The sequence below is a fragment of the Thermodesulfatator autotrophicus genome (genome assembly GCF_001642325.1).
Classification (GTDB): Bacteria; Desulfobacterota; Thermodesulfobacteria; order Thermodesulfobacteriales; family Thermodesulfatatoraceae; genus Thermodesulfatator; species Thermodesulfatator autotrophicus.
This window is the reverse complement of the sequence record NZ_LSFI01000001.1, coordinates 1-55,777: the sequence shown is the minus strand read 5'-3', so window position 1 is coordinate 55,777 and position 55,777 is coordinate 1. Positions and strand designations below refer to the sequence as shown.

Below are 55,777 nucleotides of genomic sequence, written 5' to 3'. Positions count from 1 at the left end.
CCAGGCCTGGAGCGGCTTTTACCTTTTCAAGCAGGGAAGAGGGATTTAAGTCTTCCGTGGAAATCCCCGCTTTCATAGCGCCCGCAAGTCTTATGTGGCGCGTTATAGCACGGGTGTCAACTTGTTCTATCCCTAATACCCCCTGGCTTTTAAGCCAATCTCCCAGAGACCTCTTAGCCCGCCAGTTAGAATAAAAGGGTTGATATTCACGAACGACAAAGGCCTCCACCTGGATGCGCAGGCTTTCATTGTCTTCATCGTTTACGCCATAATTGCCGATGAGGGGATAAGTCATGGTGACGATTTGGCCGCGATACGAAGGGTCCGTAAGTATCTCCTGGTAGCCGGTCATGGCAGTGTTAAAAACTATTTCACCAAAGACTTCACCTCGCCCGGTGAAAGACTTACCCCAAAAGGTGGTCCCGTCTTCTAAAACTATGAGTGCTTTCATAGTTCCCTCCATTAGCCAGGAAGTTTTTAACACAACATTTCCGTTTTGACCAGGAGTCTGCATGGAAGACACTCCTTAGTGCAATTGACACTTAGTCTCAAAAATATTATTTTAAAAATGAATTCAAGCTAAGGAGGTTGGCTATGCCGGGTTTAGATCGTACAGGCCCATGGGGAGAAGGCCCTATGACTGGTAGAGGCCTCGGGCTTTGCACACCTGAAGGAAGGGAACTTTTAGCTAGAGGGCCGTGGGGGCGCGGTTTCGGCTGGGGCCGCGGCTGGCGTCGTGGACGTGGCTTTGGCTGGGGCCGCGGTTGGGGACGTGGCTGGTGTTGGCGTTTCTTTGGCGGTTTTGGTTGGGGCCGTGGCCGCGGGTTTGGCTGGCGTAGGTGGTTTGCGTCCCTTTCTCCTGAAGAAAGGAAAAAGCTCCTTGAGGAAGAAGCCGCTTTTTACCGTGAACAGCTAGAAGAAATAGAAAAAGAACTTAAGGAAGAAGCAAGTAAAGAATAATCCCCCTCCCTTAAGGCCGTGGGAACTGGAGTTCCCCGGCCTTTTTTTGCTAGTTTAATGCTAAAAATTTTTGAGAAAAAACTTCCCAGGCTCCGTTCTGCCCAAATAGAAATAACCACTCACTGTCAATTTCGTTGTAAGATGTGCCCTCATCACCTTTTTCATTCCCGCTGGCAAGCCAAACACATGGAACTTAAACTTTTCCAGAAGGTTCCTTTTGCCAATTTTGAATTTGTACATCTACAAGGCTGGGGAGAGCCTTTACTTCATCCTGATATTCTAAAAATGATAGATATTGTCGCCCAATACACCCGGGTAGGCCTAACTACCAACGGCTATTTCTTGGAGAAAGTTTTTGGATCCCTGGAAAATTTGGATTATCTAGCCATTTCCATTGCAAGTCCCGATGAAGAAAAACACCGCGCTATCAGGAAATGCGCCCTTAAGCCCATAATTGAAAAGGTAAAATTTATCGCCAGGCAAAGAAATCGGCCTAAACTGATATTTTCCACCATCATGATGAGAAACACTATAGAAGAACTACCTGCTTTAATTGAGCTGGCCGGAGAATGCGGAGTGGACGAAGTTATAGCCAATAACCTTGATTATATTCCTTCTGCCGATTTAGCAAAAGAGGCCTTATTTTTAGCTCCTGCTGAAGAAAAAGAAATATTTGCTGAGCACGTAGCCAAGGCCAGAGAAAAAGCCCAGGAAAAAGGAATTCTTTTTGAAGCTAAACCCATTAAAGCTGAAGAAGTTATAATTTGTGCTGAAAGGCCCCATGAATCTTGTTTGATAACTGTTTCTGGCCAGATTACCCCTTGCATTTATTTACACTTACCCACCCGAGATGAATTTTTGCCAAGATTTTTCAAAAATAAAGAAATAAATCTACCCAAAGTTTATTTCGGTGATTTAAATAAAAACTCCTTTTCAGAAGTCTGGTTTAATAGAGATTACCATTCCTTTAGAGAGCAGTATCTCAAGCGAGAAAGGGCCCTTTATGCGAGCTTACTTCTTGAGTTCCCTGAACTTCCTTCTTTTTGTAAGACTTGTTATAAGGCTTATGGCCTTTAACTTATAGACTTCGCCTGTCCCGAGCGAAGCGAGTTATCTCCGAGACTGCTTAGTCGCGCTTGCGCGCTTCTCGCAGTGACACATTAGTTAGAAATTTTACAAAAGTTTATTATAAAGATTATGAGAGCCTAACAAACAAGCCTTGAGTAATAAGGTTGACAATTAACCTTGGGGGGAGTTTTTTTAAAGATGCTTAAGGAGGGTTTATGTGTCAGGCTATAGCCCTTTGGCTTAAAGATGGACAGGAAAAAGAAATTATGAGAGACATAGTGGAAATAGAAATAAAGCCAGACGGTCTGGTGCTTAAGTCATTTTTTGAAGAACCCAAAAAGGTAGAAGGAGAAATTGTAGCAATAGATTTTTTAAAGCATAAAGTTTTTATAAAGCCTAAAGGAAAGCACCAACATGAGTAAATTTTCAGAGCAAATTGAAGAAAAACTCGCCTCGTGGGAGGAATCTCTGGCCAGCCAGGCCAAAGAGCTGGAAATATGGGCGGACAAGGCCGAAGAGGAAGGCCAGCCCAAACTTGCTGCGAAACTGCGAGAAGCGGCCTTATTAGCAGGGAGCGCTCGCTTAAAATTGGCCGAAGCCAGGGTTATAAAAGAATCTGGCTCTCTGGCTGAAGAACTGGCTTTATGTGCGGTATGTGCCTGGCGGGAGACCTGCCAGAAGCGTTTCACTCGTGATACAGGAAGCCCTTTTCGCTGCCCAGATTTTACCAGAGATGTTACTCTTAAGCCATGATAGCCAAAATAATCTACCAAGAGCTTGAAAAACTTTGTGAAGAGGCCCAGAAAGAAGGTATTTTACCTGAACAGGTAAAAAAACGCTTTCAGGTAGAACCCCCTAAAAACGAGGCCCACGGTGATTATGCCACCAATATAGCCTTGAGCTTGGCCGGCCAGGCCAAAAAAAATCCGCGTGAACTTGCGGCCTGGTTTGCCGAAAGGCTTGCCTTTCGTCAGGACCTTTTTGAAAAAGTAGAAATAGCTGGCCCGGGTTTTATCAATTTTTTTATTGCCAAAAAGTACTGGCAAAGGGTCCCCCTGGAAATAGAAAAGGCTGGTGAAAACTATGGCGCTCTTGAACTTGGCGCCCAGCGTCAAATACAGTTGGAATTCGTTTCTGCCAATCCTACCGGGCCTTTACACATTGGACATGGACGCGGAGCAGCGGTAGGTGATACTCTGGCCCGCATTCTGGCCATGGCCGGGTTTAACGTGCAAAAAGAATATTACATAAACGACGTAGGCCGGCAGATGCAGATACTCGGCCGGTCTGTCTATTTGCGCGCCAAAGAGCTTAAGGGAGAAAATATAGATTTTCCTGAAGACCACTACCGCGGCGAGTATATAAAAGACATAGCCCGGGCCCTTCTTGAAACAAAGCCCGATTTTTTTAATCTTCCTGAAGAAGAAGCCATAAATCTTGCCAAAGAATTTGCCGTAAAAGAAATACTTGATGGCATAAAAAAAGACCTGGAAGACTTTGGTGTAACTTACGACGTATGGTTTTCTGAAAAAATCCTTCATGAGGAAACCTATATTGAAAAGGCCCTTTCTTTTCTCAGGGAAAAGGGGCTTCTTTACGAAAAAGACGGGGCCATCTGGTTTAAGGCCTCTGAATTCGGTGACGAAAAAGACCGCGTAGTTATCAGAGCAAGTGGCGAGCCTACTTATTTTGCAGCGGATATTGCCTACCATTATCACAAGTTTTTGGTGCGAGGCTTTGACGAAGTTGTTGACCTCTGGGGAGCAGACCATCACGGCTACGTCCCTCGCATGAAAGCTGTTATCAAGGCTTTTGGCCTTAAAGAAGAACAGTTTAAGGTCATTCTCATTCAAATGGTGAATCTGCTTGAAGGTGGCAGACTGAAAAGCATGTCCACCCGGGCGGGAGAGTTTGTTACCCTGCGGGAATTGATAAACGAAGTAGGGAAAGACGCCACACGTTTTATCTTTCTTACCCGCCGGGCAGACTCCCCTCTTGACTTTGATGTAGAGCTTGCCAAAAAGCAAAGCCGTGAAAACCCGGTTTATTACGTGCAATATGCCCATGCCCGGCTGGCAAGCCTTTTCCGCAAAGCTGAAGAGGCTGGTATAACCCCTCCCAAGGCCAACGAAGTTGACCTAAGCCTCCTAAAATATCCTGAAGACTTTGCTATTCTTAAATTGCTTGATTATTTCCCTGACACCATAGAAGCTGCCGCTACTAAATTTGAACCTCACTTGTTGACCTTTTATCTCCTGGATTTAGCTACAGCCCTCCATGACTATTACACTAAATACCGCTTTTTAAGTGAAGATTTGGCTTACACCAGGGCTAGACTGGTACTGGCCAAAGCGGTAAAACAAGTCCTTAAAACAGGATTAAATCTTTTAGGTGTCAGTGCCCCAGAGAGGATGTAATGGCTAAGAAAACTGCTAAGAAAAAAAGGTTTCAATTCCAGTTAGGCTGGCCGGGTTTAATATTTTCTTTTGGCCTTTTGATTTGTCTGCTGGTGTGGATGTTTGTGCTGGGCTTTTATTTTGGCCAAAAGGTGGTTTCTACCAAGGTGCACTCACTTGGGGCTCCCGTGAGCGAGAAAGCCCTTTCTCACAAAAAGATAGAACCTCCACCAGTGTTTGAAGAAGTAAAACCTCCGCCACTGGTTAAAGAACCTTCTCCTGAAAGCCCTAAACCAGTTCCCCGAATGCCAGAAAAAACAGAACCTGAAAAAGCTATAACAGCCACCCCGGCTATACCTAAACCAGCAACTAAAGAAAGCTCAGCAAAAACCAAGGTTTCACCTAAAAAGCAAGAAACGGTTAAACCGCCAAAACAAAAGCCAAAAACTTTTTATGCGGTACAGGTGGCCTCGTTACGTAGTCGCGCTGATGCCGAAAAGTTTGCTTCTTATTTGCGGGATAAGGGCTATAACGTCACCATTAAAAAGGTAACACTTCCCCAAAAAGGCACCTGGTACAGGGTTTATGTAGGGCGTTTTGCCTCTCTCCAGGAAGCAAAGGTCTTTGGAGAAAAGATAAAAGCCAAAGAAAAGCTGAAAAGTTATTACATTCAAAAAATAAGTAACTCATGATTAGAAAAGCGCGTTTACAGGACGCCAGGGATATACATCGCCTGATAACTCATTTCTCTAAGACCGGCCAGGTTATTCCCAGGCCTTTAGCGGAAATCTACGAAAACATACGGGAATTTTTTGTCTTTGTTCCAGAAAGAAAAGATTTAGTGGCTGGAGCCTGCGCCCTGCATATTTGCTGGGAAGACCTGGCGGAGATTCGCTCACTGGTGGTAAGCGAAGAGTATCAAGGTGAAGGCGTGGGTATTAACCTGGTTAAGGCCTGTTTGGACGAGGCCAGGACATTGGGAGTGCCTAAAGTCTTTGTTTTAACTAATGCCCCTGCTTTTTTTCGCAAACTGGGTTTCAAAGATATTGAAAAGACAGAACTTCCCCACAAGGTTTGGGCCGATTGTGTAAAATGTCCTAAATTTCCAGAATGTGACGAAGAAGCCTTAATATTAAAGCTTAGCCAGGAAGACTTTTAGAAAATGGGATACCTGTTTTAGCGTCCCCAGCCACCTATGCCCACCAGGTTTATATAAAAAGAGTAACGCGTTTCATCTGGATTGTAATATACTCTAACAACAGCCCACCAACATTTGCTGCGGTATTCAAAAGCCATAGAAGAAGACGATAGCTCTTTTTCTTTTAAGCTATAATTGGCACTATACGCAAACCAGAAACCGCGATAAACGTTTTTGCGTAAACGTAAATTTATTTGTTTGATTTGCCTGACTTTATCCCAGCGGTAATCAAAACCTATGTTTTCACCTTTTTGATTGCGCAGGTCGGCCGAAAGATTGGCTGTAGCCCATCCCAGGCCGTAAAAGTTATAAGAAGTACTGGCCCGTATATAAATTTGCTTTAGTAAGTTTATTTCTCCTTCAGCAAAAAGATTGGAAAAAGGGCGGCGTTTATCATCAGGGCCTTCCAATTCCCTGGTAGCTTCCTCAAAATCAAAGCTCTGGTGTATCCAGATTCGTACCCAGTCAGAATAGCGAATATTTCCCTCAGAAGTTTTTTCTTTAGCAGTTACGAACTGTAGTAAGCCGTAATTTAAAACATTCATTTTGGGTAGCCGGTCCTCAGCGGTAAAAGTGGGCAGGTCATCCTGTTTTGTATGTGGCCGATAAAGATAAGCTATCTGGGGCCTCAATACATGTTTAAACCCTATCACTCCAAAGCGGTTAAAAGAGTAAATGCGGCTAATATTTAATCCGGTTTGGACCTCAAGTTCCTGGATGGTTCTTTCCAGATACTCTTCCTGGCGTTCGTCCTGCCAGTCCACCAGGTAAGACGTATGTATCAGGCGGTACGCTATTCTTAAGTCTAAAGGTTTCCAGAACGAAGGACTAAGGCTTATCTCCGGGGTTAAATCAAGCCGGTGCCCCCGAAAATCTTCTTCTCGCCACCAGTAAACATAGTTTTCTCTTAAAGAGAAATTTAAAGGCCCCAAAAACGGGGCAGTTAAACGTGAAAAATCCACACGCAGTAAGGGGTTAAGAATTTTTTCCTGCCTATCTGGAAGGGAACTATCGTAGTAAGTAGAGCTTGCCTGGAAAAAGTAATGGCCGAAGGGGTGGGTTAACCAGAGTCTATTGGTGCGGTAGAAGCTATTTTTTTCATCAAGCCCCCGGCCAAAACGGTTTAAATAAGAGGAATGGCTCTGGTCAAAACCAAGTGGCCCACCTAAAAATTCGTAAAGGAAATCTTTGTCAGATAAAATGTCTATATCAAGCCTTAAAGGCCAGCCGCGAGCTATCTCCTGGTCGAACTTTCCGGTTATCCAGTAGCGGTTTTCATTGTCCCGAATAATTCCATCAGAGTTATAGTCATCGTCTTTGAGGCGATCTTTAATGTACCTTGCCCTGAAAGTACCAAAACTTTTAGAAGTAAGAGCATAATTGCCTTCAAGGCCGGCCATAAAACCTCTTTTTCCCGTATAAAAAGAATAAAATGTCAGGTCCAAACTGTCGTTTATCGCCCAAAAATAAGGGATTTCAAGGCCGAAACCTTCCCGTGAACCTTGCACCAAACGAGGAAGCAAAAAACCGCTGTGCCGTTTAGTTTTTACCCCTATGCTCAAATAAGGGCTGTAAAAAAGGGGAAGTTTCTTAACATTGAAGGTTATATCTCTGGCTGAAGCTCGCCCTGTTGGCGATACTTTGAGTTTCCTGGCCCTAAAACTCCAGTCTGGGGAGCACTTTTTATGCTCACAAATATCACAGGTGGTTATTATTGTTTTTTGGGCAAGATAATTTTCCTGGCCCAAAACCTTTATTTTTTTAGCTAATATTTGGACTTTTGTCATTTCAAAGGCCAGAGCCTTTACCCTGCCTGGGGCTAGGTAAAGATGAACATCTTTAAATTCTCCCTTATAGCTTTCAAGGTTTAACCAGCCGTAAGAACTCTTTATGGTATCGCTATCTGTTTTAATGGTTATAGGGCCAAAAAGGGTGGCTATTTTTGAAGGAAGCTCATAAATCAGGCGGGAACAATAAACTGTGATTCTAGAGTCTTTTACAATTACATTGCCCTGAGCTATGAGCTGTTTTTTTTCTTTTAAAAAGATAAGGGTGTCCGCCGTGATATGCCACTTGTTGGCGGCCCAACCTGAGATAGGCCAAAAAAGCAAAATAAGACAAGCCAAGAACTTTTTCATAGCCAGAAATTTGAAAAGCTTTCTGGTTTTTTAGCTCAGTTTTCAAAGAAAAAAAAGACTCTATAAAAGACCTTTTTTGAGAAGAAGGGGCAAAGGGTCTAGAAGGTGTTTTTTAAACCAGTTAATACGGGCTTGCCCTAAACCCAGGGCAAGCAGTTCACTTAAATGAAAAACTGGTAGGTCTATTTGGGCTGGAGCTCGCATCTCAAGGTTCATCTGACACATGACGCAATGGGTAACCAGGCAATCTACCTGAATTCTTTGAGCCTCCATCATCATACGCCGTACAATCCCTGAAACAAAATCTGGTTTGGCTACCGAAAGATAAGTTCCACAGCATTGTTTAACGTAGCGCCAGGGAATAACCTCTGCCCCTAAGGCTGTGAGCATTTTTTCCATAAGGCCATCTTCCATGGGAGGCGGAAGCTTTGCTGGCCCGTAAAGCAAGCAGCCATAATAAGGGGCTATACGCAAGCCTGAAAGGGGTTTTCCTTTTATTTTTTTCCAGGGAAAATCTGCTAAAACTTTTACGAAATGCCTTATATCCCAGGAAGGATTGGGCTTTTGGTCAAAAAGATTAGAAAAATCTTCTGGACTTTTTCTGGCTTCAAAAAGCCCTACTCTCAGGCGGTCAAAGCAGCTGGGGCATAAGGTAAGCACCTGAGAAACATTGTCTGGTAAAGAGGCAAGCACTCGCCAGGTCAAATTACGAGCTAATTCACCGCAAAGGCTATGGGCCGAAGAGCTACCGCAGCAATTCCAATCAGGAATTTCTACCAGCTCAATTTCCCAGTAAGCTGCAATTTTAAGAAAAGCTTCTTCGGCTTCAGCCGCCAGGCCTTCAAGTGAACACCCAGGATAATAGGCAAACGTGGCTACAGAGGACATTTTTCAAAAAAAGCCCTGATTTGTTTACGCCCTTTTAGGCGAACTGGTTTTAGCTTTATCTTTGCTTTAGCAAACATTTTCAAGCCCAGCCTTACATCTTCAAAAAAGCGGCGCTCCTTTAATTTATAAGCCAGAGTAAGTTCAAATTCATTAACCCGGCCGTGGCGCTTTAAAGATAATAACATTTGCCGGTGAAATTCATAAATGCCCTTTTCCGCTACCAGCCCGGCCTTTATGGCTTCCTGCCTCAAAATGTCAAAAATTTCGGGTATTTCTATACCCATTGGGCAGGCCTGAGTACAGGCGTTACAACCCACACAAACCCAGATGGCCTTGCTATTTAAGGCCTCTTCAAACTTTTCCCATTGTAAAAGGCGCATTAATTGGTGGGGAAGATAATCCATAAGAGAAACACAGGGGCAACCGTTAGTGCAGGTTTGGCAGGTAAGACAAAACGAAAAATCCCGTTCAGCTATTTTCTCCATAAAAACCTTATATCATTTTTTGTCAAAAAAAGCAGCCGCCGAAAGAGAAACAATTGACCCTTCGCCAAAATCTACTGCTTCCTGGTGAAGGATTCTTCCTGATAATCTCTCTCCTTCAAAAATAAGGCTTAAAAGATAAAGAGGGCCAAAGCCGCAGACCTTGTAATAATCATCTCTTTCAAGCATTTCATAAATCCCATTGGCATCAAAGGCCAGGACCTTTTGTAAAAGCTTAAAGTCAAACTCTTTAGCCTTTTGTTTTTCTTTTTCAGAGGCAGGAGTAGGGTCTCCATAACGCAAACCCAAATGGCAAAAATCAACCCCTGCTACCACGTAGATATTTTCATCAATCAAAGGCCTTAGGGCCTTGACCAGTTTTTTAAAGACCTGTTGCTGGCCCTGAGGGTTAGCTACCAGAATAGGCACCAGCCAAAAGTCTTCTAACAAATACTTTAGAAAAATCACCTGAAAATCAATGGAATGTTCACTTTTGTGCGCCCATTCATGGCCGCGCAAGTCCCCATCTACCCTCTGGCTGAGCTCTGTTACAAATTCCCGGTCATATTTTACCAGCCCAAGAGGGGTTTCAAAGTCTTTGTAAGCCAGGGAAAAGGGTGTCTCTAAAAAATGGCCTGTGCCTAAGACAATAACCCTGGCTCCTTTTGGCCAGGAAAGCCCCTGGTAAGCAGCGGCAAAAGTTCTAGCACCGGCCTGTAAGTCAATATGAGGGGCAATTATTATCCGCGGGAAATAATCGCTGCGCTTTGGCCAGAGGCTTAAAATCTGGTTCAGAAAAACTTTTAGCTCTTCTGCTTCTCTGGGATAGGCCTGGCCAGCGTGAGAAGAAGGCCTTACCACCGCCTGGCTAAAATTTCTTTCAAGTTTCCGCTTTTTATCAATAAAGTAATCCGTTTCCAGGAAAAGATGCTTTTCAAGAGTGGCCAAAAAATTTTCAATCTCTTCAAGCATTACTAAACGACCAAGCTGTCGGGTAAGGATAACCTGAATATCCCTTAACGAGTGCTTTCCATCAAGGGCTAACAAAAGAGAAGCCATTTCTTTGGGAACTATTAAAGGGTTTTCACTATAAGCCAGAGGGTCTCGCAAAAGGAAGGCTTCTTTTCCTTGCCAGTTAAACGGAATTATATCAACGGCTCTTAGTTTGGGACGAAAATCAGGGCTATATTTCATGGCCACCGACATCTTCTGGTGATATCTCGGCTAGGGCCTCTTTTATTTTTTCTATAGCTTCATAAAAGTCATCATCAATTTTTCGAACTCTTATTCCGTAAGCCCGTTGTACAGCTTTGCGGACAATTTCTCCTTTAAGCAGGGCATTTGTCAAGCCTAATCGGGCATAAGTCTCATTAACCTGGTGATTTAGCTCTACCAATTTTTCCGCCCGACGGCGTCTTTCCCGGGCTGCTTCTTCCAAAGGCTCGTGCAAAAACTGGTCAATTTTAGAAACAAAAGACTCGTAAAAACTTGCCGGAAACTTTGGTTCAACCTCTTCAAGAACAAAACCAAAGGTAATAAGCGAAGGCTCTTTGAAAAAACTGATAAGGTCAAATTCTAAGGTTTGAGGCTCTTTGGCTAAAAATTCCTGAAAAAGGCGATAGGCCTGCTTTGATTTTTCTTTTACGTTGGGTGGTTTCTCGGTGTTAAATTCCAGAATATGGAGGGCCAATTCCTTAGGAGCAATAATGCCAATAATTTCCTCATAACCTAACTCTTTTAGAGCTTCCAGGCGGTGACGGCCGTCAACTACGTAGTAGCCCTCTTCACCTTCCACCACTATGATGGGATGCAAAAACCCCAGTTTTTCTATAGCCAGTTCTAGATTGCGTTTAAGGCCCTCAGAGATATCCCGCTGAAAAGACGGTATTAAGATTTCATCTACTTTGAATACAGACAAACAAAGCTCCTGTTTTTTCACCGGGTCTTTATAACGACAAAGTTCTTTCATAGCTATAGCTACCTCCTTATCCCTTCTCAAAGAAAATATAGGTCTCAGAAAAGGGACAGGCAAAAATTAGAGTAAGTAAGACTCTTTGATTATTCGCAGATAACCAGATTATCCCGGTGAATAACTTCGTCGTGGAGTCCCAGGCCTAGTTTCTGGCAAATTTCGCTAGAGTGACAGCCTTTGATTTTTTGAATCTCTTCAGAGGAAAAATTAGTTAGGCCAATAGCTACCCGCGTGCCTTTTTCATCCAGGCACTCTACGCAAGCTCCTCTAACAAAGGTGCCTCGCACCTCTTTTATTCCCGCAGGAAGCAGGCTTTTTCCTTTTTCTACTAAGGCTTTCACCGCTCCCTCGTCCAGAATAAGAGCCCCTTCAGGCCTTGGATGATAGGCTAACCAGAACTTACGAGCAGAGATCTTTTTGGCTGGCAGGAAAAAGGTGCCAACCTCTTCGCCGGCAAAAATTTTTTCAAGTATCATGGGCTCTCTCCCTGGGGCTATCACCATAGGCACTCCCAGGGAAGTAACCATCTTGGCCGCCCTGAGCTTGGAAACCATGCCTCCCCGACCCAGACGCCCGGGTTTTTTACCGGCCATTTTTTCCACAGAAGGGTCTATTTTTTCCACGATACGCACTGGCCGGGCGGAGGGGTCTTCCCGGGGGTCTTTATCATAAAGGGCGTCAATATCTGAAAGGCAGATCAAAATATCTGCCCCTATAAGTCCTGTTACCATAGCCGCTAAAAGGTCGTTGTCTCCAAATTGAATTTCTTCTACAGCTACAGTGTCGTTCTCATTTATGATGGGGATAACTCGCCAGTGTAAAAGTTTTAAAATAGTATTTCTCGCCAGGAGATAACGATGACGGTCTTCAAGGTCTGTGCGAGTAAGAAGAATTTGAGCCACTGTTTGGCCATATTGGTTGAAATATTCTTCATACGACTGAATAAGCCCTGCTTGACCCGTAGCGGCTAAAGCTTGCTTTTCCGTAAGAGTAAATGACCTTTTAGGGAAACCCAGCTTTTTACGCCCGCAGGCAATGGCTCCTGAAGAAACCAGAACCACTTCATAGCCCTGGTTAACAAAACGAGAAATTTCAGCAGAAAGATTATTTATCACCTGCCGAGAAAGACCATCTTCGCCGGTGATAACAGCACTTCCCACTTTTACCACCATGCGCTTTACACGCTCTAGATAGGTTTTTTTTTGCTCTAGTGTGTTTGTTGAATTAGCCGCCATAATCCTTCTAATAATTCTTTTATCCCTTCACCTGTTACCGCTGAAATAAGATACACTGGATAGCCCTTTTTCTCAAAATGGGCCTTCAGTTCCTCTAGTTTTTGACGCTCAGGAACAATGTCTATTTTGTTAAGGGCAATAGCTGATGGCTTTTCTAATAAGCAACGATGATAATGGGCCAGCTCTTTTTGGAGTAATTCAAAGTCTTTTAGACACTCTTCCCCTTTGGAAGCGTCTAATACGTATAAAATGGCCTTGGTGCGTTCTATATGCCGTAAAAAATCAAGACCCAGCCCTACACCTTTATGTGCCCCTTCAATTAACCCGGGAATATCTGCCACCACAAAGGAGCGCTCTTCATCGAGTTTTACCACTCCCAAATTGGGAGTAATAGTAGTGAACGGATAATCAGCAATTTTGGGCCTGGCCGCTGTTATACGCGACAGAATAGTAGATTTTCCGGCATTAGGAAGGCCTACTAAACCTACGTCAGCGATAAGTTTTAGTTCAAGAATAATCCAGCGTTCTTCGCCAGGTTCTCCAGGTTCGGCAAAACGAGGGGCCTGGCGTGTGGGAGTGGCAAAACGGGCATTTCCTCTTCCACCACGGCCTCCCCTGGCTACGACAAACCTTTCGCCGTCTTTGGTGAAATCGTATAGAATCTCTCCTGTTTCAGCATCTTTTACGACGGTGCCCACAGGAACTTTGAGAATAAGGTCCTTACCGTCACGGCCCTTCATCTTTTTGCCCATACCAGGCCGGCCATTTTCAGCACGAAAATGGGTTTGATGATAAAAATCATAAAGGGTGTGAAGCTGACTTGAGGCTTCAAGAATTACATCGCCTCCTTTACCCCCATCACCACCATCAGGGCCACCGCGCGGAACATATTTTTCTCGGCGAAAGCTCACACAACCAGCTCCGCCATCCCCTGCTTTTACATAAATTTTGGCCTGGTCAACAAATCTAGGCATAATCTGCTCCCATCTACATTACTTCTGGTTTAAAGAATAAAGAGGAAATTAAACTAGTCCAGCCGTTTGAGATAAAAGGCAAGTTTATCAAATAGTATGGTAAGGTCGGAGTTTTCTACTACTACGTTAGGCGGGTGTTTTATGCGTACAGGAGCAAAATTAAGAATGCCTTTTATTTTGTTTTCTATTAAAAGGTCAGCTACTTCTTGGGCCGCGCTAGCCGGTGTAGCAATAACTCCTATCTCTGCAGGGTGTTCTCTTAAAACCCAACTCAGTTGATTAACATGATAAATATAGACATCGTTGATAACCCGGCCTATTTTTTCTTCATCTACATCAAAAGCGGCCACGAATTTAAAGCCGCGTTTAGGTAAAAACTCATAGTTAAGAAGGGCCTGACCCAGGTGGCCAGCCCCCATGAGCACCATAAACCATTCTCTTTCTGTTCCCAAAATACGGCGTATATGCTTTAAAAGACCGGGAATAGAATAGCCAACCCCTCTTACGCCAAACTGGCCAAAATAAGAAAGATCTTTACGCAATTGAGCGGAGTTTACCCCGCACTCCCTGGCCAGTTCTTCGGAACTGATAAGGTCTCTACCTTCTTCTAATAATTTTTCAAGGGTACGGGCGTATAAGGCAAGCCTATATACTGTTATGCCAGGAATTTTGAACTCTGCCATTTTTCAATTTTCTAGCAAAGTAGTTTTAAGACGTCAAATATTTAAAAGGATCTTTTCAAAATATTCTGAGACTGGTTGAGATCGCCTCGGAGACAGTGTTGCCTCGCAACAAGGATTGCTTTGACGAGATTGTTTCGCCCCTGGCGGGGCTCACAATGACTAGCCCTCTGTCACTGTGAGGAGCGCGCAAGCGCGACGAAGCAGTCTCAGAGATATATCGCTTCGCTCGGGACAGGCGAAATAGTCTAAAGCGCGAGTAGTATCTGAGATTGCTTCGCTTCGCTCGCAATGACAGAGAAGGGGGCCCACAATTAAAACAATTAAAAAGAAGGGACTCGCAATAACATGGAAGGGACTCGTAATAACAAGTAAGGACTCAATGACAGCTCAGAAATGGTCTTCTTTTGTGCAACCATAATTGGTTCATTAATGAAAAATACTTCTGTCAAGAGAAATCAAACGCGAAGAATCGTAAGAAGAAACATCATAGTAAAGAGAAAGCTTCCCATCCTCAAGCCAGTATATCTTTTCAGCTATAGTTTTAAGAAAACTTAAATCATGCGATACAACCACTTTTGCCGCCGAGAGTTTGTTAAGAATTTTGCTAAGTCTTTCAATGTTTCTGGGGTCAAGGTCTCCTGTTGGCTCATCAAGCAGTAACACCTTGGGTTTCATAGCTAGCACTGTACCCAGAGCCACCAGGCGTTTTTCTCCGCCAGAGAGGCGATAAGTAACTCTTTCCTCAAAACCAGAAAGCCCCAGAATATCTAAAGTCTCTTTCACCAGGCCAGGAATTTTTTCCCTGGGCACCCCCAAATTAAGCGGCCCGAAAGCTATGTCTTCAGCTACCGTGGGGCAAAAAAGTTGGTCATCAGGGTCTTGAAAAACCAGGCCCACCTCTCGCCTGAGAAAACGAAAATCCTTTTCCTCTCGACATATCCTATTCTTGTAAATTATTTCACCTCGCTGAGGTTTTATAAGGCCCACTATGAGACGTAAAAGCGTGGTTTTTCCTGCCCCGTTTGGCCCCATCAGGCCTATTGTTTCTCCAGGGAAAATAGAAAAATCAAAGTCCTCAAACACCGAATGCTGGGGATAGCCAAAACACAAATTACGTATTTCTAGTAAAGCCATAGGAAAATTTTAACACAAAATTAAAATAGCAACGAGGTAGGTAACACCAAAAATTCCAAAAAGTATATCTTTTTTCCTTAAATGGAAATGATGATATACAGGGAAGGTGCCATTAAAGCTCCTACATAACATGGCCTCATAAACTCTTTGGGAACGGTCATAGCTGCGCACAATAAGGCTTCCTACCAGATAAGCCATGGTACGGTAGGTAAATAAATTGGTACGGGGGACAAAACAACGCACCACCGCCGCATCTTTCAAACGCCAGAACTCTTTTTCAATCACATGTAAATAGCGAAAAGTAAAAAAAAGCAACTGAACAAGTTTTGAAGGTAAAAATAGATGATGAAGGGCGTGAGCCAGCTCAAAGATAGACGAAGTTGATAAAAGGGCCGTGGTGGTAAGAATAATTAAATTTGATTTAAAAAAAATTAGAAAGGCCAGACTGACTCCCTCTTTTGAAGCTGATAAAAACTTAATTTTAAAAACTTCTTCACCAGGGGTAGTAAATGGCAAAGTAATTAAAACAAAAACCAAGAATAAATTTACTAAACCTAACCTTTTTAAGTAATAAAAAAATGAAAGTCCACTTAATAATAAACAAATTAGTGAAAAAATAGAAGCTAAAACTAACAAACTAAAATTATAAGTTATAGCTACTATGATTGCATATAGTAATGCTAAAACAAATTTTACTCTTGGGTCACAACTTTTCAAAAAAGAATTTTCTTTCTTCATTTGCCACGTTTGCCACGGGCTTGAAACCATGCCCAGACCCCAAATAAGCCGAAAATATAACCTATGCCTCCCAAAATTTCTCCCAGAGAAGGCTTGTCGGCCTGGCGAGCAAGCTCTTGAATCATCTTTTTAAGGGGAGCCATTTCTTTGCGAACTTCTTCCCGTATAATTTTTCTAAACAGTTCTTCTGAAATGGAATTTGCCGCGGCAACTTCTGGTAAAACCTGAGAATTGGCTGGCTTGACTTTGGCTTGAGTAGTTTCAGCAGAAGCTATTTCGTTATTTTGGGAAAGTTTTAGTTTCATCTCGGCACGATGCCCCATTTCTGCCCAGGCCACGACTTTTACTTCTTTTAGACCTTTGGGAATGGGTAATTTAAAAATTCCCTCTTTATCTGTTTTTGTTTCAGCAAGAACCTTATCTCCTTTAACAGAATAAAGGGTAATTTTGGTATTTTTAGCGGGAGAGCCATCGTTAAAATAAACTTCTCCCTGAATGGTGTTACCTTCGGTGTAAGCAAAAATATTTATTTTATGGGCTATAGCCGGGCTATTAAGTAAGATCCAAAAGGCTATCACCCCAAAGACAAAAAAATGTTTCACTTCAAACCTCCTGACCAAAAATTTCTGGACGCACTTTTTTAAGGAAGCTCACTAAAAGCACGGTAACAATCCCTTCAATAATCATAACCGGAAGATGGGCCGCCAAAATGAGTTTAGCTGCCGCTTTAAAACTTTCCCCGGTAAAAGTAAGTTCAAAGGCTACCAGAATACCACTTAAAAGAATGGCCAGGGCTCCAGCCAAAAAAGCCCCAACTCCTGCTATCAAAGAGCGAGAAGACCTTACCAGCGGACCAAATAAATAATAAACCACTACTCCTGGAAAGGCCATGTTAAAGGTATTTACTCCCAGGGTAGTGAGCCCTCCGAATTGAAAAATAAGGGCCTGTAAAAATAGCCCTACCAGAAGGGCTGGAAAGGTGGCTAAGCCTAAAAGAATACCTACCAGCCCATTTAAAACCAGATGGACAGAACTTGGCCCTAAAGGCACGTGCACCAACGAAGCCACAAAAAAAGCCGCTGAAAGAAGGGCTATTTGTGGAACTTTTTCAACTGAAATCTTTTTCAAGCCAATAAATGTCCCAATACCAGTACCTAAGGCCCCGGCTATAAGTACCGGGGCCGAAAGTACCCCCTCAGAAATGTGCATTATTTAACTCCTTTGGGGAGAAGATAAGCCTTAATCCATATAACAGCGTCAAGTTCTACCGGATAAGTTTTACCATCTTTTTTAAGAATACCACCATCTCCCAAGGCAGAAAAACCCCACCAGCCAGCCCAGGGAACAGTGTAAGTGAAAACACCGTTTTCATCAGTTTTGATAACCTGGGTAACGAAAGGATCTTTTGGGGCATGAGCGCGGCCGTCTTTGTTGTAGTATTCCACTTCTACCTCAAGGTTTGGAGCTGGCTTACCATTGATAAGTACCAGTCCCTGAAAAGTGTTCCCTTCCCATAAACCGTAAGGTCTGGTGAGAGGAATTATCTCAGCTTTAAGGCCAACGGGAGAATCCCATCCTTCTTCAGCACCAAAAGCATTTACTACCACCTTGGTAATCTGAAGAATAAATTTTTCTTCAGAAGGTTCAAAATAGGGCTTTGGAACTACATAAAAAATGTGGTCTCCTGGACGACGGAGCTTATAAATAGCTTTCCAGGCTGTGGCTGTGCCCTTTTCTTTAGCTGCTTCAGGATGCCAGTTGGGATAAATGGGTAATTTTATTTTTTGCAGGGAATTTAAAAGGTCATATTTTTTCCCTTTCACAAATACTCCAAAGGCCTCTGGACGAACCATTTCCATGTTTGGACCACCTTCCATGGGATGGGTAAAATTTAAGAAAAGCTCTATCCGGCGCCCATCATTTACCGTTACAATATCATTTGAAGGAATAAGTAACTGGAAATGAGCCCAGGCCTTACAACTTAACCCTAAAAACAAAGCCAGTAACACCAACCAAAATTTTTTCATTTTATACCTCCTTAATGTTACGATATTAATATCAGTAACATCGAGTTATTAATAATTTTTAGATTTTATGTCAAGAAAATTTTGCCCGTTGTTTATCTATAGAGAGATTTTTATCAATCCTTCTTCAGTGGAAAATTTTTTCCCACAAGGGAAAATTTTTTCTTATCTAGAGTATCGGAATATATAATAGTTAAAAACAATGAACTAAAAATTGCTTTAATATCAATACATTTAGAAAAATTGGAGAAAAATAATAAATAGGCATTTTTATTGCATATTAAAAATCACCAAAAATTTTAGGGGGTAAATCATGAAAAAGTTAATTTTTGGCAGTTTGGTATTTCTTTTGTTGATGGTTTTAGCGGTTGGGGCCAGGGCCTACACCTGGACCTATAACACTACTTTTGACTTTGCATTAACAGGTTTTTCTGATCCTACAAATACTCCACCTACTCCAACTAATGGTCCTTTAACCCTTGAAATTTCCAACATCACAGGGCTTACCTTACCTAATCCACCAGCAGGTACTTATGATTGGTATTTAGAGATAGACAGCTTTTCTCTTGATTTTGGTTATGGCCATCAATTTGCTGATAATAACTTAGGAACTTCTTATATTGGCACCTGGGAAGCCCCTCTTTCCAGCAGTGGAAGCTTTAGTTTAGGTGATTTTTACGTATCTCAAATTGACATTACTTATGGTGGCTATTCTTTTAGTTTAGGAGATTACTTAGTACAAAACGCTATTTTCAGCTGGTATCTTTATGAAGATGATGCTGGCACAGACCTGGCTGAACCTGGAGACGAAATTAAAAAGATAATTTTAACCCTTACGGCTGATAACTTAGATTCCACTATTAATGCTGATATTACCACTATTGATAATATTCTTGGTGGAGCAAACGGTATTATAGACGGAACAGGAACGGCTGATTTCAAAGTTTCCGCTGTGCCTGAACCCAGCACAGTACTCCTCTTAAGTGCTGGTGGGCTCATCGCTTTAGGGGTTGCCCGTAAACGCCTTAACAAAAAGTAATCTAAAGTCAAAAAGGGGGTGAAGCTTCACCCCCTTTTTAAATTACTATAAGCTCAAAATCAAAACTGCTTCTCTTATCCCCCTGAGACTGCTTCGTCGCACTTGCGCGCTCCTCGCAGTGACAATATGGAAAAGGCTCCTCGCAGTGACAAAGTGTGCCAGTCATTGCGAGCTACGAAGTAGCGAAGCAATCTCTGTCCCTAGCGATACCGAAAGGATCTGAGGTCACCACGACACCTGTGAAGTCTTCTATCTTTTATAAAAAACTTGGCAAAAATTACTTATTATGGCTTAATATTTTTAAGCGCCTGTAGCTCAACCGGATAGAGCGTTGGACTTCGAATCCAAAGGCTGGAGGTTCGAGTCCTCCCAGGCGCGCCATCTTTTTTGGAGGGGTTTAATTAGTGAAAAATATTCTCATACTTATAATTTCTTTCCTGATCTTAAATCCTGCTTTTGTTAAGGCTGGTTTTTGGGAAAGCTTTCAAAAAATAATAAAAGAGAACACCAGTCCATCAAAAGAAGAAAGTTTAACAGAAACCGACCTAAATAAAGGTTTAAAAGAATTGCTTTTAGTGGCCTTAAAGCGAACAGTTGATAAAACCGGACAGGATGGAGGCTTTCTAAACAATGAACTTATTCGCATTCCACCTCCTGCCCCTTTGGATAAAGCCACCAATTTCATGAGAAAACTGGGCTTTGAAAAGCAGGCGGATGATTTTGAAATAAGCCTCAACCAGGCGGCAGAAAAGGCAGTCAAAGAAGCCTGGCCTATATTTTTAGAAACAGCTAAAAGTATAACCTTACAAGATGTTAAAAACCTTTTTAACGGCGGAGAACACGCTGTTACCAATTATTTCCGTGAAAAAACCTGGCCAAAGCTTTACCAAAAATTTTTACCAATTGTGAGGGAAAATTTAAATCGCATAGGTGTAACCCAAAAATACCAGCAGCTTATATCGTCTCCCACCATTAAAAGTTATCTTGGCTATTTAGACCAAAAAAATCTAGAATTGGATAAATATGTTACCGAAAAAAGTTTAGAAGGCCTTTTCACTGTATTGGCTCAGGAAGAAGAACGTATTCGTAAAGACCCTGCTGCTAGAACCACCGAGCTTTTAAAAAAATTATTCAAAAAAGCTACCCAGAACTAAATTTTTCCTTCCCTTACCAGACGAGCAAAGTGTTCAAAAGAACGGTCCCAGGTGCGCTCAGCCTCAGGTGGAAAACAGCACCCTGGAAGCTCACGCCTTGATAAATGATAACTCAAACACTCACAGCAAATACCTTTTTTGGAGCAGGGTTCGTAAGTACAATTACAACGAGCAAGATTTTTTTCTTTTTGACACTCCATAGCTACCTCCTAAATGTCTAACTCCCGGTATTCAAGAGCGTGAGTTTGAATAAACTCGCGCCTTGGTTCAACCTTTTCTCCCATTAGTGTATTAAATAATTCATCAGCCATAGAGGCGTCTGAAATATCTACCTGTAAAAGCCTTCTCGTCTCAGGGTTCATGGTGGTCTGCCAGAGTTGCTCGGGGTTCATTTCACCCAGGCCTTTATAACGTTGAATATGAATACCTTTTCGGCCTTCTTCTCTTATAAATTCAAGAAAATCGCGAAGCATTTCAAAGGTCTTCTCTTCACCTCTTGCCGTAACTTTTATAGGTTTACCAAGATAGTCCTTAAGAGACTCAAATTTTTTACGGGCCTTACGATATTCCTTAAAAACAGGAATCTCTGGGCTCACCGTAAAGAAAAGATAAGAAAATTCACGGGAAGAAACGTCAAATTCGTAAGCGTCGTCTCTAATACGGCTTAAACGAATATTACCTGTGCGAAAACCCTTATCTTTAAACAAAGAAGCGAGATTTTCTACAAATTCGCGATTTGAAAACTGGTCAGCCCGGCTAACGCCTGCGTTTAAAAGAACCATAGCTGCTTCTGGCCAGATTCCCTTGCGTGAAAGCTCCTGCAAGGCTTCTTCGAAAGCCGCCAGTTCTTTTAAAAACTTTTTAGCCTCAGACTGAGAAAAAACCTTGCCGTCTATTTCTATAACAATATTTTTAACCGCCCTTTCAAACAAATAAGCGTCAAGGTCCTGGTCGTCCTTTAGATAAGTTTCTTTTTTGCCCTCAACGATACGATAAAGTGGTGGCTGAGCAATATAGAGAAAACCTCTTTCCACCAGAGGTATCATCTGGCGATAAAAGAAGGTCAAAAGGAGTGTTCTTATGTGGGCGCCGTCAACATCAGCGTCAGTCATAATAATGATTTTGTGGTAACGGCATTTGTCAGGGTCAAAATCTTTGGGGCCGATACCCGTACCCAGAGCCGCTACCAGCTGGCGTATCTCTTCAGAAGAAATCATCTTGTCAAAACGAGCCTTTTCCACGTTTAAAATTTTACCCCTAAGTGGCAAAATAGCCTGGAAACGGCGATCTCGCCCTTGCTTGGCACTTCCTCCTGCTGAGTCTCCCTCAACGATAAAAAGCTCCCTTTCTTCAGGATTTTTTGACTGGCATTCAGCAAGCTTTCCCGCCATCATTACGTCTAAGGCCTGGCCTTTCTTGCGTACCAGCTCTCTGGCACGGCGAGCAGCCTCACGGGCCCTGGCTGCTTCCACAATCTTGGCCAGTATCTGGCGAATTTCTTTGGGGTGCTCTTCAAACCAGCGCGAAAGACCTTCAAAAACCACGGATTCTACCAGGGGCTTAATTTCACTGTTACCAAGTTTAGTCTTGGTCTGCCCTTCAAACTGGGGGTCAGGAATCCTAACTGAAATTACCGTGGTAAGACCTTCGCGAACATCATCTCCTTCTACCTTGATTTTAAGAGCCTTTGGCAGGTTATCATGGGTAGCAATATAACGATTTATGGCCTTGGTTAAAGCCGCCCTAAAACCAATAACGTGAGTACCGCCTTCTTTAGTGTTTATGTTGTTAACAAAAGAATAACAGATTTCGTTAAAACCCGTGTGATACTGAAGGGCAACCTCTATTTGGACCAGGTCTTTTTCGCCTGAAACATAAATAGGTTCTTTATTTATCACTTCACGACGACGGTTTAAATATTTAACAAACTCTATAATACCGCCTTTGTAGTGAAACTCCTGTTTAGCCCCGGTGCGTTCATCAATTAAAATAAACTTTACCCTGGGATTTAAGAAAGCGAGCTCTCTTAAGCGATTTTCTATAACTTCATAGTCAAATTCAAGTTCGCCGAAAATTTCAGGGTCTGGTTTAAAAGTTATAATGGTTCCGCTTTTATCTGTTTCCCCCACCACTTCAAGGGTAGTTACCGTAGCCCCTCTTTCATATTTCTGACGGTATATCTTTCCGTCACGATGGACTTCCGCTACCAACCATTCAGAAAGGGCATTTACCACCGAGACCCCTACTCCGTGTAGCCCTCCAGAGACTTTGTAAACACTATGGTCAAACTTACCGCCAGTATGAAGCTTGGTCATCACCACTTCAAGAGCGGGAATACCCTCTGTAGGGTGAATATCTATGGGGATACCACGGCCGTTATCTTCCACAGTAATGGAATTATCTTCGTGTATGATAACTTTTATCTCAGTACAAAAGCCGGCTAAGGCCTCGTCAACAGCGTTGTCCACCACCTCCCAGAGAAGGTGGTGAAACCCCTCTGGGCCAGTTGAACCAATATACATAGCTGGCCGCGTTCTTACCCCTTCCAGGCCTTCTAATACTTTTATTTGTGAAGCTTTATATTTATCTTCCATGGCTAAACACTCGACATGGGCATTACTAGGCAAAGAAAACCAAAATCTTCTGGGCCTTTTATGACACAGGGAGTGTCTTCATCTTTTAGATAAAATTCTACTTCCTCTGAATTCATAACATCAAGAGCCTCTATTAAATATTTAGCGTTAAAATTTAAGATATTTTCTTCACCTTCATAATTTATAGGTATTTTTTCGCGGGCCTCACCAAGATCTGGATGTTGAGAGACCAGTGTAAGATGACCTGGATTCAGGTGAAAAGCTACCGGACGATAGCGATCTGCAGAGATAATTGAAGTGCGTTTTAAGGCCTCAATTAATTTCTGGCGTGGCAAAATCAGTGGATTTTCTTGTAACTCAGGGATAACTGCTCGGTAATCAGGATACTGGCCATCAATTAGACGAGCGGTAAGCATCATATTAGGCATAGCCACGATGAGGTGATTATCCCGCAGGCCTAGCTGCAATAGGGGGATATCCTGGGCAATTTTCTTTATTTCCTGAGCAGCTTTTTTAGGAACTATAATTCCTGGATTAAGGTTAAGTTTTGAGAGATTTTCAATCTGGCGGTCTATCATTGCCAGACGGTGGCCATCAGTAGCTACCAGACGAAGAACTTCTTCCTCTGTGGGCTGTTCCATATAAATACCAGAAAGAATAAAACGTGTTTCTTCAGTGGCCACACAAAATATAGTTTTAGTAATCATTTCCGTTAACATGTCACTGGTTATTTCTATAAGGCTTGCGTCATCTGTTTCTGGAAGAGACGGAAAATCTTCTGCTGGAAGGCAGGCCAGACGAAAAAAGACATCGTCATCTCCTGGAGAAGTTATGTTTAGGAAATGGCCCTCTTCTTCAAGTATAAGTCTCTCGTGAGGGAAGTCTTTTACTATTTCATAAAATTTACGAGCAGGGATGGCTAATTCTCCTGAAGTTTCAACTTCAGCTTCAAGGTAGGATTTAAAACCCAGTTCAAGGTCAGTGGCCGAAATTTCGATACCGTTATCAAGCACTTTGAATAAAACTGTAGAAAGGATAGCCATGCTTGATTTACGGTCAGCTATTCCTTGAACTTTAGAAAGTACTTTTAAAAGGGGATCTTTTTCCACAATAAGCTTCATTTCTTACTCCTATATTAAGTTCTTTTTAAAAAATTTTGTTTATATAGTGGGTTTAAATTGTTAAAAAAAAGGTAAAAGCCAGGATTTTCTAATAATAGAAATTGTTGAAAACTTTGTTTAAATTTTGAGGTAAAATATTTCAACATAAATTTCAACACCTTTTTAACAGGTCTTTAAACAAATCTTCATGATTATGACGAAAATGAAAAAATCTAAAATTCTGCTTCATATTTGTTGTGGCCCCTGCACTCTTTATCCGTTAAAAAAACTCCGCGAAGAAGGTTTTGATGTAACAGGTTATTTTTTTAACCCTAATATACACCCTTATCAGGAATTTCGCAGAAGGATTCGGGCTTTAAAAGAGGTATCAGAAATTAAAAATTTACCCGTGATTTATGATACCAATTACGGCCTCAGGGATTTTCTTAAGGCCGTTATTTATCGGGAACATAAGCGCTGTGAGATATGTTATTTGATAAGGCTTGAACAGGTGGTAAAAAAAGCCATTGAAGAAAAGGCTTTAGCCTTTACTACTACGCTCCTTTACAGCCGTTATCAGGCCCACGAGTTAATAAGAGATATAGCTGAAGACCTTTCTTTTCGCCATAAAATTCCCTTTTTATATCGCGATTTTAGAGCTGGCTGGGAAGAAGGGCAGGAAGAAGCTAAAAAGCTTGACATCTACCGCCAGCCTTATTGTGGTTGTATATTTAGTGAACAGGAACGCTATGACAAAAAATTTCGTAAGAAAATGAGGAGGGTTAAAAATGAACCCTTTTGAAGATTTAGGAAAAATTATAGTGTTAGTAGGCCTTTTTATGGTCTTTATTGGCGGGATAATGATTGTTGGAAGTAAAATACCTTTTCTTGGTAAGCTTCCCGGTGATATTTTGATTAAAAGAGATAATTTTACTTTCTATTTTCCTTTAGGAACATGTATTCTCTTAAGTATTCTTTTAACCCTTATATTTTCGTTAATATTTCGTAAGTGATTAAGAACCTTCAAGCTCTTCTAAAGTCATAAGTTTTTCTTCAGCCTTTAAGGCCCAGCGAGATTCAGGAGCAAGCTCTAAAATAGAACGCCATATCTTTTTGGCCTTTTCCAACTGATTTAAACGCAAATAGACTATTCCCAGGTAATATCGTGAGGCCATATCCTGGCGGTTAAAGCGTATAGCCCGGCGGAAATCAAGCTTTGCTTTTTCAAGTAAATCTTCTTCCAGGGCTATTAACCCCCTGTAAAAATAAGCCACTGAATATCTGGGGTTATAATTAAGGGCCTTGTTTAAGTAAAAAATAGCCTTATCTTTATCTCCCAATTTGTAATAAGCCCAGGCAAGATTGGTATAAGCTATGAAAGGTTTCGGATAGAAAGGATCTTTTAATGCTTTTTCAAAATAAGAAATGGCTTTTTGTATATCATTTTTAACTAAATAAAGTGATCCTAAATTATTAAGAACTTCTGGAGAGTTTGGAGATATTTCCAAAGCCTTTTTAAAGTATTTTTCGGCTTCATCGTATTGGCCTTTATCCATGTATATAAGGCCAATTAGGTTGTAAATATTATGGTCTTTTGGATAGACTTTTTGGGCTGAAAAGGCTTCCTTTAAGGCTTCAGCTAAACGCCCTTCGTGATAATAAATGTAGGCTCTTTCTAAATGAACATTGGCTCTTTCTTGATAAAAAGTAGAAGGCGGTTCAGCACTTTGACAAGCCACCAAACCTAATAAAAAAAATAATAAATAAAGCTTAGAAAATTTCATTTTTTAAACTATTTTAAAGCCCAAAGTAATTTTTTTTAAATAACCTTATTCAAGGCGTATTCAATTATTCCCTGAGCCCCTGCTTCTAAAAGTTTAGGAATAAGTTCCCTCACTATATCCTCAGAGACCACTGTTTCCACGGCAAACCAGTCACTTTGATAAAGCGGTGAAATAGTAGGGGCGTTTAAACTGGGAAGTATTTCAACTATTTTTTTGAGATTTTCTTCGGCTACGTTCATTTTGAGGCCCACCAGCCGATGAGCCCTCAAAGCCCCTTTGAGCATGACAGCCAGCTGTTCCATCTTTTTCTTTTTCCAGGGGTCTTTCCATGACTCGTGATTAGCAATGAACTGGGGAGTACTTTGCATTAGTTCGTGAATAATTTTTAGCCCGTGAGCCCTGATAGTGCTTCCAGTTTCTGTAACCTCTACAATGGCGTCAGCCAGTCCCTGCACCACTTTGGCTTCCGTGGCACCCCAAGAAAACTCTACTGTTACGTTTATACCCTTTTCGGCAAAATAGCGTTTAGTGAAATTAACAAGCTCCGTGGCAATCTTTTTGCCCTCAAGGTCTTCAAGTTTTTTTATCTCAGAATCTGCAGGCACCGCCAGCACCCATCTCGCCGGCCTCTTACTTACTTTGGAGTAAATAAGTTCTGTGATGGTGTGAACATCAGAATTATTTTCAAGTATCCAGTCTTTTCCGGTTATACCGCAATCAAGGATACCTTCTTCCACATAACGGCTCATCTCTTGAGCACGGCATATGGCACATTCAATTTCCGGGTCGTCTATATCAGGAAAATAATTGCGGTGATGGACATTTATACGCCAGCCAGATTTTTCAAAAAGTTCTATAGTAGCTTTCTCCAGACTCCCTTTAGGAATGCCAAGTTTAAGCTTTCTTTCCATAAACCACCTCTGGATCAAATATTTTTTTGCCGATAATTTTTAACTCATTATTTTCTAATCGGCGATAAAAACAGGAACGATAACCTTTATGACAGGCAGCACCACCTAACTGTTCCACTTTAATTAAAACCGTATCAAGGTCACAGTCTAAAAGAATTTCTTTTACCAGCTGCACGTGGCCGGAAGATTCTCCCTTTAGCCATATTTTATTACGACTGCGGCTGTAATAATGGACTTTGCCGGTTTCTAAAGTTTTTTCCCAGGCCTCATCGTTCATGTAAGCCAGCATTAAAACTTCGCCGGTTTTATAATCCTGAGCAATAACAGGGATAAGTCCACCAGCCTTTTTAAAATCAGGTCTTACCATCTTTCCTCCTTGTAAAGGCCTTTTAATATAACGGCGGTGAGTGAACTATAAAGAGCTTTAACGGTTTTTGCCCTATATTTTTTACCCCGTGCTCTTCTTTAGCTGGTACGAATACATAGTCACCAGCTGTTACCTTTTGCCAGCTACCGTTCATATAAATTTCAGCCTCTCCCTCAAGCACGAGAATAGAATCAATTTGGGGGTCGTGGATGTGTACAGGAATTTCCACTCCAGGTTCAATAAGTAAATAACAAACACTTATACGGTCTGTCTTGCTTTTGTCTATCATGGGGAACCATTTCACCCCGTTAAATTTAGGATGATTTTCAAACTTTATTTCTTGGGCTGGGAAAAAGTAAATCATGTTTTATTACCTCCTCTTTGCGTTATAAACGAAGTATATAAAAATGAAATGTCATTTTAACAACGGAGGAATTATGAAAATTTATGGCATTATTCCCGCAAGGTACGGCTCAACCAGATTGCCTGGCAAACCGCTGGCCTTGATAGCCGGTCGTCCTATGATTGTCCATGTTTATGAAAGAGCTAGAAAGAGTAAAATTTTGGAAAAAGTTATAGTGGCTACTGACGACGAAAGGATTAAAAAAACCGTGAAAGAAGCTGGTGGTGAGGCGATTCTCACTGCTAAAAATCATACTTGTGGCACCGAGAGGATTGCTGAGGCAGCAGATATTTTGCGTCTTTCTCCCGACGACATCATTGTAAACATTCAAGCTGATCAACCCCTTCTTGAACCAGCAGTTATAGAAGAACTGGTAAAGCCTCTTCTTTTGAATACGGACCTTCCTATGGCTACGGTGGCTGTACCTATTGAACGCGAAGAAGAAAAACACGACCCTAACCGTGTCAAAGTAGTCCTTAACAGAAAGGGACAGGCTATTTATTTCTCGCGTTCATTGATTCCCTTTTATCGTCCACCTGGTCCAAGCCCGACTTACCTGCGCCACATAGGCCTTTATGCTTACCGAAAAGAATTTCTTGATACCTTTGTGCGTTTAAAGCCTGGAGAGCTTGAACAGGCAGAAAAATTGGAACAATTACGGGTTTTAGAATATGGCTATCCTATAGCTGTTTCTATTACTAAATATGATTGTCCAGAAGTGGATACTCCTGAAGATTTAGAAAAGATAGAAAAATTATTAGCTAAATAGCAAAATAGAAACTTTTTCAGAACATTTTAATTGACTGTCTCACTGGTTCCTGAGACTGCTTCGCCTGTCCCGGTCTCCTCGCAGTGAGAATAGGGAATATACTATTCATAGTGAAAAAAATGAGCTGTCATTACAGAACTTTACTTTGTCATTGTAAGCCTTTTTTATGCTGTGTCATTGCGAGCCCCGCCAGGGGTGAAGCAATCCTTGTCGCAAGGCTGTGGCTATCTTAGAATTTTGCAAAGGTCTTCAAAATAAAAAAGGCCCCAAACGGGGCCTCGTTTAGTCACTTATTAAGAAAAATTATTATTATTCTTCTACTACCGTAACATTAGCCGCCTGTTCTCCTTTGGGGCCCTGAGTAATCTCAAATTCAACTGTCTGGCCTTCCTGGAGAGTTTTAAAACCATTCATCTGGATGGCAGAAAAGTGAACAAATACATCTCCACCATCATCTCTAGAAATAAAACCATAGCCCTTCTTTTCATCAAACCATTTTACCTTACCTTTAACCATGTTACTAAAATCCTCCTAAATAATTTAATACTTAAAGAGCATTATACTTATGCCAAAATAAAAGTAAAGAAAAAAATAAAATAATTTTCAAATTTTTTGTAAAAGTATTTGCTGAATATAGAAAAATTTTGGCAAAATTAGAGGCAGGCAAAAACAAATCAGGAGGTTAAAATGGCTTATATAAAAGACTTGGGAGAAATATATTTGGCTAAAAATTACAAACGTTTTCCTGTAGCTTTTGTAAAGGGAAAAGGGTCTCGTCTATACGATGAAGAAGGAAACGAATATTTAGACTTTTGCGCTGGCATAGCTGTCTGTGCTCTGGGGCATGCCCATCCAGAGCTTTCTCAGGCCATTTGTGAGCAAGCCCAAAAATTAATACACGTGTCCAACCTCTACTGGACAGAGCCTCAGGCAAGGCTTGCCCAAAAGCTTTGTGAAAACTCTTTTGCCGAGAGAGTTTTTTTTGCCAATAGTGGAGCCGAAGTGGTAGAGGCGGCCTTGAAACTGGCCAGGCGTTATGCCTGGAAAAATTTTGGCCCGGAAAAATATGAAATAATAGCCCTAGAGAATTCTTTCCATGGTCGTACTTACGGCGCCCTTTCCGCCACCGGTCAGCCGGTTTACTGGGAAGGTTTTAAGCCGCTTGTCCCTGGGTTTAAACACGTGCCACCAAATGATATTTCCGCTCTTGAGAAAGCCTTTTCTGAAAATACCTGCGCCATAATTTTTGAACCCATTATCGGCGAGGGAGGGGTTATCCCGCTTACCGAAGAATTTATTAAGGCTTCACGCGAATTAGCGAATAAATATAACGCCTTACTAATCTTTGACGAAATTCAAACTGGTATCGGCCGCACGGGGAAGTTTTTTGCCTACGAATGGACAGGTGTAAAACCTGATATTATGTGCTTGGCAAAAGGCCTGGCCGGCGGAATGCCCCTTGGGGCTCTTCTTGCTACTGAAGAAGTTATGGCTGCCTTTGAACCTGGCACCCATGCCTCCACCTTTGGCGGAAACCCTGTTAGTTGTGCCGCAGCCCTGGTGGTTCTTGATAAAATCCTTGAAGAAGGTTTTCTGGAAGAGGTAGTTTTAAAAGGTAAGGCCCTGCGCCAAAAGCTACTAAATCTTGCTGATAAATATAGCCACTTGGTATCTGAAGTCAGAGGTAAAGGCCTTATGCAGGCTTTAGAACTAAAAGTTTCCGCTAATCCTATTGGCGAATTGCTTTTTTACGAAAAGCGTATTTTAATAACCGTGATAAAAGACCGAGTTTTACGCTTTACTCCACCCCTTATTATTGCTTACCGTGAAATAGACGCCCTGGCCGAAGCCCTGGATGAAGCTTTAGCCAGTATTGCCAAATGATTAATTTATAATTATTCTTAACTTAAAAATTTTTAAAAGGAGGCGGTTATGTTTACGGAAAAAATGGAAAAGGCCTTTAACGAACAGATAAAGTGGGAGCTTTATTCAGCCTATCTTTATCTTTCAATGGCAGCTTATTTTGACAGCCTTAATTTGCCAGGATTTTCTAAATGGATGAAAGCCCAGGCCGTGGAAGAAACTATGCATGCCATGAAGTTTTATAATTTTATTAACGAGCGCGGTGGCAAGGTGGAACTCCAGAGCATAGACAAACCGCCTACAGATTGGGAATCCCCATTGGCGGTTATGGAATACGCTTTAAATCACGAGAAAGAAGTTACCCGTCGCATTAATAATCTGATGGAACTGGCCCAGCAGGAAAAAGACCACGCTTCTCAGATTTTTCTCCAGTGGTTTATTACTGAGCAGGTGGAAGAGGAGGATTCCTTTGGAAGTATTGTGGCTCAGATGCGCCTGGTCAAAGATTCACCTGAGGCCCTTTTTATGATTGACCGGGAGCTTTCCAGCCGAAACCTTGATTTTACTGGTCTTACCCAGGAAGTGCAGTAAAGCTTGACCAGCCCCTGGCCTTTTGGTATCCCTTTTTAAGCCAGGGGCTTTATTATGGACTTCTCAAAAAAACACATACTTGACATTGCTTCTCTTGCGCCTGAAGAAATAAATTTTATTCTTGACACTGCTGAAGCCCTAAAAGAAGTACTATCGCGTCCCATTCCCAAAGTTCCCACTCTTAGAGGAAAATTAGTGGCCCATCTTTTTTTTGAGCCCAGCACACGCACGCGTCTTTCTTTTGAGAAAGCAGCTAAAGTTCTTTCGGCAGATGTTTTTAACTTTACTGCCCGTATGAGCAGTGTGGAAAAAGGGGAATCTTTGATAGACACAGTGCTTAATATCCAGGCCATGGGGGCAGATCTCTTTGTCATTAGGCATCCCAACGCCGGAGCCCCCCATCTTATTGCTGAACACGTAAAAACCAGGGTAATAAACGCCGGTGACGGCTTTAATGCCCATCCCACCCAGGCCCTTTTAGATCTTCTTACAGTGAGAGAAAAGAAAGGGTCCTTTAAAGGGTTAAAAGTGGCCATAATCGGAGACATTCGCCATAGCCGGGTAGCGCATTCTGGCATTTGTGCTTTCTGTAAAATGGGAGCAGAGGTCTTTGTAAGCGGGCCAGCCACCATGCTTCCGCCAGAACGAGAAGCCCTGGGAGCAAGAGTTTGTTATCACCTGGAAGAGGCCTTAAAAGACGCCGACGTTGTTATGGCCCTGCGCGTGCAAAAAGAACGCCACGGAAGGGCCCTTTTCCCTTCAGTAAGAGAATATGCCCGCCATTTTGGCCTAAATACTGAACGTTTAGCCCTGGCCAAAGATGATTGTATTCTCATGCATCCCGGCCCTATTAACTGGGGAGTTGAGCTTCACCCAGAACTTGAAAAAGACCCGCGAAACGTCATCCTTGAGCAGGTAACAAACGGCGTGGCTGTGCGCATGGCTTTATTAGTGCTCCTTCTTGGAGGTGGAGCGTGAAGATTCTTTTAAAAGGCGGCCGTATAGTAGATCCTTCCCAAAAGCTTGATTTAATCGGCGATATTTTAATTTCCAGCCAAAAAATAGAGGCTATTTCGCCCAACATTTCTGCTGAAGACGCAAAGATTATAGATTGTCAGGGTTTAGTGGTTTGCCCGGGTTTTATAGACATGCATGTTCATTTACGCGAGCCAGGCGAAGAATGGAAAGAAACCATTGAAACTGGTACTAAAGCCGCGGTGGCCGGGGGTTTTACCGCGGTGGCCTGTATGCCCAACACTAAACCTCCCAATGACAACGCCGAGGTTACACGCTTTATCCTTAAAAAGGCTGAAGAAGCAGGGCGTGCTCGCGTTTATCCCGTGGCCTGTATTACCAAAGGTCAAAAGGGAGAAAGCTTAACAGAGTTCGGAGAGCTCAAAGAAGCAGGGGCGGCAGCCCTCTCTGATGACGGCTTTCCTGTTTCAGACGCTTACCTTATGAGACTTGCGCTGGAGTACGCTAAAAATTTTGACTTACCTATTATTTCACACGCTGAAGAACTGTCCCTCTCTAAAGGTGGCCATGTAAACGAGGGTCTGGCTTCTTCTAAGCTTGGCCTTAAAGGTGTTCCCGCTGAAGGAGAGGCCATCGCTATTTTTCGCGAAGTCATGCTGTCCAAGCTTACGGGAACGCCAATCCATATTGCCCATGTGTCAACCAGAGAAGGGGTAGAGATTATTCGTCGCGCCAAAGAGGAAGGGATACCCGTTACTGCTGAAACGGCGCCGCATTATTTTTCTCTAACAGAAGAGGCCACCTTTGGTTACAATACCAACGCCAAGGTTAATCCACCTTTAAGAAGTGAGCTTGATCGCGAGGCTATAAAAGAGGCCCTGGCTGATGGCACCCTGGACGCCATTGCCACCGATCATGCCCCTCATAGTCCCCTTGAAAAACTCTGTGAGTTTGAAAAGGCAGCCTGTGGGCTAATAGGCCTTGAAACAGCTCTGCCTTTGGGTTTGCGTCTGGTAAAGGAAAAAGTTATTTCCCTTTCCCGCCTGGTAGAGCTTATGTCCTGTAACCCGGCCAGGATATTAGGGATTGATGGAGGCACTTTAAAACCGGGTCACACAGCAGATATTACCGTCTTTGATCCTGAAAAAATCTGGGTGGTTGATGAAAAAGCCCTTCATTCAAAGAGTAAGAATTCGCCCTTCCTGGGGTGGGAAATGAAAGGCCAGGCCGTGTTAACTATAATCTCAGGAAAAATAGTTTTTTCCCGCCTTTAGTTAAATCTTTGCCTTTCCCTAAATAAGCCCTATCTTTGTAGTGGGAGGTGGGGAAATGGGCAAAGTCTTCGTTGATAAAATTCTTACCAATAAAGTTTATGTCTTCCGTGACAGGGAAGAAGCCGGCTCAGTGCTGGCGGAAATGCTTAAACCATATCAAAAGGCAAAAGATGCTATAGTCCTTGCTATTCCAGCAGGAGGCGTTCCAGTAGGCCTAACTATCGCCAAAAAACTAGGCCTTCCCTTTGACTTAATCATTGTTCGCAAAATTCATTTTCCAGATAACCCGGAAGCAGGTTTTGGAGCTATAACCTCAGAGGGAGATATCCTTATAAACGAAGAACTGGTAGCTTATGCTGGACTATCCCCGGAAGAAATAGAAGCTCAAATTGTTATAGAAAAGAAAGATTTAGCTAAACGGGAAGCTCTATTCAGGCAGGGCAAACCTTTTCCTGTGCTTTTAGATAAACAGGTTATTCTGGTAGATGACGGCCTGGCCTCAGGCTACACCATGATGGCTGCTATAAAACAAGTTGTCCGCCACAAGCCTTCAAAGATTATTGTGGCTGTGCCCACCGCCTCTGAAAAGGCCATTCAAAAAATCGCTCCTTTAGCTGATGAGCTTTACTGTGCCAACCTGCGAGGAGGAGCTTTCTTTGCGGTGGCAGATGCTTATCAAAACTGGTATGACTTATCTCCAGAAGAAGTTATAAGCCTGCTCAAAAAGGCTGGCTACTTTAACACGGAGGGCTAAAATGGAACAGCCGGTTTTTGACCACCGCAAACTAACCCTTGATGATGTTTTTGAATTCGCCTGTTATCCGGGGATATCTTGCTTTAATCTCTGCTGTTATGATGTAACTTTGGTTTTAAGTCCCTACGATTTTTTGCGTTTAAGAAAGGCTCTGGGGCTTTCTTCAAGAGAATTTATAGACCGCTATGCTGACTTTTATCTGGGTGACCTCACCCAGCTCCCTGTAATCTCTGTAAGGATGAAAACGCAAGATTTTGCCTGCCCTTTTTTGCGAGAAGAAGGGTGTTCTGTCTATGCAGACCGTCCTGCTTCCTGTCGCACGTATCCACTGGCGCGTTTTACCGGACGTGACGAAGAAGGTAAGCCCTTTGAAATTTATCGTATAATAAGAGAGACCCATTGCAAAGGTCACTTTGAAAAGCGCCCTATAACCGTAAGAGATTGGATAAAAGAACAGGGCCTTGAGCCTTACTACGAATTTAATGACCTTTTCAGCGAAATAGTTTTTGCCCGCCAACACATGGATAGACCTCTTTCTGCTGATGAACTGGATATGATTTATACAGCCTGTTATGGCCTGGAGACTTTAAAGGAATATCTAACCACAGAAGAAGTTTTCAAACAGTTTTTCTCTACGGAAGAGATAAAAGAAGCCCTTGAAGACGATGAAAAACTTTTGCGTCTTGGTTTAGACTTTTTGCGTAAAACTATTTTTAAAGACTATTTATCTTCGTAAAGTTTATGCGACTATTTAATTGCGTTATATTTTAAGGAGATTTTTGCAAAAGTTAAAAGACATAGGTTGAGATTGTTTCGGCTGCTGGTGTAGCCTCACAATAACAAGGAAAGTTGGTTCACAATGATAAAAAAAGAATTACTATCATTAGCCATCTATATTTGGTCACTGCGAGCTCGTATGGGCGAAGCAGTCTCTTTAAAATAAACACTTTTAGGAGGTATGAACAGCCGAGTGAAAAAAGAAGCCTTAGCCCCCAAGAAGCCTGTTTTAAAACCTGAAGACCTTGCCCGCCTTATGGCCCAGTTAGCCCTGGATAGAAAAATCCATGACTTAGTAATTTTAGACGTAAGGGGCCTTTCTTCTTATGCAGATTTTATTTTAGTAGCAAGCGCTCGCTCAGCGCGGCATGTGCAAGGGGTAGCTGACTACTTGGAAGAAGAATTATACAAACAACATATTACTCCCTTGGGCATTGAAGGGACTACTGAGGGCCAGTGGGTGCTTATGGATTACGGAGACGTGGTTTTTCATCTGTTTTTTGAACCAGTAAGGGAGTTTTATGATATAGAAGGTCTCTGGATGGATGCCGCCCGGATTAAACCAGAAGATTGGGGCCTGGTTATACCAGAAACTACGGAAGAGAAAAATGAAAGCGAATAAGTTATTACTCATAATTCTTGATGGCTGGGGTTATCGTGAAGAAATTGAAGGTAACGCTATTCGCCTGGCAGGCACACCCAACCTTGATGCCTTAAAAGAAACATATCCCTTTACCTTGCTTAAATGTTCGGGAGAAGCCGTTGGCCTTCCTGAAGGCCAGATGGGTAACTCTGAAGTGGGTCACCTTAACATCGGGGCAGGAAGAATAGTTTATCAAGATTTAACCCGTATAAATATGGCCATTAAAGACGGTTCTTTTTTTGAAAATCCGGTTTTAAAAGAGGCCTTTGCCAGGGCTCGTGAAACAGGGGGGAAGGTCCACCTTTTGGGTTTGGTTTCAGACGGAGGTGTCCATAGCAGCCTTGAACATCTGTTTGCACTCCTTGAGCTGGCCAAACGGGAAGGCCTTTGCGATAGGGTATTTTTGCACGCTTTCACCGACGGGCGAGATACCCCTCCCCAGAGTGCCATAGAATATATGGCCCGGGTAAAACAAAAGATGGAAGAACTTGGTTGCGGAGAAATTGCCTCTGTTAGTGGCCGCTTCTACGCTATGGACAGAGATAAACGCTGGGAGCGGGTGGCTAAGGCTTACCAGGCACTGGTTTTGGGAGAAGGCCTTAAGGCCTCTGATGCACTGGAGGCGGTAAAAGAGGCCTATAACCGTGGTGAAACAGATGAATTCATCACCCCCACGGTGATAATAAAAGATAATAAGCCTCTGGCTTTAATAGATGACGGCGATGTGGTCATATTCTTCAATTTCAGGGCTGATAGAGCCCGTGAGCTAACCCGGGCTCTTACAGACCCAAAATTTAACGAGTTTGACCGTCAAAAGTGGCCTAAACTTGCCTATTACGTTTGTATGACTTTATACGACGAGACTTTTGATTTGCCGGTAGCTTTTCCCCCAGAGCATTTGGTCAACATCTGGGGCGAAGTGATAAGCAAAGCAGGTCTTTACCAGTTTCGCACCGCTGAGACTGAAAAATATGCCCATGTTACTTATTTTTTTAATGGCGGTGAGGAAAAACCTTTTCCTAAAGAAGAGCGAAAACTCATTCCTTCACCGCGAGACATTGCCACCTATGACCAGAAGCCTGAAATGAGCGCTTATGAAGTAACCGAAGAGGTTATCAGAAGAATCAAAAGCAATAAGTATTCTTTCATCGTGATGAATTACGCCAATGGTGATATGGTAGGCCATACAGGAGTGCTTGAAGCCGCTATCAAGGCGGTGAAAGTAGTTGACGAGTGCGTGGGAAAGGTTCTTAAAGCCTGGCGAGAGGTTACAGGCGGTGCCCCTGCCATTGTTACGGCAGATCACGGTAATTGTGAAATGATGATTGACCCTGAAACAGGTGGCCCTTTTACCGCTCATACCGGTAATCCGGTACCATTTTATCTGGTTGATGATAAAATGAAAAATAAGAAGCTTTTAGAAGGAGGAATTCTGGCTGATATTGCCCCAACGGGTTTGTACCTGATGGGGCTTGAAATACCTAAAGAGATGACAGGCAAAATACTATTTGAAACTTAAGACCTTAAAAAAAATCTTAAAAGTTTTATTTGTATATGACCCTGAGGCCCGTCTTGACCTCTTTGAACTTTTTCCGCGCTTAAAAAGCTTCTTCAGTAATCGTCGCAACTTCGCTATTCTTAGAACTTTTGGTGATATAGTTTTTACTATTCTGATTCTTATGGGCTTATTTGGGCCTCAAGACCCATCCAGAAACATCATGTTATTTATTTCCTGGGGAGTTTGGTGGACGTCAATTGTTCTTTCCTGGTTCTTTGTAGGGCGTATGTGGTGTGGAGTCTGCCCCTTTCCTGGTATAGGGCGAATTTTTCAAAAACTGGGGCTATACCGGAAAAAGCTCCCTCTACAAACCTTTTCTAAATATTGTGCCTACGGTGCTACTATTCTTTTGGCCTTGATTTTATGGGTGGAAGCCGTTACTCACATGAAATACTCGCCTTTTCTTACCTCTTTACTCCTTATTTCTATTTTGTTGGGCGCTACTGTTTTTGCCATTCTTTACAAAGGTCAGGCCTGGTGCCGCCACTTTTGCCCTATGGGAAAAATTATCGGTGCGGCAGCTACCATGTCTATCCTTGAGTTTCGCCCGCTTCTTGAAAAGTGCCGCGGCTGTAAAGACTTTCCCTGTAAAAGGGGAAAAGGAAATATTCCAGGTTGTCCAGTGTATCTTGGGGCTTATGCCGTTAAAAATAATTTGCTTTGCTTAGTTTGTGGCCACTGTGTTCCTCTTTGTGATAGAGATTCTCCACGGCTTTTTTTGCGTCACCCGTTAAAAGAACTGATTATCAATAAGGGAAGGTATCTTACTTGTGCTTATATTATTCCCTTTTTAATGGCTTCCCAGCTTTCTCGTTTTATTCAGGAAAAAACTGTCTGGTATCAATCTTTTAAGGCTTCTCTGGCAAACTCTGAGGCTATAGCTTTTACCATTATTTTGGGATTATGGTTTATATTTTTTGTTGGAATTATTCGTTTGGGAGCAAAGCTTTTTACTTTTTTTGAAGACGAGCTTTTTGGAAAGTTTTCGCCTATGGTGCCAGTCCTGGTGCCTATGGCCTTTACCGGAGAGCTTACCTATCGCCTTGATTATTTTTTGCATGAAGTTGGTAATTTTTTCCCGGTTCTGGGGAGACAATTCGGTTTAGAATTAGAGCATCTGGGATTTGTTGTTCCTGAATGGCTAATAATTCTGACGTTAAAGACTCTTATTATTGTGGGAGGTATAGGAGCTTTTTACGTGGCCTGGATTTTTTATTCTCAAGAATTTGAAGGGATAGTGCCTAAAATAAATTTCTTTGGTATTGTTGGTTTAATCGTAATGATATCAACTCTTTATTTTGTTTTTTGCTAGGGAGAAAGATGTCAGAAGAACTCAAATATGGAGAAAAAGCTATTCTTGAAGCTGAGCTTGAGCCCTGGCCCAATCCTTACCCGGACAGGGATTACCTTATTGAAATAACTTTTCCAGAGTTTACCTGCCTTTGCCCACGTTCGGGATATCCTGACTTTGCCACCATAAAACTTAGCTATATTCCCGATCAAAAAATCGTAGAGCTAAAGTCACTAAAACTCTGGTTGAATAAGTTTCGCAACCGCTATATTTCGCATGAGGCAGCCACTAACGAAATATTTGACGCCCTCTGGAAGACTTTAGAGCCACGCTACCTGAAAGTGATAGGGGATTTTCATCCTCGTGGTAATGTTCACACCGTTATTACCGTAGAACGTCGCAAAAATGAAAACACCTAGAGGCCAGAAGGCCTCCAGGTGAGTTTTACTGCCCTAAAAGTTTAAAAATCTCTTTTACGGCTTTTTCCTTGACTTTTTCCTTTACTTTTTCTTCTACCTCTTTGAGAGAAACCTTTGGTTTTTCTAAAGTGCCAGCGATAGATAAAGGCACCTCATAGCCTTTTTGGGTTCTAAAAAGAGAAGCACCAGGGAAGTTTTTGGCAAAAAGAGAGGCATATTTCCCACTAAAAAGAAGACGAGGTATTAAGTCTAGCCGGCCATCAAGGCCAACGCGGCCTGTTAAATTAAGAAGCAGACCTTCACGGGAAAACTTACCTTTAACGTTTACCCAGCCGTTAGCAACGGCGTAATTAAGTTTACCCTGGTCAAATTTTAAGGCTTTAAGCTCTTCTATCCTTAAAACCTGGGCTACCAGAGAGGTAATATTGTTTTCTTTTAAACCCAATTGCATAAACCGGGCGTTGCCCTGACCAGTAAGAGTTTTTTTAACAGCCTCGGCTTCTATTCCCAGGGCTGAAAAAGCTCCTTCAGTCCAGACCTTTCCACTGGCAAAATAATCACTTTTGCTAAAAAAGCTCTGGGCAAGGGTTGGCAAGTCGGCACCAGCGAGAGAATAGGCAAATTTGATTTTAGGTGTATCAGAAAGATTGGTAACATTGCCGTTTACTTGAGCCAAGGCCCCTGCCAGGAAAAAGCTAAAGTTTTTTAGGTCAAGGCGCTCTTTGTTTAAAACTATTTCTGCCCTGGCGTCTTTAGCGCAAACCTGATAGCAAACTTCCTCGGCCTTAAAACGAATTTTTCCAGTAATAGGTAGGACTAAAGAGGCCTTTTTCTTTTGGGAAACTCTTTTCTCCTCTGGTTGAGAAGGTTTCTCAGGAGCTTCTTTTTCTCCCTCAGGGATTAAGGCCTTCAAATTTAATTTTTGAGCTGAGATTAAAAGGTCTGCCCGGGGTAAGGCTTCTTTTAAAGAAACCTTTCCATTAATAGAGAATTTTTCTCCATTTACGGTGAGATTAATTTTGGGAAGAACCTCTTCCACAGAAGCTTTTATTTCTCCTTCTGCCACTATCGTATAAGGCTTTTGATATATTTTTAGAGGTTTCGGGTAAACCGAGCTTTCTACTATGGGTTTTGAAATGGTGCCAGCAAGCGTTATTTCTACATCAAAACCTCCGTCTAAAGCAGGAATTTCTGCTTCGGGAAAAAGATATGGCTTAAGGACTTTAGCCAGGTTTTCGCCTTCCTTAAAACTTGCCTGGGAAAGCCTTATAAGGCCTTTGATTTTTTCTTCATTGAGGACTATTTCACCCAGAACTTTGCCCTTAAGAATTTTTCCACCGACAAGTTTTATCTGATTTTCTTTTCCCCTGACCAGGGCGTTAAAGCGTAAATCTTCAACCAGAGGATATTTATCAACCTTTACGTTTAGTTGGCCGTCTCCGGTGAAAACAAGGGATGTTCCCTCTAATTTAAGCCCGCCGTTTAAAGAAAAAGTGCCTTCAGCAGGAGGTAGCTCTTTTTTCTGGTCAACGAATTTTATTTTGGCAGCTTCTATTTTTATACTTTGAAAAATAAGGGCAAGTTTAGCAGGTTCTTTTTGGGCTGGGGGAGTTTCTTGCGTGGGCGCAGTTTCTTCGGGAGCGAAATACTTGGTTAAATTAATTGAACCATCTTTTTCTCGGATGACGAAAATATAAGGCCTTATGAAGGCCACTTCAGAGACAACGAGTTTTCCCTTTAAAAGGGGGCTAAGTTTAAGGCTTAAGCGTAATTCATCTGCCGAGATTACATCTTTTTTAACTACAGGGTCTAAAAATTTTACCTGGTTTACCTTAACCCCAAAAAGACCGGCCCTTTTAATATCGCCGATAGAAACCTTAAGACCGGTGGCCTCTTCAAGTGGAGGAACTATAAAGGCTTTGATCCTTTCTGGAGTCAGATACCGGCTGGCAACAAAATAAAGAACAATTGTTACGACGATAACTACAACTAAAATAGCTCCTAAAATTTTGGTGATTTTGCCCATTTCCATCCCTCTCTTTTTCTTTTTTGTGTTGATTTTAACCAAGATTAAAATGTTTTCTACTTAAAAGTTAATTTTACCTTTTGGACAGGGTGGATTTTTAAGAAGTTCTTCCAGGCTAATATCCGGGCGAAAAAGAATTTTTATGCCCAGGGAACTCAAGGCGTAAAAAAGGCCTCGGGCCTTATTATCATCAGAAGGAACTATAAAAATATTGACGTTTTGTTCTTTAAGCCATTCGGCCAACAGCACTCCGCGGCGTTTTTCCTCTTTACAATATGGATTAGAAGTTCTTTTTTGCTCAACAATTTCAGGGGGCCTTTTTTTACAATTAATAGTCAAAAACAAAAAATAAGGTGCACAGCCTAAATGAGAAGTTATTTGGCCTTTTTCATCTAAAGGAACGGCCACTTTTATCTCCTCCAAAGCCGGTGGTTCAAAATGAATTATAACCCGGTCAATATCAGGAAAGCGGTCATAAATTTCTTCTTCAATCATGGTGACGATTTCGTGGGCTTCTTCTAAAGTGTGGGCATCCAGCACCAGTTCAATCTCTAAAAAGCGATACCTTCCTGAACGGCGGCCAGCTAAGCTTTTTATTTCTACTACTTCAGGAAAAGAATTAATTATCTGGGTTATTTGAGTGATAATTTCTGATTCAAGGCCAATATCCAGAAGAACTTTAAAGGAATCAATCATTATTTCCCAGCCAATACGGAAGATGATAATGGCTATCACCAGGGCGGCTATTCTATCAAGCCAGGGATACCCAAACATTCCGCCTAAAAGGCCAATTACAATTACTACGGTGCCAAAAAGTTCTGTTTTCATGTGTTCAGCATCAGCCGCCAGACTGGGAGAGCCAGATTTTTTGGCTATACTGTATTCCCAGCGTGAAAAGGCCCAGAGGGCCCCAGTCATTATCAAAAGGCTTAAAATGGCTAGAGGGATATTGGCTACAACCAGCTTGCTTGAGGCATGAAGGGCGTTTTTGAGAATTTCATAAGCCGCTACAAAAATAAAACCCGAAGTTAAAAGGGCAGCTAAGTTTTCAAGTTTATATAATCCGTAAGGAAAGGATTCATTTTTGCGTTCAGAAAATTTTAATCCCAGGAAAACCGAAACAGAGCCTATGACATCTGTTAAAGAATGAAGGGCATCTGCTTGAAGAGAAAGGCTTCCAGCATACTTTCCCAGGGCATATTTAGCAGCAGCCAAAAAGAGATTGAAAATAGCAGCTAATAATGCTACCCGGGCAAGAGAGCGAGAATCTTCCATTATCTTCGTCTGCCCCTCAAACGCCAGCGCCAACCTCCTCGCCCTTTCGGAGGGCCAGGGTTGGTGCGCCTGATCTTTAAGCTGCTACATTTAGGGCAGGTAAAAACACGGCCAGTTCCAAAAGGAACACGCCATTTATAACCACAGGAAAAACACTCAAATTCACGATAAATTTCCACTAAAGGGCCTCCTTAGCTAATTCTTTTTAAAGAACCTAATCTTTTTGCAACTCAAAGTCAATTGCAGCTTTGGCCCTTTAAAATGGGCAATTACTATCAGCTTTAGGCCATTTACAATGGAAAGCGTTTACGGGGAATGTAAATGGCTCCTTCTGGATGGAGCTTGCTTTCGTATAGCACCAGTTCTTCTACTTCTATTGGTTCTGGTAGAGACCATTCTTTTTCCTGGTAGGTGTTAATTTTTTCCATCAAGGCCTGGCGTCTTTTAGAGGATTTTATTCTCCCAAGAGTAAGGTGAGGCACAAAGGCACGAGTTTCCATAGGAAAACCCAAGGGGACAAAGGCTTCTTCAATTTGTCGTTTTAGCCTGGCAAGTGTGGCAAGATCTCCTTCAAGGCCTGCCCATACTACCCGGGGAGAACGTGGATTTGGGAAAACTCCAAGGCCTTTAATTTTAAAATGTAACTTACCTGGTTTAAGTTTTTGGAGGACTTTTTCTATCTGGCTAATTATTTCGCTTATTTTTTCTTCTGGAACTTCGCCCAGAAACTTGATAGTGAGATGAATGCCCTCAGGCCGCACCCAGCGCACCTGGGCCCGGCTTTGGGCCAGGTCTTCCTGAATACCCTTGAGCTGTTCTTTAATGTTTGCAGGTAAACTGATAGCCAGGAATAAGCGTGCCATAACGCAAATAACGTCTTAGCCAGTCAAGAGCAGTGCTTGCCGCGTAATCCTGCACAGTGTGGCGGTTTCCTGGAAAGAGGAAACACTGGGCCACTGTGCCATCTTTACATGAAAACCCTATCCACACAGTGCCTACAGGTTTGTCCTTAGTGCCACCGGTTGGGCCGGCTATGCCAGTTATTCCTATGCCATAAGTAGTTTTGGCAAGCTTTTTAACTCCTTCAGCCATAGCCTTAGCCACCGGCTCACTTACTGCACCAAAGGTTTTAATGTCTTCTTCAGGAACTCCAAGAATTTCTATTTTGGCCTCATTAGAATAAGAAACTACTCCCCTCTCAAAATAAGCCGAAGAACCTGGAATACGGGTTATGCGAGAGGCCACCAAACCACCGGTGCAGGATTCTGCCAGCGCTAAAGTTTCCTTTCGTTCTAAAAGGAGCTTCCCTATTACGCCTTCAAGTAGGTCTTCATTTTCTCCAAAAATATAGGGCCCAAATAGTTCTTTGATTTTTTGTGAAACTTTATCAAGAAGTTTTTCTGCTTCTTCTTTTTGGGAGCCCTTTATACGCAAAGAGACGTGTATTTCCGGGGTGCAAGGATAGTAACCAATGGAGACGTTTTTCCATTGCCTTTCAAGCCCTTCCAGGGCAAGATTTACTTCAGCCTCATTCAAACCAAAGAGTTTAAAGAGCTTAAACAAAAAGATGCCTTTAAGTGGTAAAAATTTTTCTAGAAGGGGGATTACCTTTTCTTTAAGTAAAAACTCAAATTCCTCTGGCACTCCTGGCAGGCAAAAGAGGAGCTTTTCTTTTAGTTTCAAAAAGTAACCAGCCATAGGATGTTTGTCTGTAAGCAGTTCGGCCCCTTCTGGTAAGTCGGCCATTTTAAGGCGCAGGGGGTTTTCTGGAAGGCCGTAGGCTTTTTCTCGCTCTCTGATGCGTTTTTCCATCTCTTTGAATCTAATTATCTGGCGGTCAAGAGCTCTGGCTACCGCGGCGTTGGTAAGGTCATCGCTGGTGGGGCCAAGGCCTCCGCTTACAATGAGGAAGTCATAACGGTTGAGAAAATCTTTGACGTAATGTTCTATGAGGGCAGGTTCGTCGGGAATGGTATTAATTTCTTTGATTTCATAGCCTCTGAATAAAAGCTGCCTGGCTGCCCAGAAACTGGTGCGATTTAAAATGCGGCCTTCTACCAGTTCATTCCCTATAGCTAGAATTGCCCCTGCCATGTCAATTTTTTAGCATAAAGACAGATATCTCGCAAAGATTAAAAGCTTTTGTCTTTTTAGGGTTATAAACCTTTCCAGTTTTCCAGAACTTTAGATTTTTCTCAATCTAATTATTGCTTTATTTGTCATAACTTGTGCACTGTTCCAGTAAGTAACTGTTGAGAGTTTGATAATGATTATTAGAGTTTTTTTACGATAAACACTTTTAGTTTATCTTTTCTTTTGTGAATTTTTGTCTAGCACGTTTTTGTGAAAGAGAAAACTTTCTCTTATTAAGAGATTTAGAGGGCTTTTTAAGAAAAATTTTCATCTAGTCTGGTTTTAGAATTTATTTAGTAATCTATGTGTATTTCTTGGGCAATTGTTTTTTGTTTTCAGTTTTAATAAACACTATTATTGCTCAATAAGCATTAATATCTGGAGGGAATTAATGAGAACGGTTTGGAGTATTTGTGGCATGTGTACGGTTAGATGTCCTATAAAAGTTGAGGTTGACAATAATGAAATAAAATGGATAGAAGGAAATCCTTATTTATTAGGCGGCTCTCTCTGCGCTCGGGGAGCTGCAGGGGAAGCCCTGGTAAAGGATAGCGAAAAACCTCAAACACCGTTAATTCGTAAAGGTCCTAGAGGATCAGGGAAATGGGATCCGGTTTCTTGGGAGACAGCCATAGACTATCTAGCCACTAAACTGGAAAACATAATTTCCAAGTACGGTGCTCGTTCAATAATGGTTAGCACCAGGGGAGGTCCCTGGCAGGACATGTGGAAAGCTTTCTGTTTTGCTCTGGGGTCTCCCAACTATACCAACCATGATAGTGCTTGCGGCCGTAATATTCATCATGCAAGTCTCTCTGTATATGGTGTAGGAAGAAAAGGCTTTGCCTTGGATATAAAGAATACTAAACATTTGATTTTGTTTGGCCGAAATATTTTGGCTTCTTTGGGAGTGGCGGAAGTAAATCAGGTTTTAGATATGATGGAAAAAGGAGGAAGACTTACCTATATTGACTGCCGTCAAACACTAACTGGTATCAAAGCTCACCGCTTTTTTATGATTAACCCGGGAACCGATTATGCCCTCTGTCTGGGAATGATAAACGAAATAATCAACCAGAATGCCTATGATGCTGAATTTATTGAAAAATATGTGCTGGGATTTGAAGAACTAAAGAAGTTTATAGAACCTTACACTGCTGAGTGGGCGGCTAAAGAATGTGGCATAAAAGCTAAGAATATCAAAGAATTTGTATCTGAAATTGCCCAGCAAAAGCCTCAAGTGATATTCCACCGAGGTTGGATGTTATCCCGTTATAGAGATTCTTTTTATACCAGTCGTGCTATCCACATCTTAAACGTGCTTATGGGAAATATTGAAGTTCCTGGTGGACAAATTTTTACTAAAGGTGCTGCTGATTGCCAGAAAAAAGGGCCCCGTAACTTTTCTTCTTTAGTAAAAAAACCGGAAGAAAAAAGAGCTGATGGAGTGGGCTGGCGATATAAACACTTTGATGCGGGACCAGGCCTTTTTCATCTCTTTTATGACGCTATGTTAACCGAGGATCCTTATCCGATTAAAGCCTTGATTTGTTATCGTCATGACCCTTTTACCTGTTTCCCTGATCCTGAAGCCCAAAAAGAGGCCCTTGATAACTGTGAACTGCTAGTCTCTATTGACACACATTATAGTGAATTTGGCTGGTACAGTGATATCATTCTTCCTGAATCTACTTATCTGGAACGGGAGACCCCTATAGCCTTAAAAAAGGGAACTAAGCCCTATTTGTGGCTCAGGCAAAGGGTTCTTGAACCCCGTTATAATACCAAAGCAAACTGGGAGATTTTTCTCCTTTTAACAGAAAGGTTAGGCCTTAAAAACGTTTTTCCTTTTAAAGACATTGATGAGATTTGGGAATGGCAGCTTGAACCTACAGGATTCAGTATAGAGGACTTTAACGACAAAGGTTTTATTCCTTTAACTGATAAGCCCGTATTATACGACCGGGAAAAACTGGAAGGTAAATTCAAAACGCCTACCGGAAAAATTGAAATAATAAGCAATAAATTAGAAGAGGCCGGTTTTCCTTCTCTTAAACCATACGAAAGTCCTTGCAGGCCTCCCAAAGGAAAATATAGGCTTATTTTTGGTCGGTCCCCGGTGCATACCCATAGTCATACTATTAACAACCCCCTGCTTCATGAGCTTATGCCTGAAAATACCCTTTGGCTTAACGCCCGAGAAGCCCAAAAATTGGGTATCAAAGAAGGAGACCTTGTGGATATAATAGCTGATTCAGTGAAATTTACTGGAAAAGCTCATGTAACTGAATTTATTCATCCAGAGGTTGTTTATACCGTCCATGGATTTGGTCGAGAGATTCCTTATCAGACGCGAGCTTATAATGCTGGCTTTGCTGACCAAAAGCTGATGGAGGGTCTTCTTCAAAGGATGGACCCAGTAGGAGGAGGCCTTTGTCTCTGTGAGCGTTTTGTGATTGTAAGACGAAGTTCTCGTAACCCTAAAAGGAGAGTAGAGCTATGAACCGTTATATGATTTATCTAAACACAAAGCGTTGTATAGGCTGCCATGCTTGTGAAGTCCATTGTAAAACTAACAAAAAGCTTCCAGTGGGGCCAATACTCTGTGAAATAACCCATGATCCTTTAAAGAAAATAAAAGGTGTACCTAAGACTGAATTTTATTTTCGTTCCTGTTATCACTGTGAAGACCCTTATTGCATTTCAGTTTGTCCTACAGGAGCTATGCAAAAAAGGGAGGACGGCATAGTCTTTATTGAAGAAGAAAAATGTATCGGTTGTATGTTATGCGCAGGTGCCTGCCCCTGGCATGTTCCCCAGTTTAATCCTGCTACAGGAAAGGCGGTAAAGTGTGATTTTTGTAAAGACAGAATTGACCAGGGATTGAGTCCGGCCTGTGTAAGCAAGTGCACTACTAAGGCCTTAAAATTTGTGGAGATAAAACCTTTTTCAGCCTAAAAAAGAAGCGGGGTAAGACCCCGCTTCTTAAATCCACCCTAAATACCTCCCGCTACTTCTTCTCTTATTAAGCTTAAGCGGCAAAAGCTGGTAAGAGAGCGGCTGGCTTGACTGGAGCCCGCCCTGGTGAAGGATACCAGCGCCAGGCATAAGCGCTATTCCATACAGCCTGGATTGCTTTCTGGTGAAGTTTATGGGAAGAGCATTTGGCTTCAACTTTAGCCAGCACAGGGGCTCCAAGCAGGTATAAATCGCCGATAACATCTAATACTTTATGGCGGACAAATTCGTCAGGAAAGCGCAAACCGTCAGGGTTTAATATTTGAGCTTCGTCTAATACGATGGCATTATCAAGGCTTCCGCCGCGCAGAACTCCTGCCTTGCGAAGACGAACTATATCTTCAAGAAAAGCAAATGTTCGGGCAAAAGAAATCTGGGAAACATATTTTTCCTGACAAACATCTAAAGAAAAACTTTGCTTTCCGATTAGAGGGTGCGGAAAATTTATTTCACAAGAAACTTTTAACCCCTCAGCAGGACTTATAACCACCCGCCCCCTTTCATCGGTAACAACGATTTCTTCTTCTATTTGAATGTATCGTCTTAAAGCCCACTGCGGCTTACGCCCGAGGGCCAAGAATGTTTCAATAAATACTTTGGCTGACCCGTCAAAAAGGGGAATTTCTTCGCCGTAAACCCTGATAAGAAGGTTATCTATAGCCAGGCCATTTAAAGCTGAAAGGAGATGTTCTACGTAAAGGATATGATGTTTTCCAAGAGCTACGCCTGAAGCACCATCTATAGCAAAGGCGGTTTCTGGTGTTACTGGAATAGACACCGGGGTAGGTAAGTCTGCCCGCACAAAGACGATTCCGTGATTCGGTGGCGCCGGGCAAAACTCAAGAAGAATTTCCTTTCCAGAAAGGACTCCCTCTCCGCTGAGTTTGAATGATTCTAATATGGTATGTTGAAAAAGCTCCACGCCTTTACTCCCGCATTTTTTCATAATGATAATGCATTTTTTGTGCCAAAGGCCCAACCAAGGATAATCAAGATATAGCTGGCGTTAAATTTTTAAAGAAGTGTGACAACAAAAGAACAGTGTTGCCAAAAAGCTACACTCCTGGAAAACCCAAACGGCGAAGTAACTTTTCTTCTTTGCGCCATCCTTTAAGGACTTTGACCCACAAATCCAGATGCACCCTTTTGCCCAATAGAAATTCTAGTTCTTCACGGGCAAGGGTTCCTATTTTTTTGAGCATTTGGCCACCTTTGCCAATAATGATGCCCTTTTGGGAGTCTTTTTCTACATAAATGGTGGCTTGAATGACAACTAGATTGCGCTCTGGGTCTTCGTGAAACTCTTCCACCACTACGGCGGTGGCATAAGGAATTTCTTGTCTGGTAAGCATAAAAACTTTTTCACGGATGATTTCTGCTGCCAGAAGCCGCTGGGGTTGGTCTGTTAAGGTTTCAGGGTCATAATACATGGGGCCTTCAGGAAGCGTTTCAGCTATTTCTTTGACCAGCTCTTCTAGCCCATCACGTTCTAGAGCTGAGATAGGAACAATGGCCTTAAAGGGATAAATTTGAGAAAAATAGTCAATAATTGGTAACAATTCGCCTTTTTTAATTAAATCTATCTTATTTAAAGCCAGTATGGTTGGTTTGTTTGCTTTTCTTAGAATTTCTACTATTTTTTCTTCTGCTTTGGGGTTGCGGTTACTCACATCAATTATGAAGACAATACTATCTACTTCCTCTATGGCCTTAAGGGCCTGTTCTACCATGATTTTGTTAAAAAGGTCTTTGGCATCGTGAATCCCTGGCGTGTCAACAAAAATTATCTGAAAATTTTCTCCGGTTAAAATCCCTCTTATGGGAAACCTGGTAGTCTGAGGCTTGGGAGTAGCGATAGCTACTTTATAACCCAGAAGTTGATTTAAAAGGGTAGATTTCCCCACATTTGGGAGACCAATAAGGGCTACATAGCCTGAACGGAACTTGTTTTCATCAGTTTTTTCGGGTGTGTTTTCCATATTTTTCCTCCAGAATTTTTAAGGCTTTTTTGGCAGCGGCTTGCTCCGCCGCTTTTTTAGAGGGCCCTTTACCACTGGCCAAAGTTTCATCTTCAAGCTTTACTTCTATAAAAAACTTCTTGGCGTGCTCCGGGCCAGTTTCTTTTACCAGGATATATTTAGGCGTTTTTTTAAACAAGGCCTGTGTAAACTCCTGTAACAAGGTCTTATGATCAGCCAAAAGCCCTTTTTCAGCCTGTGGTAGTATGCGACTGAAAAGAGCCTTTACCACCTGAAAGGCCTTATCGTAGCCCTGATCAAGATAGATGGCGGCTATTAAGGCCTCAAAAGCCGAGGCAAGTATAGAGGGTTTTTTCCTCCCTTTGCCCCTTTCTTCGCCTGTCCCTAATAAGATCAATTTTTCCAGCTCAAGCTTTTGGGCGATACGTGCCAGGCGCTCTTCGTTTACCAGCCAGGCCCGCATTTTAGAAAGGTCTCCCTCTCTATAATTCCTGCCAAAACGATCATATAAAAGATGGCTGATAATGGCTCCGAGTACGGCGTCTCCCAAAAATTCTAAGCGTTCGTTATCACCATAAGGCCAGTCTGGATTATCCCCGATGAAAGACCGATGGGTGAGGGCCTGTAAAAAGAGAGCCTCATTTTTCAGACGAATATTTAGTTTTTGGGAAAGTTCTTCAAGCCTTTTTAAATTTTCTCTCAAAAAGTCTTTTTCTTCCATGAAAAGAAGGAATAATCAGCCTGAAAAAAGTTTCAAGGACCTTATGGATTTTAACGAGCTACAATAAATGCCTGAGGAAATTCTTGCTCAAGACGAGAAAGTAGCATACGCGCTTTTTGTAAGTCCTGGGCGGCTAATACCTGAACCCGATAAAAAGTTTTTCCATTTTTGGAAAAAGGCTCTATTCTTATGATGGGAAACTTCTTTTTTAGCTTTTCTTTTAACTTTACGGCATTGGCGTAATTGGCAAAAGATCCCACTTGGATATAATAACGCCCTTTGAATACCAGATGCGTTTGGGGACTTTCTCCCAGGGCCTGAATTCTTACAAGAGCTGTTCCTTTGCGATGCATGCCCAGGGCCCGGGCCGCGGCGTAACTCAGGTCAATAATGCGCCCTTTAACGAAAGGGCCACGGTCATTTATGCGCACTATTACCTGCCGTCCGTTTTCCAGGTTGGTAACAAGTACCTTGGTGCCCATAGGTAAAACTTTATGGGCCGCGGTATAGGCGTACATGTTGTAACGCTCGCCGCTGGCGGTTTTCTTTCCGTGAAAGCCGGGGCCGTACCAGGAAGCTATACCTACTTCCACATAGCCCTGGGCCGAAGGTAAGGGATAATAAACTTTTCCGCCAATACGATATGGTTTTTGCGTGGGGGGAACTTTGCCTGGGTATGTTTTTTTGCTAACCTGTGGGGGTGGAGCGCAACTAGCCAAAAAACTCACAAAGAGAATAACTGCTAGTAGATATCGCATGTCAAAAGAAAGTTTAGCAAAAATAAAACACGAGAAAAAGATTTTGCGCGAAAAAATCTGGGAGCTTTTAAGCGAAAAAGGAGTGGCTCGCTTTCCCGGAGCTTTTGGTCGTATCCCCAACTTTGTAGGAGCAGAGGTAGCGGCAGAAAAGGCTGCTGAAACCGAGGCCTTTAGAAAGGCTCGCTTTATTAAAGCGAACCCTGATAGCCCCCAGCTACCCTTAAGGGTGAAAGCCCTTTTTGAAGGCAAGACTATCTTTATGGCCGTACCTAAGTTAAAGGCTGAGAAGCCTTTCCTCAGGCTTGATCCGCAAAAGTTAAAAGTACATCCTTTGCGAGCGGCAACTATCAAAGGTGCCTTTAAATACGGAGAACCTGTGTCTCCTGAAGACATGCCAGAAATAGACCTGGTGATTACCGGCTGTGTAGCTGTAACTCGCCGCGGTAAACGTTTGGGCAAAGGGGGTGGGTTTGCTGACCTTGAGCTGGCTATTCTCGCCCATTTTGCTAAAATCAGTCCGGAAACACCTGTTTTAACCACGATTCACCCTTTGCAAGTTGTAGAAGAAATACCTTTGGAAGAGCACGACTTTTCGGTGGATATAATAGCTACTCCAGAAGAAGTTATTTATGCTGAAGGGCCTAAGCGCTTTGTTGATAGAATTATCTGGGAGGCTCTTTCTGAAGACAAGCTAAAAGCGATTCCCGTGTTAAAATATCTTCGGGCTAGGGAAAATGTTTCACGTGAAACAAAATGAAAATGTCTAGAATAATTGCGGTAGCCAACCAAAAAGGCGGAGTAGGGAAAACCACCACGGCCCTGAATTTAGCCGCTGCCCTGGCCATTCTTGGCCAGGAGGTACTCCTCGTTGATGTAGATCCTCAGGCTAACGCCTCAAGTGGGCTAGGTCTAAGGGGAGTCTCTCCTAATCTTTACGATATCCTTTTAAACGGAATTTTTCCCGAAAAGGCCCTTTACAAGACGGACTATCCCAAACTTGAAGTTCTTCCATCAACCATTGACTTGATTGGCTGCGAGGTGGAGCTTGCCGCCGCACAAGGGCGGGAAAGGCTTCTGGTTCAAGTAATTGGTAACCTTGCTGAGCGGTACAGATACATCATTATAGATTGTCCCCCTTCCCTGGGAATTCTTACTTTAAATGCTCTGGTAACAGCCCAGGGCGTGCTTATCCCCCTCCAGTGTGAGTACTACGCCCTTGAGGGCTTAAGTCTTCTTATTAATACGGTGCGCAAGGTCAAAAAGGCCTTTAATCCCCGCCTATATCTTTATGGTATTCTCCTTACCATGTACGATGGTCGCAATAAGCTTACCAGGCAGGTAGAGGCCGAGGTAAGGAAGCATTTTGGCCGGGCGGTTTTTGAAACAGTTATACCCCGCAACGTGCGCCTTAGTGAGGCGCCAAGCCATGGAAAACCCATTTTTGCTTATGACCCTTCCTCGCGAGGGGCAAGGGCTTATATGACACTTGCGCAGGAAATTCTAAAAAGGGAGGCTAAACTTGGCAAAGTCTAAAGAAAAAGGCTTAGGGCGAGGGCTTGAGGCTCTCCTGCCAGAAGAAGATTTCCTGGATACCCCTACAGAGATATTCATGTGTCCCATAGAGGCCCTGAGGCCTTCGCCTTATCAGCCCCGCTTGCAGAAAGACAAGGGTCTTGAAGAGCTGGCCTCTTCGGTAAAAGAAAAGGGCCTTCTTCAGCCAATTTTAGCCCGGGAGATTACGCCTGGGATTTATGAAATCGTAGCAGGTGAGAGGCGTTTTCAGGCCGCTCGCCTGGCTGGCCTTGAAAAAGTGCCGGTAATTGTAAAGGAGTTGTCGCCTCAGGAGGCCCTTGAACTTGCCCTTATTGAAAACTTACAGCGAGAGGATCTAAATCCCATTGAAGAGGCCCGGGGCTACCAGCGTTTGATGGAAGAATTTGGCTTGACTCAAGAAGAAGTGGCTCAAAAAGTTGGCAAAAGTCGAGCAGCTATAGCCAATACCCTCAGGTTGCTAAAGCTGCCAGATTATATTCAGGAAGACATTTTTGAGGAGCGCCTTTCAGCAGGGCATGCCCGGGCCCTGCTCGGCCTTGCAGAAAATGAAACCCTGCTTAAACACGTGAGAGATGAAGTAATCAAGCGAGGGCTTTCTGTCCGGCAAACAGAAGAACTGGTCAAAAGGCTTAAAGCCGGTGCCAGGACTAAGAAAAGAGAAAAGCCTAAAGATCCTAATCTCCTGGCCCTTGAGCAGGAACTGGCGGAAGTTATTGGGGCTAAAGTGAAGATTTCCTGGGGAGGCCAAAAGGGCAAGCTGGTGATAGAATTTCATTCTTCGGAACAATTTGAAAATTTTCTGGAAAAACTAAGGGGCTAATGGCTATACATCTTTTGATAGACGGCTATAATCTTTTACATCAGATCCCAGAGCTTGCCTTTCTTATGCAGGAAGATCCAGAAGAAGCCCGCCAGGCCCTTCTTAAACAGCTTCAGGAATACCAGCGTATAAGGCGCCATAAGATAACCGTGGTGTTTGACGCCTGGGACCGGGCGGAACCACGAAGTGAAGTTTCTATAAAAGGCATACGCGTAATATTTACGGCCCAGGGGGAAACTGCTGATGACTATATAAAACGTCGTGCTGTTAAGGAAAAAGAACGGGTAGTGGTTGTTACTTCTGACCGGGCTATAAGGAGCTATGTGGAGACTTATGGAGCCATTTCTGTAACCTCACGGGATTTTCTGGCCAAGATGGAAGCTGCTTTTTACGAAGAAATGAAAGGGGAAAAGCTTTCTCCTGAACCCATCCCGGGGAAAAAACTCCCTAAAAAGGCCAGACAAAGGCTGGCCAAACTGGCCAAACTTTAAAATTTTTGTAAATCAACCTCACTTTATTAGAAATTGTTAATTCACAGGTGCGAGCAGTTCCTTGTGTTGCCAGTGAAAGAAAAAAACCTATATTTAAGGAGATCCTGGCTGCGCCAGCGGCCTCGCTATAACGCTTTACGCTCTCACTGCGAGTCCGTATGGGCTAAGTTCTCATTTGATGGCAAAATTGCTTAGTAAAATTGTGTTCAGGTGAAGAAATATGGTGCTCTTAAATGACGTAATAGTTCTTCTGGGTTCAGCTTTTGTGGCAAGCCTTATTGGCAATCGTTTTAAAATACCCAATATCATCAGTTTTATAATTGCCGGGGCCCTGATAGGTCCTTATGGTCTTCATTTGATAAAAGCCGAAGAGGCGGTCCACTTTTTAGCTGAGTTGGGGGTGGTCTTGCTCCTTTTTACTATAGGTCTTGAGTTTTCTCCGGCGCATCTAGCTCGTTTACGAAAAATAGCACTTCTTGGCGGAAGTTTGCAGATTTTTCTTACGGCCTTAATAACAGGCTTTCTTGGCTTTTTAATATTTAAACTTTCGCCTTCGGTTTCGTTTTTTCTGGGGGCTTATTTGGCCTTAAGCAGTACAGCCATTGTTCTTTCTCTTCTTCAAGAAAAAGGTGAGCTTGATACGCCTTATGGTCGGGCCTCTCTTGGAATTCTTCTTTTTCAGGACATGGCCATTGTTCCTCTCATGCTACTGGTGCCTTTTCTGGCAGGGGAATTAAAAGCTGATTTGGGCCTCCTTTTCATAACGGTAAAAACCATTGTACTTTTTGGCGGAGCTTATGTGCTAAGTCGCTGGGTGCTTGGCTTTTTTATGGACTTCGTGGCGCGCACCCGTAGTCGGGAGTTATTTTTATTGGCCACTCTTACCTTTTGTTTGTTAGTAGCCTGGCTGGCTAATTTGGCCGGGCTTTCTCTTTCGTTAGGGGCTTTTCTGGCAGGGTTTATTTTGGCCCGTTCTCCGTACAGCCATCAGGCCACGGCTAATATTCTGCCTTTTAAAGACCTGCTTATTTGTATTTTCTTTGTTTCTGTAGGCATGTTTTTTGACGTAAGGCTCTTTGCGAAATATCTACCCCTTATTTTAGGGGGGACAGTGGCCATATTTTTTATAAAAAGCTGCGTGATTTTCGGCATATTGCGTTATATTTTGCGTTATCCCGTGCACATAGCTTTTCTGGTGGGAGTTAGTCTTTTTCAGATTGGAGAATTTTCTTTCGTGCTGGCTCAGGAGGCCCTGAAATATGAGCTAATAAAGCTTGATACGTTTCAGTTGCTTTCTTCAGTTTCTATACTCACCATGCTTTTAACTCCTCTGGTTATTAGCTTTGCCAAGCACCGTTTACCAAAGGCGGTAGATGAAACCGCTTGTCCTCTGGTGCCGGCTAATCACATGATTATTGTAGGCCTAGGAGTAGCTGGCATGGCCCTTCGCACCGCCGCCAAAAAAGTGGGTATCCCTTACGTTATTATTGAGATGAACCCTGAAACAGTTAGGCGCGAAAAGGCGGCAGGAGAGCCTATTATTTTTGGAGACGCTACTTACGAATACATTTTGCGCCAGGCTGGCCTTGAGAAGGCCAAAGTGCTCGCCATTACTATTCCGGATTGTAAGTCTGCCCGGGTTATTGTTGGCCTTGCCAAGCACATCAAGCCGGATATTTATATCCTGGTTAGAACGCGCTATGCGGCAGAGATGAAGAGTTTTCTTGAGCTGGGAGCCGATGAGGTAATCCCTGAAGAACTGGTGGTGGCCTTGAGTATGTTTGCCAGGGTGATGCGCCTTTATCTGGTGCCAGAAGAAGAAATTCAACAGCACCTGGAAGAATTTGCCAGAAAACATTATGCATTATTTAGTCGTGACGTTTCTGAAGATGCCGCCAGAGGCAAAAGACATAAGCAGCTTAAAGGTGGAAAATAAAGTGGTTACTTTCAGAAACCTATGCAAAATATTTTTATTAATAGTCCCTAGTTTCAGAGACTGCTTCGCCTGTTCCGAGAAATCTTTCGCAGTAACAAGGTGAAAATGCACCCCTTGTATTGACAACGCGGCCAAGTTATTGTGAGGCCCTAATTTTTCTGTAATTGCAAGGCCTCGTCAGAGGCCGAAGCAATCTCAGCTCGGCAGTCTCAGAGACTGCTTCGCTTGTCCCGAGCGGAGCGAGGGATCTCCTCGCAGTGACAATAAGGGAATGTACTTCTCGCACGATAATAGGGAAAGGCTCCTCGCAGTGACAGGGAGAAGAGTCATGGCGAGTTACTCACCCCTATCTTGCGAGCCACTTACCCCTCTATCATTGCAAGCCGCTCACCCCTATCTGGTGAGCTACTCACCACCCTGTCATTGCGAGCTACGAAGTAGCGAAGCAATCCCTGTCGCGAGGAGATACAGTCGCCGTGGCGATCTCAGATGCCTTAACAAACTATCACAAGAGTGAAAGCTAATTTTTGCCTGTAAGCATCAAAAAAGCTTGCCAGAGCCCAAAAAACTTTTATCAGTTTTTGAGCTAATTCCGGATTTTAAAAAGTTTTAATCTTAAAATTTCTCTTTCCGATATTTAGTTTTAGATTCCCTTGGGGGGCAAAAATGTCTTTGAACTTAGATCCTTTAGCAAGTAAAAACTTCTTTTTGAATGACTTTAACAATATAGAAAAAAACAGTTTTTCCTGTTCCTGGGTAAACACTTTTAACTTCACTCCTGAAGAAAAGATTTTTTTAGCCCAGGTCCCTCACATAATTCCTCTTGAAAAAATATGGCAGGAAGTTTTTGAAGATATTTTTAAAACTCTGGGGATTAAAATTCATAGTGTTTCGTCAACTGTGTCCGCAG

General features: G+C 42.6%; 61 protein-coding genes and 1 tRNA gene (1 of these 62 cut by a window edge). 31 read left to right on the top strand and 31 right to left on the bottom strand.

Features of this window, described 5'->3' with window-relative positions; translation table 11 throughout:
* Positions 1-451, bottom strand: partial view of a glutamine-hydrolyzing carbamoyl-phosphate synthase small subunit gene (gene carA, locus TH606_RS00310; RefSeq protein ID WP_068540478.1) — the 5' portion only. The gene continues 674 nt to the left of window position 1, outside the view; the window shows 451 of its 1,125 coding nt (coding positions 1-451); its start codon is at positions 449-451; its stop codon lies off the left edge, out of view.
* A gap of 143 nt (positions 452-594) precedes the next feature.
* Between carA and TH606_RS00305 the strand changes: the two genes are divergently transcribed.
* The 7 genes from TH606_RS00305 to TH606_RS00275 all read left to right on the top strand — a co-directional run bounded on the left by TH606_RS00305 (position 595) and on the right by TH606_RS00275 (position 5,583).
* Positions 595-960 carry a DUF5320 domain-containing protein gene (locus tag TH606_RS00305; RefSeq protein ID WP_068540423.1) on the top strand — a complete coding sequence of 122 codons (366 nt, stop codon included), beginning with the start codon at positions 595-597 and terminating at the stop codon, positions 958-960.
* 57 nt (positions 961-1,017) lie between these two features.
* Entirely contained in the window at positions 1,018-2,037 is a 1,020-nt protein-coding gene (locus TH606_RS00300) for a radical SAM/SPASM domain-containing protein (protein WP_068540476.1), read from the top strand.
* A gap of 206 nt (positions 2,038-2,243) precedes the next feature.
* On the top strand, positions 2,244-2,450 hold the full coding sequence (locus TH606_RS00295) for a CooT family nickel-binding protein (protein WP_068540419.1): 207 nt from the start codon (positions 2,244-2,246) through the stop codon (positions 2,448-2,450).
* Positions 2,443-2,781, top strand: coding sequence for a hypothetical protein (locus TH606_RS00290; protein ID WP_068540417.1), 339 nt, complete (start codon positions 2,443-2,445; stop codon positions 2,779-2,781). The genes TH606_RS00295 and TH606_RS00290 overlap by 8 nt, the downstream gene beginning before the upstream one ends.
* Positions 2,778-4,445 carry an arginine--tRNA ligase gene (gene argS / locus TH606_RS00285; protein ID WP_068540416.1) on the top strand — a complete coding sequence of 556 codons (1,668 nt, stop codon included), beginning with the start codon at positions 2,778-2,780 and terminating at the stop codon, positions 4,443-4,445. The genes TH606_RS00290 and argS overlap by 4 nt, the downstream gene beginning before the upstream one ends.
* Positions 4,445-5,116 (top strand): SPOR domain-containing protein, encoded by a 672-nt coding sequence (locus TH606_RS00280; RefSeq protein WP_068540414.1) that lies wholly within the window; start codon positions 4,445-4,447, stop codon positions 5,114-5,116. The genes argS and TH606_RS00280 overlap by 1 nt, the downstream gene beginning before the upstream one ends.
* Positions 5,113-5,583, top strand: coding sequence for an N-acetyltransferase (locus TH606_RS00275; protein WP_068540412.1), 471 nt, complete (start codon positions 5,113-5,115; stop codon positions 5,581-5,583). Before TH606_RS00280 ends, TH606_RS00275 begins: the two co-directional genes overlap by 4 nt.
* Positions 5,584-5,600: 17 nt before the next feature.
* Here the strand turns inward: TH606_RS00275 and TH606_RS00270 are convergent, their stop codons facing one another.
* From TH606_RS00270 to TH606_RS00210, 13 genes are all read right to left on the bottom strand, one after another.
* On the bottom strand, positions 5,601-7,760 hold the full coding sequence (locus tag TH606_RS00270) for an LPS-assembly protein LptD (RefSeq protein WP_068540411.1): 2,160 nt from the start codon (positions 7,758-7,760) through the stop codon (positions 5,601-5,603).
* 60 nt (positions 7,761-7,820) lie between these two features.
* Positions 7,821-8,648, bottom strand: coding sequence for a heterodisulfide reductase-related iron-sulfur binding cluster (locus TH606_RS00265; protein ID WP_068540409.1), 828 nt, complete (start codon positions 8,646-8,648; stop codon positions 7,821-7,823).
* Positions 8,636-9,133: a 4Fe-4S dicluster domain-containing protein gene (locus TH606_RS00260; protein ID WP_068540407.1), complete on the bottom strand. Its 498-nt coding sequence runs from the start codon at positions 9,131-9,133 to the stop codon at positions 8,636-8,638. The genes TH606_RS00265 and TH606_RS00260 overlap by 13 nt, the downstream gene beginning before the upstream one ends.
* A gap of 12 nt (positions 9,134-9,145) precedes the next feature.
* A complete protein-coding gene (amrB, locus tag TH606_RS00255; RefSeq protein WP_231887712.1) occupies positions 9,146-10,324 on the bottom strand; it encodes an AmmeMemoRadiSam system protein B in 1,179 nt (392 codons plus the stop codon).
* A complete protein-coding gene (locus TH606_RS00250; RefSeq protein ID WP_068540403.1) occupies positions 10,314-11,099 on the bottom strand; it encodes a ParB/RepB/Spo0J family partition protein in 786 nt (261 codons plus the stop codon). Before TH606_RS00250 ends, amrB begins: the two co-directional genes overlap by 11 nt.
* 89 nt (positions 11,100-11,188) lie before the next feature.
* Positions 11,189-12,337: a glutamate 5-kinase gene (gene proB, locus TH606_RS00245; protein WP_068540401.1), complete on the bottom strand. Its 1,149-nt coding sequence runs from the start codon at positions 12,335-12,337 to the stop codon at positions 11,189-11,191.
* The gene (gene obgE, locus TH606_RS00240) at positions 12,310-13,311 is read right to left on the bottom strand and encodes a GTPase ObgE (RefSeq protein WP_068540399.1); all 1,002 of its coding nucleotides are present in this window, start codon (positions 13,309-13,311) and stop codon (positions 12,310-12,312) included. Before obgE ends, proB begins: the two co-directional genes overlap by 28 nt.
* Positions 13,312-13,364: 53 nt before the next feature.
* Entirely contained in the window at positions 13,365-13,994 is a 630-nt protein-coding gene (locus TH606_RS00235; RefSeq protein WP_068540397.1) for a redox-sensing transcriptional repressor Rex, read from the bottom strand.
* 426 nt (positions 13,995-14,420) lie between these two features.
* Positions 14,421-15,128 (bottom strand): energy-coupling factor ABC transporter ATP-binding protein, encoded by a 708-nt coding sequence (locus tag TH606_RS00230; RefSeq protein WP_068540395.1) that lies wholly within the window; start codon positions 15,126-15,128, stop codon positions 14,421-14,423.
* Positions 15,129-15,137: 9 nt separating this feature from the next.
* Positions 15,138-15,866: a cobalt ECF transporter T component CbiQ gene (cbiQ, locus tag TH606_RS00225; RefSeq protein WP_068540393.1), complete on the bottom strand. Its 729-nt coding sequence runs from the start codon at positions 15,864-15,866 to the stop codon at positions 15,138-15,140.
* Positions 15,863-16,468, bottom strand: coding sequence for a hypothetical protein (locus tag TH606_RS00220; RefSeq protein WP_068540391.1), 606 nt, complete (start codon positions 16,466-16,468; stop codon positions 15,863-15,865). Before TH606_RS00220 ends, cbiQ begins: the two co-directional genes overlap by 4 nt.
* Before the next feature lies 1 nt (position 16,469).
* Positions 16,470-17,075, bottom strand: a complete 606-nt coding sequence (gene cbiM, locus TH606_RS00215) for a cobalt transporter CbiM (protein WP_068540389.1) — start codon at positions 17,073-17,075, stop codon at positions 16,470-16,472.
* Complete coding sequence (locus tag TH606_RS00210) at positions 17,075-17,893, bottom strand: DUF4198 domain-containing protein (RefSeq protein ID WP_068540387.1); 819 nt, start codon at positions 17,891-17,893, stop codon at positions 17,075-17,077. The genes cbiM and TH606_RS00210 overlap by 1 nt, the downstream gene beginning before the upstream one ends.
* A 310-nt stretch (positions 17,894-18,203) precedes the next feature.
* On the opposite strand from TH606_RS00210, the gene TH606_RS00205 reads away from it, so the two are divergent.
* The 3 genes from TH606_RS00205 (at position 18,204) to TH606_RS00195 (ending at position 20,083) form a co-directional block, all read left to right on the top strand.
* On the top strand, positions 18,204-18,929 hold the full coding sequence (locus TH606_RS00205) for a PEP-CTERM sorting domain-containing protein (RefSeq protein WP_068540385.1): 726 nt from the start codon (positions 18,204-18,206) through the stop codon (positions 18,927-18,929).
* A gap of 304 nt (positions 18,930-19,233) precedes the next feature.
* Positions 19,234-19,310 (top strand) — tRNA-Arg (locus tag TH606_RS00200).
* 23 nt (positions 19,311-19,333) lie between these two features.
* Positions 19,334-20,083, top strand: a complete 750-nt coding sequence (locus TH606_RS00195) for a DUF4197 domain-containing protein (RefSeq protein ID WP_068540383.1) — start codon at positions 19,334-19,336, stop codon at positions 20,081-20,083.
* On the opposite strand, the gene TH606_RS00190 is transcribed toward TH606_RS00195, so the two are convergent.
* The 3 genes from TH606_RS00190 to dnaN are packed head-to-tail and all read right to left on the bottom strand — an operon-like array spanning position 20,080 to position 23,798.
* A complete protein-coding gene (locus TH606_RS00190) occupies positions 20,080-20,283 on the bottom strand; it encodes a DUF6485 family protein (RefSeq protein ID WP_068540381.1) in 204 nt (67 codons plus the stop codon). The genes TH606_RS00195 and TH606_RS00190 overlap by 4 nt on opposite strands.
* A gap of 9 nt (positions 20,284-20,292) precedes the next feature.
* Positions 20,293-22,677: a DNA topoisomerase (ATP-hydrolyzing) subunit B gene (gene gyrB / locus TH606_RS00185; protein WP_068540380.1), complete on the bottom strand. Its 2,385-nt coding sequence runs from the start codon at positions 22,675-22,677 to the stop codon at positions 20,293-20,295.
* A gap of 2 nt (positions 22,678-22,679) precedes the next feature.
* Positions 22,680-23,798, bottom strand: a complete 1,119-nt coding sequence (dnaN, locus tag TH606_RS00180) for a DNA polymerase III subunit beta (protein WP_068540378.1) — start codon at positions 23,796-23,798, stop codon at positions 22,680-22,682.
* Positions 23,799-24,000: 202 nt separating this feature from the next.
* On the opposite strand from dnaN, the gene TH606_RS00175 reads away from it, so the two are divergent.
* Positions 24,001-24,579, top strand: a complete 579-nt coding sequence (locus tag TH606_RS00175) for an epoxyqueuosine reductase QueH (protein ID WP_068540376.1) — start codon at positions 24,001-24,003, stop codon at positions 24,577-24,579.
* A complete protein-coding gene (locus TH606_RS00170) occupies positions 24,566-24,790 on the top strand; it encodes a DUF2905 domain-containing protein (RefSeq protein ID WP_068540374.1) in 225 nt (74 codons plus the stop codon). Before TH606_RS00175 ends, TH606_RS00170 begins: the two co-directional genes overlap by 14 nt.
* Here TH606_RS00170 and TH606_RS00165 read toward each other — a convergent pair whose 3' ends face one another.
* From TH606_RS00165 to TH606_RS00150, 4 genes are read right to left on the bottom strand one after another with little or no spacing between them, the layout of a single operon-like run.
* A complete protein-coding gene (locus tag TH606_RS00165; RefSeq protein WP_068540372.1) occupies positions 24,791-25,561 on the bottom strand; it encodes a tetratricopeptide repeat protein in 771 nt (256 codons plus the stop codon).
* Between the two features lie 35 nt (positions 25,562-25,596).
* Complete coding sequence (gene hisG / locus TH606_RS00160; protein ID WP_068540371.1) at positions 25,597-26,472, bottom strand: ATP phosphoribosyltransferase; 876 nt, start codon at positions 26,470-26,472, stop codon at positions 25,597-25,599.
* Positions 26,456-26,839, bottom strand: coding sequence for a phosphoribosyl-AMP cyclohydrolase (gene hisI, locus TH606_RS00155; RefSeq protein WP_068540370.1), 384 nt, complete (start codon positions 26,837-26,839; stop codon positions 26,456-26,458). Before hisI ends, hisG begins: the two co-directional genes overlap by 17 nt.
* A 22-nt stretch (positions 26,840-26,861) precedes the next feature.
* Positions 26,862-27,203 (bottom strand): cupin domain-containing protein, encoded by a 342-nt coding sequence (locus TH606_RS00150; protein WP_068540369.1) that lies wholly within the window; start codon positions 27,201-27,203, stop codon positions 26,862-26,864.
* A 73-nt stretch (positions 27,204-27,276) separates the two neighbouring features.
* Here TH606_RS00150 and kdsB point away from each other — a divergent pair, with 73 nt between their 5' ends.
* Positions 27,277-28,011 (top strand): 3-deoxy-manno-octulosonate cytidylyltransferase, encoded by a 735-nt coding sequence (gene kdsB, locus TH606_RS00145; protein WP_068540368.1) that lies wholly within the window; start codon positions 27,277-27,279, stop codon positions 28,009-28,011.
* A 309-nt stretch (positions 28,012-28,320) separates the two neighbouring features.
* On the opposite strand, the gene TH606_RS00140 is transcribed toward kdsB, so the two are convergent.
* A complete protein-coding gene (locus TH606_RS00140) occupies positions 28,321-28,527 on the bottom strand; it encodes a cold-shock protein (RefSeq protein ID WP_013907609.1) in 207 nt (68 codons plus the stop codon).
* 171 nt (positions 28,528-28,698) lie between these two features.
* Between TH606_RS00140 and TH606_RS00135 the strand changes: the two genes are divergently transcribed.
* The 10 genes from TH606_RS00135 to queF all read left to right on the top strand — a co-directional run bounded on the left by TH606_RS00135 (position 28,699) and on the right by queF (position 38,156).
* Positions 28,699-29,895, top strand: a complete 1,197-nt coding sequence (locus tag TH606_RS00135) for an aspartate aminotransferase family protein (protein WP_068540367.1) — start codon at positions 28,699-28,701, stop codon at positions 29,893-29,895.
* A gap of 48 nt (positions 29,896-29,943) precedes the next feature.
* Positions 29,944-30,465: a ferritin gene (locus TH606_RS00130; protein ID WP_068540366.1), complete on the top strand. Its 522-nt coding sequence runs from the start codon at positions 29,944-29,946 to the stop codon at positions 30,463-30,465.
* A 54-nt stretch (positions 30,466-30,519) separates the two neighbouring features.
* Entirely contained in the window at positions 30,520-31,443 is a 924-nt protein-coding gene (locus TH606_RS00125) for an aspartate carbamoyltransferase catalytic subunit (RefSeq protein WP_068540365.1), read from the top strand.
* Positions 31,440-32,714, top strand: coding sequence for a dihydroorotase (locus tag TH606_RS00120; protein WP_068540364.1), 1,275 nt, complete (start codon positions 31,440-31,442; stop codon positions 32,712-32,714). Before TH606_RS00125 ends, TH606_RS00120 begins: the two co-directional genes overlap by 4 nt.
* 55 nt (positions 32,715-32,769) lie before the next feature.
* The gene (locus tag TH606_RS00115; protein ID WP_068540363.1) at positions 32,770-33,468 is read left to right on the top strand and encodes a phosphoribosyltransferase; all 699 of its coding nucleotides are present in this window, start codon (positions 32,770-32,772) and stop codon (positions 33,466-33,468) included.
* 1 nt (position 33,469) lies between these two features.
* Positions 33,470-34,204: a YkgJ family cysteine cluster protein gene (locus TH606_RS00110; RefSeq protein ID WP_068540362.1), complete on the top strand. Its 735-nt coding sequence runs from the start codon at positions 33,470-33,472 to the stop codon at positions 34,202-34,204.
* A gap of 234 nt (positions 34,205-34,438) precedes the next feature.
* Positions 34,439-34,867, top strand: a complete 429-nt coding sequence (rsfS, locus tag TH606_RS00105; protein WP_231887711.1) for a ribosome silencing factor — start codon at positions 34,439-34,441, stop codon at positions 34,865-34,867.
* Positions 34,854-36,407 (top strand): 2,3-bisphosphoglycerate-independent phosphoglycerate mutase, encoded by a 1,554-nt coding sequence (gene gpmI, locus TH606_RS00100; RefSeq protein WP_068540358.1) that lies wholly within the window; start codon positions 34,854-34,856, stop codon positions 36,405-36,407. Before rsfS ends, gpmI begins: the two co-directional genes overlap by 14 nt.
* Positions 36,397-37,758 (top strand): 4Fe-4S binding protein, encoded by a 1,362-nt coding sequence (locus tag TH606_RS00095; protein ID WP_197460469.1) that lies wholly within the window; start codon positions 36,397-36,399, stop codon positions 37,756-37,758. The genes gpmI and TH606_RS00095 overlap by 11 nt, the downstream gene beginning before the upstream one ends.
* A gap of 8 nt (positions 37,759-37,766) precedes the next feature.
* Positions 37,767-38,156 carry a preQ(1) synthase gene (gene queF, locus TH606_RS00090; protein ID WP_068540356.1) on the top strand — a complete coding sequence of 130 codons (390 nt, stop codon included), beginning with the start codon at positions 37,767-37,769 and terminating at the stop codon, positions 38,154-38,156.
* 25 nt (positions 38,157-38,181) lie between these two features.
* Here queF and TH606_RS00085 read toward each other — a convergent pair whose 3' ends face one another.
* The 5 genes from TH606_RS00085 to TH606_RS00065 all read right to left on the bottom strand — a co-directional run bounded on the left by TH606_RS00085 (position 38,182) and on the right by TH606_RS00065 (position 43,551).
* Entirely contained in the window at positions 38,182-40,182 is a 2,001-nt protein-coding gene (locus tag TH606_RS00085; RefSeq protein WP_068540355.1) for an AsmA family protein, read from the bottom strand.
* Positions 40,183-40,242: 60 nt separating this feature from the next.
* Complete coding sequence (locus tag TH606_RS00080; RefSeq protein ID WP_068540353.1) at positions 40,243-41,457, bottom strand: cation diffusion facilitator family transporter; 1,215 nt, start codon at positions 41,455-41,457, stop codon at positions 40,243-40,245.
* Positions 41,457-41,636, bottom strand: coding sequence for a glycyl radical enzyme family protein (locus tag TH606_RS00075; RefSeq protein ID WP_068540352.1), 180 nt, complete (start codon positions 41,634-41,636; stop codon positions 41,457-41,459). Before TH606_RS00075 ends, TH606_RS00080 begins: the two co-directional genes overlap by 1 nt.
* Positions 41,637-41,747: 111 nt before the next feature.
* Positions 41,748-42,320: an RNA 2',3'-cyclic phosphodiesterase gene (gene thpR / locus TH606_RS00070; protein ID WP_068540350.1), complete on the bottom strand. Its 573-nt coding sequence runs from the start codon at positions 42,318-42,320 to the stop codon at positions 41,748-41,750.
* Positions 42,277-43,551, bottom strand: a complete 1,275-nt coding sequence (locus tag TH606_RS00065; protein ID WP_068540348.1) for a CinA family nicotinamide mononucleotide deamidase-related protein — start codon at positions 43,549-43,551, stop codon at positions 42,277-42,279. The genes thpR and TH606_RS00065 overlap by 44 nt, the downstream gene beginning before the upstream one ends.
* Before the next feature lie 430 nt (positions 43,552-43,981).
* On the opposite strand from TH606_RS00065, the gene TH606_RS00060 reads away from it, so the two are divergent.
* Together TH606_RS00060 and TH606_RS00055 are read left to right on the top strand one after the other, a co-directional pair.
* Positions 43,982-46,093 carry a molybdopterin-containing oxidoreductase family protein gene (locus TH606_RS00060; protein ID WP_068540346.1) on the top strand — a complete coding sequence of 704 codons (2,112 nt, stop codon included), beginning with the start codon at positions 43,982-43,984 and terminating at the stop codon, positions 46,091-46,093.
* Positions 46,090-46,548 carry a 4Fe-4S dicluster domain-containing protein gene (locus tag TH606_RS00055; protein ID WP_068540344.1) on the top strand — a complete coding sequence of 153 codons (459 nt, stop codon included), beginning with the start codon at positions 46,090-46,092 and terminating at the stop codon, positions 46,546-46,548. The genes TH606_RS00060 and TH606_RS00055 overlap by 4 nt, the downstream gene beginning before the upstream one ends.
* A 73-nt stretch (positions 46,549-46,621) precedes the next feature.
* Here TH606_RS00055 and lpxC read toward each other — a convergent pair whose 3' ends face one another.
* From lpxC to TH606_RS00035, 4 genes are all read right to left on the bottom strand, one after another.
* Entirely contained in the window at positions 46,622-47,530 is a 909-nt protein-coding gene (lpxC, locus tag TH606_RS00050; RefSeq protein WP_068540342.1) for a UDP-3-O-acyl-N-acetylglucosamine deacetylase, read from the bottom strand.
* A gap of 133 nt (positions 47,531-47,663) precedes the next feature.
* The gene (gene era / locus TH606_RS00045) at positions 47,664-48,587 is read right to left on the bottom strand and encodes a GTPase Era (RefSeq protein WP_068540340.1); all 924 of its coding nucleotides are present in this window, start codon (positions 48,585-48,587) and stop codon (positions 47,664-47,666) included.
* Positions 48,562-49,308, bottom strand: coding sequence for a ribonuclease III (gene rnc / locus TH606_RS00040; protein ID WP_068540338.1), 747 nt, complete (start codon positions 49,306-49,308; stop codon positions 48,562-48,564). The genes era and rnc overlap by 26 nt, the downstream gene beginning before the upstream one ends.
* Before the next feature lie 50 nt (positions 49,309-49,358).
* Entirely contained in the window at positions 49,359-50,036 is a 678-nt protein-coding gene (locus TH606_RS00035) for a septal ring lytic transglycosylase RlpA family protein (RefSeq protein WP_231887710.1), read from the bottom strand.
* Between the two features lie 28 nt (positions 50,037-50,064).
* Here TH606_RS00035 and TH606_RS00030 point away from each other — a divergent pair, with 28 nt between their 5' ends.
* The 6 genes from TH606_RS00030 to TH606_RS00005 form a co-directional block, all read left to right on the top strand.
* The gene (locus TH606_RS00030; RefSeq protein ID WP_068540334.1) at positions 50,065-50,823 is read left to right on the top strand and encodes a 5-formyltetrahydrofolate cyclo-ligase; all 759 of its coding nucleotides are present in this window, start codon (positions 50,065-50,067) and stop codon (positions 50,821-50,823) included.
* 2 nt (positions 50,824-50,825) lie between these two features.
* A complete protein-coding gene (locus TH606_RS00025) occupies positions 50,826-51,599 on the top strand; it encodes a ParA family protein (RefSeq protein WP_068540472.1) in 774 nt (257 codons plus the stop codon).
* Positions 51,586-52,440: a ParB/RepB/Spo0J family partition protein gene (locus tag TH606_RS00020; protein WP_068540332.1), complete on the top strand. Its 855-nt coding sequence runs from the start codon at positions 51,586-51,588 to the stop codon at positions 52,438-52,440. Before TH606_RS00025 ends, TH606_RS00020 begins: the two co-directional genes overlap by 14 nt.
* A complete protein-coding gene (locus TH606_RS00015) occupies positions 52,440-52,931 on the top strand; it encodes an NYN domain-containing protein (RefSeq protein WP_068540330.1) in 492 nt (163 codons plus the stop codon). The genes TH606_RS00020 and TH606_RS00015 overlap by 1 nt, the downstream gene beginning before the upstream one ends.
* Before the next feature lie 220 nt (positions 52,932-53,151).
* Positions 53,152-54,867, top strand: a complete 1,716-nt coding sequence (locus tag TH606_RS00010) for a cation:proton antiporter (protein WP_068540328.1) — start codon at positions 53,152-53,154, stop codon at positions 54,865-54,867.
* Positions 54,868-55,533: 666 nt separating this feature from the next.
* Positions 55,534-55,777, top strand: a 244-nt coding sequence (locus tag TH606_RS00005; RefSeq protein ID WP_157627813.1) for a hypothetical protein, incomplete at its 3' end; no start/stop codon positions are given.

Excerpts from the sequence above, each read along its gene's own strand:
- TH606_RS00305 (WP_068540423.1), top strand. The coding sequence starts at position 595 with ATGCCGGGTTTAGATCGTACAGGCCCATGGGGAGAAGGCCCTATGACT.
- TH606_RS00300 (WP_068540476.1), top strand. The coding sequence starts at position 1,018 with ATGCTAAAAATTTTTGAGAAAAAACTTCCCAGGCTCCGTTCTGCCCAA.
- TH606_RS00295 (WP_068540419.1), top strand. The coding sequence starts at position 2,244 with ATGTGTCAGGCTATAGCCCTTTGGCTTAAAGATGGACAGGAAAAAGAA.
- TH606_RS00290 (WP_068540417.1), top strand. The coding sequence starts at position 2,443 with ATGAGTAAATTTTCAGAGCAAATTGAAGAAAAACTCGCCTCGTGGGAG.
- argS (WP_068540416.1), top strand. The coding sequence starts at position 2,778 with ATGATAGCCAAAATAATCTACCAAGAGCTTGAAAAACTTTGTGAAGAG.
- TH606_RS00280 (WP_068540414.1), top strand. The coding sequence starts at position 4,445 with ATGGCTAAGAAAACTGCTAAGAAAAAAAGGTTTCAATTCCAGTTAGGC.
- TH606_RS00275 (WP_068540412.1), top strand. The coding sequence starts at position 5,113 with ATGATTAGAAAAGCGCGTTTACAGGACGCCAGGGATATACATCGCCTG.
- TH606_RS00270 (WP_068540411.1), bottom strand. The coding sequence starts at position 7,760 with ATGAAAAAGTTCTTGGCTTGTCTTATTTTGCTTTTTTGGCCTATCTCA.
- TH606_RS00265 (WP_068540409.1), bottom strand. The coding sequence starts at position 8,648 with ATGTCCTCTGTAGCCACGTTTGCCTATTATCCTGGGTGTTCACTTGAA.
- TH606_RS00260 (WP_068540407.1), bottom strand. The coding sequence starts at position 9,133 with ATGGAGAAAATAGCTGAACGGGATTTTTCGTTTTGTCTTACCTGCCAA.
- amrB (WP_231887712.1), bottom strand. The coding sequence starts at position 10,324 with ATGAAATATAGCCCTGATTTTCGTCCCAAACTAAGAGCCGTTGATATA.
- TH606_RS00250 (WP_068540403.1), bottom strand. The coding sequence starts at position 11,099 with ATGAAAGAACTTTGTCGTTATAAAGACCCGGTGAAAAAACAGGAGCTT.
- proB (WP_068540401.1), bottom strand. The coding sequence starts at position 12,337 with ATGGCGGCTAATTCAACAAACACACTAGAGCAAAAAAAAACCTATCTA.
- obgE (WP_068540399.1), bottom strand. The coding sequence starts at position 13,311 with ATGCCTAGATTTGTTGACCAGGCCAAAATTTATGTAAAAGCAGGGGAT.
- TH606_RS00235 (WP_068540397.1), bottom strand. The coding sequence starts at position 13,994 with ATGGCAGAGTTCAAAATTCCTGGCATAACAGTATATAGGCTTGCCTTA.
- TH606_RS00230 (WP_068540395.1), bottom strand. The coding sequence starts at position 15,128 with ATGGCTTTACTAGAAATACGTAATTTGTGTTTTGGCTATCCCCAGCAT.
- cbiQ (WP_068540393.1), bottom strand. The coding sequence starts at position 15,866 with ATGAAGAAAGAAAATTCTTTTTTGAAAAGTTGTGACCCAAGAGTAAAA.
- cbiM (WP_068540389.1), bottom strand. The coding sequence starts at position 17,075 with ATGCACATTTCTGAGGGGGTACTTTCGGCCCCGGTACTTATAGCCGGG.
- TH606_RS00210 (WP_068540387.1), bottom strand. The coding sequence starts at position 17,893 with ATGAAAAAATTTTGGTTGGTGTTACTGGCTTTGTTTTTAGGGTTAAGT.
- TH606_RS00205 (WP_068540385.1), top strand. The coding sequence starts at position 18,204 with ATGAAAAAGTTAATTTTTGGCAGTTTGGTATTTCTTTTGTTGATGGTT.
- TH606_RS00190 (WP_068540381.1), bottom strand. The coding sequence starts at position 20,283 with ATGGAGTGTCAAAAAGAAAAAAATCTTGCTCGTTGTAATTGTACTTAC.
- gyrB (WP_068540380.1), bottom strand. The coding sequence starts at position 22,677 with ATGGAAGATAAATATAAAGCTTCACAAATAAAAGTATTAGAAGGCCTG.
- dnaN (WP_068540378.1), bottom strand. The coding sequence starts at position 23,798 with ATGAAGCTTATTGTGGAAAAAGATCCCCTTTTAAAAGTACTTTCTAAA.
- TH606_RS00175 (WP_068540376.1), top strand. The coding sequence starts at position 24,001 with ATGAAAAAATCTAAAATTCTGCTTCATATTTGTTGTGGCCCCTGCACT.
- TH606_RS00170 (WP_068540374.1), top strand. The coding sequence starts at position 24,566 with ATGAACCCTTTTGAAGATTTAGGAAAAATTATAGTGTTAGTAGGCCTT.
- TH606_RS00165 (WP_068540372.1), bottom strand. The coding sequence starts at position 25,561 with ATGAAATTTTCTAAGCTTTATTTATTATTTTTTTTATTAGGTTTGGTG.
- hisG (WP_068540371.1), bottom strand. The coding sequence starts at position 26,472 with ATGGAAAGAAAGCTTAAACTTGGCATTCCTAAAGGGAGTCTGGAGAAA.
- hisI (WP_068540370.1), bottom strand. The coding sequence starts at position 26,839 with ATGGTAAGACCTGATTTTAAAAAGGCTGGTGGACTTATCCCTGTTATT.
- TH606_RS00150 (WP_068540369.1), bottom strand. The coding sequence starts at position 27,203 with ATGATTTACTTTTTCCCAGCCCAAGAAATAAAGTTTGAAAATCATCCT.
- kdsB (WP_068540368.1), top strand. The coding sequence starts at position 27,277 with ATGAAAATTTATGGCATTATTCCCGCAAGGTACGGCTCAACCAGATTG.
- TH606_RS00140 (WP_013907609.1), bottom strand. The coding sequence starts at position 28,527 with ATGGTTAAAGGTAAGGTAAAATGGTTTGATGAAAAGAAGGGCTATGGT.
- TH606_RS00135 (WP_068540367.1), top strand. The coding sequence starts at position 28,699 with ATGGCTTATATAAAAGACTTGGGAGAAATATATTTGGCTAAAAATTAC.
- TH606_RS00130 (WP_068540366.1), top strand. The coding sequence starts at position 29,944 with ATGTTTACGGAAAAAATGGAAAAGGCCTTTAACGAACAGATAAAGTGG.
- TH606_RS00125 (WP_068540365.1), top strand. The coding sequence starts at position 30,520 with ATGGACTTCTCAAAAAAACACATACTTGACATTGCTTCTCTTGCGCCT.
- TH606_RS00115 (WP_068540363.1), top strand. The coding sequence starts at position 32,770 with ATGGGCAAAGTCTTCGTTGATAAAATTCTTACCAATAAAGTTTATGTC.
- TH606_RS00110 (WP_068540362.1), top strand. The coding sequence starts at position 33,470 with ATGGAACAGCCGGTTTTTGACCACCGCAAACTAACCCTTGATGATGTT.
- gpmI (WP_068540358.1), top strand. The coding sequence starts at position 34,854 with ATGAAAGCGAATAAGTTATTACTCATAATTCTTGATGGCTGGGGTTAT.
- queF (WP_068540356.1), top strand. The coding sequence starts at position 37,767 with ATGTCAGAAGAACTCAAATATGGAGAAAAAGCTATTCTTGAAGCTGAG.
- TH606_RS00085 (WP_068540355.1), bottom strand. The coding sequence starts at position 40,182 with ATGGGCAAAATCACCAAAATTTTAGGAGCTATTTTAGTTGTAGTTATC.
- TH606_RS00080 (WP_068540353.1), bottom strand. The coding sequence starts at position 41,457 with ATGGAAGATTCTCGCTCTCTTGCCCGGGTAGCATTATTAGCTGCTATT.
- thpR (WP_068540350.1), bottom strand. The coding sequence starts at position 42,320 with ATGGCACGCTTATTCCTGGCTATCAGTTTACCTGCAAACATTAAAGAA.
- TH606_RS00065 (WP_068540348.1), bottom strand. The coding sequence starts at position 43,551 with ATGGCAGGGGCAATTCTAGCTATAGGGAATGAACTGGTAGAAGGCCGC.
- TH606_RS00060 (WP_068540346.1), top strand. The coding sequence starts at position 43,982 with ATGAGAACGGTTTGGAGTATTTGTGGCATGTGTACGGTTAGATGTCCT.
- TH606_RS00055 (WP_068540344.1), top strand. The coding sequence starts at position 46,090 with ATGAACCGTTATATGATTTATCTAAACACAAAGCGTTGTATAGGCTGC.
- era (WP_068540340.1), bottom strand. The coding sequence starts at position 48,587 with ATGGAAAACACACCCGAAAAAACTGATGAAAACAAGTTCCGTTCAGGC.
- rnc (WP_068540338.1), bottom strand. The coding sequence starts at position 49,308 with ATGGAAGAAAAAGACTTTTTGAGAGAAAATTTAAAAAGGCTTGAAGAA.
- TH606_RS00030 (WP_068540334.1), top strand. The coding sequence starts at position 50,065 with ATGTCAAAAGAAAGTTTAGCAAAAATAAAACACGAGAAAAAGATTTTG.
- TH606_RS00025 (WP_068540472.1), top strand. The coding sequence starts at position 50,826 with ATGTCTAGAATAATTGCGGTAGCCAACCAAAAAGGCGGAGTAGGGAAA.
- TH606_RS00015 (WP_068540330.1), top strand. The coding sequence starts at position 52,440 with ATGGCTATACATCTTTTGATAGACGGCTATAATCTTTTACATCAGATC.
- TH606_RS00010 (WP_068540328.1), top strand. The coding sequence starts at position 53,152 with ATGGTGCTCTTAAATGACGTAATAGTTCTTCTGGGTTCAGCTTTTGTG.